This window comes from Erythrobacter sp. (assembly GCF_030066995.1).
In the GTDB taxonomy this organism is placed as follows: Bacteria; Pseudomonadota; Alphaproteobacteria; order Sphingomonadales; family Sphingomonadaceae; genus Erythrobacter.
The window spans coordinates 572,973-630,643 of the sequence record NZ_JASJAP010000001.1 but is presented as its reverse complement, the minus strand read 5'-3'; the positions used below and the strand labels follow the sequence as shown (position 1 = coordinate 630,643).

At 61.8% G+C, this 57,671-nt stretch carries 51 protein-coding genes and 2 tRNA genes (2 of these 53 cut by a window edge); 32 read left to right on the top strand and 21 right to left on the bottom strand.

What is annotated here, in order from left to right; all coding sequences use genetic code 11:
• From QNI87_RS03000 to QNI87_RS02935, 14 genes are all read left to right on the top strand, one after another.
• Positions 1-371, top strand: the 3' portion of a protein-coding gene (locus QNI87_RS03000; RefSeq protein ID WP_300593741.1) for a helix-turn-helix domain-containing protein. It extends 379 nt beyond the left edge of the window; the window shows 371 of its 750 coding nt (coding positions 380-750); its start codon lies beyond the left edge, outside the window; it ends in the stop codon at positions 369-371.
• Positions 372-467: 96 nt separating this feature from the next.
• Entirely contained in the window at positions 468-2,156 is a 1,689-nt protein-coding gene (gene ccoN / locus QNI87_RS02995) for a cytochrome-c oxidase, cbb3-type subunit I (RefSeq protein WP_300593739.1), read from the top strand.
• 12 nt (positions 2,157-2,168) lie between these two features.
• Positions 2,169-2,963, top strand: coding sequence for a cytochrome-c oxidase, cbb3-type subunit II (gene ccoO / locus QNI87_RS02990; RefSeq protein WP_300593736.1), 795 nt, complete (start codon positions 2,169-2,171; stop codon positions 2,961-2,963).
• Positions 2,960-3,124 carry a cbb3-type cytochrome c oxidase subunit 3 gene (locus QNI87_RS02985; protein WP_300593733.1) on the top strand — a complete coding sequence of 55 codons (165 nt, stop codon included), beginning with the start codon at positions 2,960-2,962 and terminating at the stop codon, positions 3,122-3,124. The genes ccoO and QNI87_RS02985 overlap by 4 nt, the downstream gene beginning before the upstream one ends.
• Positions 3,114-4,085 carry a cytochrome-c oxidase, cbb3-type subunit III gene (gene ccoP / locus QNI87_RS02980; RefSeq protein WP_300593730.1) on the top strand — a complete coding sequence of 324 codons (972 nt, stop codon included), beginning with the start codon at positions 3,114-3,116 and terminating at the stop codon, positions 4,083-4,085. The genes QNI87_RS02985 and ccoP overlap by 11 nt, the downstream gene beginning before the upstream one ends.
• Positions 4,072-5,631, top strand: a complete 1,560-nt coding sequence (gene ccoG / locus QNI87_RS02975) for a cytochrome c oxidase accessory protein CcoG (protein WP_300593727.1) — start codon at positions 4,072-4,074, stop codon at positions 5,629-5,631. Before ccoP ends, ccoG begins: the two co-directional genes overlap by 14 nt.
• Positions 5,632-6,123 (top strand): FixH family protein, encoded by a 492-nt coding sequence (locus QNI87_RS02970; RefSeq protein WP_300593724.1) that lies wholly within the window; start codon positions 5,632-5,634, stop codon positions 6,121-6,123. It begins immediately after the preceding gene.
• An 89-nt stretch (positions 6,124-6,212) separates the two neighbouring features.
• Complete coding sequence (locus QNI87_RS02965) at positions 6,213-8,300, top strand: heavy metal translocating P-type ATPase (RefSeq protein ID WP_300595295.1); 2,088 nt, start codon at positions 6,213-6,215, stop codon at positions 8,298-8,300.
• Positions 8,297-8,455 carry a cbb3-type cytochrome oxidase assembly protein CcoS gene (gene ccoS / locus QNI87_RS02960; RefSeq protein ID WP_300593722.1) on the top strand — a complete coding sequence of 53 codons (159 nt, stop codon included), beginning with the start codon at positions 8,297-8,299 and terminating at the stop codon, positions 8,453-8,455. The genes QNI87_RS02965 and ccoS overlap by 4 nt, the downstream gene beginning before the upstream one ends.
• A complete protein-coding gene (locus QNI87_RS02955) occupies positions 8,452-8,679 on the top strand; it encodes a hypothetical protein (RefSeq protein WP_300593720.1) in 228 nt (75 codons plus the stop codon). Before ccoS ends, QNI87_RS02955 begins: the two co-directional genes overlap by 4 nt.
• 45 nt (positions 8,680-8,724) lie before the next feature.
• The gene (locus tag QNI87_RS02950; RefSeq protein WP_300595294.1) at positions 8,725-10,035 is read left to right on the top strand and encodes a radical SAM protein; all 1,311 of its coding nucleotides are present in this window, start codon (positions 8,725-8,727) and stop codon (positions 10,033-10,035) included.
• Between the two features lie 75 nt (positions 10,036-10,110).
• Entirely contained in the window at positions 10,111-10,905 is a 795-nt protein-coding gene (locus QNI87_RS02945) for a DUF2189 domain-containing protein (protein WP_300593718.1), read from the top strand.
• 208 nt (positions 10,906-11,113) lie between these two features.
• The gene (locus tag QNI87_RS02940; RefSeq protein ID WP_300593716.1) at positions 11,114-12,187 is read left to right on the top strand and encodes an amidohydrolase family protein; all 1,074 of its coding nucleotides are present in this window, start codon (positions 11,114-11,116) and stop codon (positions 12,185-12,187) included.
• A 58-nt stretch (positions 12,188-12,245) separates the two neighbouring features.
• On the top strand, positions 12,246-13,250 hold the full coding sequence (locus tag QNI87_RS02935; RefSeq protein WP_300593714.1) for a nitronate monooxygenase family protein: 1,005 nt from the start codon (positions 12,246-12,248) through the stop codon (positions 13,248-13,250).
• Position 13,251: 1 nt separating this feature from the next.
• Here QNI87_RS02935 and QNI87_RS02930 read toward each other — a convergent pair whose 3' ends face one another.
• The 3 genes from QNI87_RS02930 to QNI87_RS02920 form a co-directional block, all read right to left on the bottom strand.
• Complete coding sequence (locus QNI87_RS02930; protein ID WP_300595293.1) at positions 13,252-13,740, bottom strand: AHH domain-containing protein; 489 nt, start codon at positions 13,738-13,740, stop codon at positions 13,252-13,254.
• 118 nt (positions 13,741-13,858) lie between these two features.
• Entirely contained in the window at positions 13,859-14,674 is an 816-nt protein-coding gene (locus QNI87_RS02925; RefSeq protein WP_300593712.1) for a hypothetical protein, read from the bottom strand.
• 132 nt (positions 14,675-14,806) lie between these two features.
• Entirely contained in the window at positions 14,807-15,310 is a 504-nt protein-coding gene (locus QNI87_RS02920) for an NAD(P)H-dependent oxidoreductase (RefSeq protein ID WP_300593710.1), read from the bottom strand.
• An 83-nt stretch (positions 15,311-15,393) separates the two neighbouring features.
• Here QNI87_RS02920 and recJ point away from each other — a divergent pair, with 83 nt between their 5' ends.
• The 8 genes from recJ to phoB all read left to right on the top strand — a co-directional run bounded on the left by recJ (position 15,394) and on the right by phoB (position 23,771).
• On the top strand, positions 15,394-17,202 hold the full coding sequence (gene recJ, locus QNI87_RS02915) for a single-stranded-DNA-specific exonuclease RecJ (RefSeq protein ID WP_300593708.1): 1,809 nt from the start codon (positions 15,394-15,396) through the stop codon (positions 17,200-17,202).
• 118 nt (positions 17,203-17,320) lie between these two features.
• A tRNA-Glu gene (locus QNI87_RS02910) sits at positions 17,321-17,395 on the top strand.
• Positions 17,396-17,493: 98 nt separating this feature from the next.
• Positions 17,494-18,759 (top strand): ATP-binding protein, encoded by a 1,266-nt coding sequence (locus tag QNI87_RS02905; RefSeq protein WP_300593705.1) that lies wholly within the window; start codon positions 17,494-17,496, stop codon positions 18,757-18,759.
• Between the two features lie 114 nt (positions 18,760-18,873).
• The gene (gene pstC / locus QNI87_RS02900) at positions 18,874-20,259 is read left to right on the top strand and encodes a phosphate ABC transporter permease subunit PstC (RefSeq protein WP_300593702.1); all 1,386 of its coding nucleotides are present in this window, start codon (positions 18,874-18,876) and stop codon (positions 20,257-20,259) included.
• Entirely contained in the window at positions 20,252-21,514 is a 1,263-nt protein-coding gene (gene pstA / locus QNI87_RS02895) for a phosphate ABC transporter permease PstA (RefSeq protein WP_300593700.1), read from the top strand. Before pstC ends, pstA begins: the two co-directional genes overlap by 8 nt.
• Before the next feature lie 41 nt (positions 21,515-21,555).
• On the top strand, positions 21,556-22,302 hold the full coding sequence (gene pstB / locus QNI87_RS02890; RefSeq protein ID WP_300595292.1) for a phosphate ABC transporter ATP-binding protein PstB: 747 nt from the start codon (positions 21,556-21,558) through the stop codon (positions 22,300-22,302).
• Positions 22,302-22,970: a phosphate signaling complex protein PhoU gene (gene phoU / locus QNI87_RS02885; protein ID WP_300593698.1), complete on the top strand. Its 669-nt coding sequence runs from the start codon at positions 22,302-22,304 to the stop codon at positions 22,968-22,970. The genes pstB and phoU overlap by 1 nt, the downstream gene beginning before the upstream one ends.
• A gap of 114 nt (positions 22,971-23,084) precedes the next feature.
• Positions 23,085-23,771, top strand: coding sequence for a phosphate regulon transcriptional regulator PhoB (gene phoB, locus QNI87_RS02880; protein ID WP_300593695.1), 687 nt, complete (start codon positions 23,085-23,087; stop codon positions 23,769-23,771).
• 4 nt (positions 23,772-23,775) lie between these two features.
• Here the strand turns inward: phoB and QNI87_RS02875 are convergent, their stop codons facing one another.
• The 7 genes from QNI87_RS02875 to QNI87_RS02845 form a co-directional block, all read right to left on the bottom strand.
• Entirely contained in the window at positions 23,776-27,462 is a 3,687-nt protein-coding gene (locus QNI87_RS02875) for an error-prone DNA polymerase (protein WP_300593692.1), read from the bottom strand.
• 8 nt (positions 27,463-27,470) lie between these two features.
• Entirely contained in the window at positions 27,471-28,922 is a 1,452-nt protein-coding gene (locus QNI87_RS02870; protein ID WP_300593689.1) for a UdgX family uracil-DNA binding protein, read from the bottom strand.
• Positions 28,922-30,160 (bottom strand): putative DNA modification/repair radical SAM protein, encoded by a 1,239-nt coding sequence (locus tag QNI87_RS02865; protein WP_300593687.1) that lies wholly within the window; start codon positions 30,158-30,160, stop codon positions 28,922-28,924. Before QNI87_RS02865 ends, QNI87_RS02870 begins: the two co-directional genes overlap by 1 nt.
• 386 nt (positions 30,161-30,546) lie before the next feature.
• Entirely contained in the window at positions 30,547-30,870 is a 324-nt protein-coding gene (locus QNI87_RS02860; RefSeq protein ID WP_300593684.1) for a PilZ domain-containing protein, read from the bottom strand.
• A gap of 133 nt (positions 30,871-31,003) precedes the next feature.
• Positions 31,004-32,608, bottom strand: coding sequence for a DUF6504 family protein (locus QNI87_RS02855; RefSeq protein WP_300595291.1), 1,605 nt, complete (start codon positions 32,606-32,608; stop codon positions 31,004-31,006).
• Complete coding sequence (locus QNI87_RS02850) at positions 32,526-33,485, bottom strand: recA-like protein (RefSeq protein WP_300593681.1); 960 nt, start codon at positions 33,483-33,485, stop codon at positions 32,526-32,528. The genes QNI87_RS02855 and QNI87_RS02850 overlap by 83 nt, the downstream gene beginning before the upstream one ends.
• A gap of 109 nt (positions 33,486-33,594) precedes the next feature.
• Positions 33,595-35,034 carry a sodium-dependent transporter gene (locus QNI87_RS02845; protein WP_300593678.1) on the bottom strand — a complete coding sequence of 480 codons (1,440 nt, stop codon included), beginning with the start codon at positions 35,032-35,034 and terminating at the stop codon, positions 33,595-33,597.
• Between the two features lie 147 nt (positions 35,035-35,181).
• Here QNI87_RS02845 and panB point away from each other — a divergent pair, with 147 nt between their 5' ends.
• Positions 35,182-36,054: a 3-methyl-2-oxobutanoate hydroxymethyltransferase gene (gene panB / locus QNI87_RS02840; RefSeq protein WP_300593675.1), complete on the top strand. Its 873-nt coding sequence runs from the start codon at positions 35,182-35,184 to the stop codon at positions 36,052-36,054.
• A gap of 17 nt (positions 36,055-36,071) precedes the next feature.
• The gene (locus tag QNI87_RS02835; RefSeq protein ID WP_300593672.1) at positions 36,072-37,142 is read left to right on the top strand and encodes a DUF475 domain-containing protein; all 1,071 of its coding nucleotides are present in this window, start codon (positions 36,072-36,074) and stop codon (positions 37,140-37,142) included.
• Here QNI87_RS02835 and QNI87_RS02830 read toward each other — a convergent pair.
• The 6 genes from QNI87_RS02830 to QNI87_RS02805 all read right to left on the bottom strand — a co-directional run bounded on the left by QNI87_RS02830 (position 37,117) and on the right by QNI87_RS02805 (position 46,001).
• Entirely contained in the window at positions 37,117-38,082 is a 966-nt protein-coding gene (locus QNI87_RS02830; RefSeq protein ID WP_300593669.1) for a bile acid:sodium symporter family protein, read from the bottom strand. The genes QNI87_RS02835 and QNI87_RS02830 overlap by 26 nt on opposite strands.
• Before the next feature lie 51 nt (positions 38,083-38,133).
• On the bottom strand, positions 38,134-39,612 hold the full coding sequence (locus QNI87_RS02825; RefSeq protein ID WP_300593666.1) for a tetratricopeptide repeat protein: 1,479 nt from the start codon (positions 39,610-39,612) through the stop codon (positions 38,134-38,136).
• Positions 39,605-40,969: a PEP-CTERM-box response regulator transcription factor gene (prsR, locus tag QNI87_RS02820; protein ID WP_300593663.1), complete on the bottom strand. Its 1,365-nt coding sequence runs from the start codon at positions 40,967-40,969 to the stop codon at positions 39,605-39,607. The genes QNI87_RS02825 and prsR overlap by 8 nt, the downstream gene beginning before the upstream one ends.
• Positions 40,969-43,110, bottom strand: coding sequence for an XrtA/PEP-CTERM system histidine kinase PrsK (prsK, locus tag QNI87_RS02815; RefSeq protein WP_300593660.1), 2,142 nt, complete (start codon positions 43,108-43,110; stop codon positions 40,969-40,971). The genes prsR and prsK overlap by 1 nt, the downstream gene beginning before the upstream one ends.
• Positions 43,110-44,495, bottom strand: a complete 1,386-nt coding sequence (locus QNI87_RS02810) for a TIGR03013 family XrtA/PEP-CTERM system glycosyltransferase (RefSeq protein ID WP_300593657.1) — start codon at positions 44,493-44,495, stop codon at positions 43,110-43,112. The genes prsK and QNI87_RS02810 overlap by 1 nt, the downstream gene beginning before the upstream one ends.
• Before the next feature lie 168 nt (positions 44,496-44,663).
• Positions 44,664-46,001: a short-chain fatty acyl-CoA regulator family protein gene (locus QNI87_RS02805; RefSeq protein ID WP_300593654.1), complete on the bottom strand. Its 1,338-nt coding sequence runs from the start codon at positions 45,999-46,001 to the stop codon at positions 44,664-44,666.
• Positions 46,002-46,175: 174 nt separating this feature from the next.
• On the opposite strand from QNI87_RS02805, the gene QNI87_RS02800 reads away from it, so the two are divergent.
• Positions 46,176-47,774: an isocitrate lyase gene (locus QNI87_RS02800; protein WP_300593652.1), complete on the top strand. Its 1,599-nt coding sequence runs from the start codon at positions 46,176-46,178 to the stop codon at positions 47,772-47,774.
• Positions 47,775-47,891: 117 nt separating this feature from the next.
• Entirely contained in the window at positions 47,892-48,089 is a 198-nt protein-coding gene (locus QNI87_RS02795; RefSeq protein WP_300593649.1) for a hypothetical protein, read from the top strand.
• Positions 48,090-48,237: 148 nt separating this feature from the next.
• Here the strand turns inward: QNI87_RS02795 and QNI87_RS02790 are convergent, their stop codons facing one another.
• Both QNI87_RS02790 and QNI87_RS02785 read right to left on the bottom strand, forming a co-directional pair.
• On the bottom strand, positions 48,238-50,037 hold the full coding sequence (locus tag QNI87_RS02790) for an SLC13 family permease (protein WP_300593648.1): 1,800 nt from the start codon (positions 50,035-50,037) through the stop codon (positions 48,238-48,240).
• Between the two features lie 133 nt (positions 50,038-50,170).
• Positions 50,171-50,256, bottom strand: a tRNA-Leu gene (locus QNI87_RS02785).
• A gap of 186 nt (positions 50,257-50,442) precedes the next feature.
• Between QNI87_RS02785 and QNI87_RS02780 the strand changes: the two genes are divergently transcribed.
• Genes QNI87_RS02780 through QNI87_RS02770 form a run of 3 tightly spaced genes read left to right on the top strand, consistent with a single transcriptional unit; the run spans position 50,443 to position 53,689 of the window.
• Positions 50,443-51,663, top strand: a complete 1,221-nt coding sequence (locus QNI87_RS02780; protein WP_300593646.1) for an efflux RND transporter periplasmic adaptor subunit — start codon at positions 50,443-50,445, stop codon at positions 51,661-51,663.
• Positions 51,663-52,400 (top strand): ABC transporter ATP-binding protein, encoded by a 738-nt coding sequence (locus QNI87_RS02775; RefSeq protein ID WP_300593643.1) that lies wholly within the window; start codon positions 51,663-51,665, stop codon positions 52,398-52,400. Before QNI87_RS02780 ends, QNI87_RS02775 begins: the two co-directional genes overlap by 1 nt.
• The gene (locus tag QNI87_RS02770; protein WP_300593641.1) at positions 52,400-53,689 is read left to right on the top strand and encodes an ABC transporter permease; all 1,290 of its coding nucleotides are present in this window, start codon (positions 52,400-52,402) and stop codon (positions 53,687-53,689) included. Before QNI87_RS02775 ends, QNI87_RS02770 begins: the two co-directional genes overlap by 1 nt.
• A 4-nt stretch (positions 53,690-53,693) precedes the next feature.
• Here the strand turns inward: QNI87_RS02770 and QNI87_RS02765 are convergent, their stop codons facing one another.
• Positions 53,694-54,512, bottom strand: coding sequence for an inositol monophosphatase family protein (locus QNI87_RS02765; RefSeq protein WP_300593638.1), 819 nt, complete (start codon positions 54,510-54,512; stop codon positions 53,694-53,696).
• Positions 54,513-54,518: 6 nt separating this feature from the next.
• Positions 54,519-55,082 (bottom strand): elongation factor P, encoded by a 564-nt coding sequence (efp, locus tag QNI87_RS02760; RefSeq protein ID WP_300593636.1) that lies wholly within the window; start codon positions 55,080-55,082, stop codon positions 54,519-54,521.
• A gap of 231 nt (positions 55,083-55,313) precedes the next feature.
• Here efp and QNI87_RS02755 point away from each other — a divergent pair, with 231 nt between their 5' ends.
• Positions 55,314-55,688: a hypothetical protein gene (locus tag QNI87_RS02755; RefSeq protein ID WP_300593633.1), complete on the top strand. Its 375-nt coding sequence runs from the start codon at positions 55,314-55,316 to the stop codon at positions 55,686-55,688.
• Positions 55,689-55,821: 133 nt separating this feature from the next.
• Positions 55,822-56,580, top strand: a complete 759-nt coding sequence (locus tag QNI87_RS02750) for a hypothetical protein (RefSeq protein WP_300593630.1) — start codon at positions 55,822-55,824, stop codon at positions 56,578-56,580.
• Positions 56,581-56,592: 12 nt separating this feature from the next.
• Here QNI87_RS02750 and thiE read toward each other — a convergent pair whose 3' ends face one another.
• Complete coding sequence (thiE, locus tag QNI87_RS02745; protein ID WP_300593627.1) at positions 56,593-57,237, bottom strand: thiamine phosphate synthase; 645 nt, start codon at positions 57,235-57,237, stop codon at positions 56,593-56,595.
• A gap of 125 nt (positions 57,238-57,362) precedes the next feature.
• Here thiE and QNI87_RS02740 point away from each other — a divergent pair, with 125 nt between their 5' ends.
• Positions 57,363-57,671, top strand: partial view of a hypothetical protein gene (locus QNI87_RS02740; RefSeq protein WP_300593624.1) — the 5' portion only. The gene runs 108 nt beyond the window's last position; only the first 309 of its 417 coding nucleotides appear in the window; it begins with the start codon at positions 57,363-57,365; the stop codon falls past the right edge of the window.

Genomic DNA, 57,671 nt, shown 5'->3' with positions numbered 1-57,671 from the left:
TCTTTGCCGATCAGTTCCTCGATATCGCCCAAGACAATCCAGCGGTCATCCGCTCGACCCTCGCAAGCTCGATCCAGGCGCTGCACGCCAGCCGCACGCGCATGATGCAGCTTGGCCACAAGAGCGCAGGCCACCGGATTGCCGAGTTTCTGACCTCGATGGCGCAGCGGCTGTGCGGCTGCACGAAAGGGCGCTGCGAGTTCGTTTTGCCGATGAGCCGACGCGACATCGCGGACAGTTTGGGCCTGACCATCGAAACGGTCAGCCGCCAGTTCGCCGAGCTGCGCGAAATCGGGCTGATCGAGACGCAGGGACGGTCAATCGTCCGGGTCAACCAACTTGACACACTCGCTCGCAGAGGGGGTGTGTAAATCTAACTGGACACTCTGGGTTTTCTATTTGAGTTAAATCAATTACACGTGAGTCGGGGACGCGGTACTGCCGCGTCGACGAAAGGGATCGAAATCATGGAAGCAGTCGTTGGCCGGCTGGGGGTGTGGGCGCTTGTCCTGCTCGCAGCTCTGTTTGCTATCGCGGGGGCGCAAGATAGCGGCTTTGCGATCCATATGGGTCTTATTGCCGGTGTAGCCGGCCTGATGATGGTGCTGAACCTGGTGCGGTTCGATCCGCTCGCCAAGGCGCACACCTTCTTCAAGATGCCGCAGAGCGACACGCGCTATGACGACGATGTCGTGCGCTGGGGCGTCATTGCGACGATGTTCTGGGGTCTTGCGGGCCTTCTGGCGGGCGTCTTCATCGCCGCGCAGCTCGCCTATCCCGTGCTCAACATCGAACCCTGGCTCAATTTCGGCCGCGTTCGCCCGTTGCACACCAGCGCGGTGATCTTCGCCTTCGGAGGCAACGCGCTGCTCGCCACCAGCTTCTATGTGGTCCAGCGCACCTGCCGCACGCCGCTGGCGTTGCCCGGCCTCGCGCGCTTTGTCTTCTGGGGCTACCAGCTCTTCATCATCCTGGCGGCAACCGGCTATCTGCTTGGCGTCACCCAATCGAAGGAATACGCAGAACCTGAATGGTATGTCGATCTGTGGCTCACGATCGTCTGGGTTGCCTATCTCGCGGTGTTCGTCGCCACGCTTCTGAAACGGCACGAGCCGCACATCTATGTCGCCAACTGGTTCTTCCTTGCCTTCATCGTCACCGTTGCGATGCTGCACGTGGTCAACAATCTGGCGTTGCCCGTCAGCCTGCTGGGATCACGCTCCTACAGCGTCTTTGCCGGCGTTCAGGACGCGCTGACCCAGTGGTGGTACGGCCATAACGCGGTCGGGTTCTTCCTCACCGCCGGCTTCCTGGCGATGATGTACTACTTCGTGCCCAAGCAGGCGAACCGTCCGGTCTATTCCTATCGCCTGTCGATCATCCACTTCTGGTCGCTGATCTTCCTCTACATCTGGGCGGGCCCGCACCACTTGCACTACACCGCTCTGCCCGACTGGGCGCAGACGCTGGGCATGGTCTTCTCGATCATGCTGTGGATGCCGAGCTGGGGCGGCATGATCAACGGCCTGATGACGCTCAACGGCGCCTGGGACAAGATCCGCACCGACCCGATCATCCGCATGATGGTGCTCGCGCTCGCCTTTTACGGGATGAGCACATTCGAAGGCCCGATGCTGTCGATCAAGGCGGTCAACTCGCTGTCGCACTACACCGACTGGACCATCGGCCACGTCCATTCCGGCGCGCTGGGATGGAATGGCATGATCACCTTTGCCTGCGTCTACTTCCTCGTGCCGCGCCTGTGGCAGCGCCAGCGGATGTATTCGCTGCGCATGATCAACTGGCACTTCTGGCTCGCGACCGGTGGGATCGTTTTCTACGCCGCCAGCATGTGGGTCGCCGGGATCACGCAGGGCCTGATGTGGCGCGAATACGGCTCGGATGGCTATCTGGTGAACAGCTTCATCGACACCGTCGCCGCGCTTCACCCGATGTATCTGATGCGCCTGTTTGGCGGCGCGCTTTATCTCGGCGGCGCTCTTATCATGACCTACAACATCTGGATGACCATTGCCGGCTACCAGCGCGAGGAAGCCCCGATGGACGACACCGTGCACGATGAGGAAGCGGACCGCCCGATTGCGCCCGAGGCCCCCTCGGGCGGGCGTCAACCGCTGCCCGAGCCGGCCGAATAAGGGAGCCTGACCATGAGCGATAACACTCCCAAGAACATCCCCGATCAGGGCGCCTTCGAAGGCCACAAACGTCTCGAGAAGAACGTCACGCTTCTTGCGGCGGCGACCTTCGTCACGGTGGCCATCGGCGGCATTGTCGAGATTGCGCCCCTGTTCTGGATCGACAACACGATCGAGGAAGTTGAGGGCATGCGCCCCTACTCCCCGCTCGAGCTGGCGGGCCGGGACATCTACATTCGCGAAGGCTGCTACACCTGCCATAGCCAGATGATCCGCCCGTTCCGGGACGAGGTTGAACGCTACGGCCATTACAGTCTGGCGGCCGAAAGCATGTACGATCACCCATTCCAGTGGGGCTCCAAACGCACCGGGCCGGATCTTGCGCGCGTCGGCGGGCGCTATTCGGATGAATGGCACGTCCAGCACCTCAAAGACCCGCAAAGCGTGGTGCCGCGATCGATCATGCCCAGCTACAGCTTTCTGGCGGACACGCCGCTGGAAATCTCGGATATTTCCGCGCACCTTACCGCGCTCAACCGCGTGGGCGTGCCGTACACCGACGTGGATATCGAGATGGCCGAGGCCGATCTGATGGCGCAGGCCGATCCCGAAATGGACGAAGGCGATCTCGCCGAACGCTACCCCAAGGCGCAAATCCGCGATTTCGACGGCGATCCAAGCCGGGTAACCGAGATGGACGCGTTGATCGCCTACATGCAGATGCTGGGGACGCTCGTCGATGTGGACGCCGTCAAGGCGCAAGAGGAACTCGCTCGGGAAACCGCCGGTGAGGAGCCAAGCTCATGAGCTTCTACGAGATCTTCCGCCACTTTGCCGACAGCTGGTTTCTGCTCCTGATCTTCGCGCTCTACCTGCTGCTGTGCGCCTGGCACTTCCTGCCGCGCGCGCGCGAGGGGGTCGAACAGGCCAAGACCAGCATTTTCAGGGATGACGACGATGGCGAATGATAGGGAATCGAAGCCGGGCCACAGCCGCGTTGATGAGGCCACCGGCACCGAATTTGTCGGCCATGAATGGGACGGCATCGAAGAATTGAACACCCCGCTGCCGCGCTGGTGGCTGTGGACCTTTTACGCAACGGTTGCCTGGAGCATCGTCTACGTCGTGCTCTATCCGGCCTGGCCGCTGGTCAACAGCGCGACCGAAGGCGTGCTCGGCTGGTCGAGCCGGGGCGATCTTGAGACCAGGATGGCCGAAGCCGAACTCCAGCGCCAACCGATCTTCGAACGCATCGCGGCGACCGATCTCGGCACGCTTCCTGCGGATAGCGAGCTGATGCGTCAGGCGGTCGCGGGCGGCGCGGCGGCGTTCAAGCAGCATTGCGTCCAGTGCCACGGCGCGGGCGCGGCGGGCTATGAGCAATACGGCTATCCGAACCTCAACGACGATGACTGGATCTGGGGCGGCACGCTCTCGGAAATCGAATACACGCTCATCCACGGCATTCGCTGGGACGGCTCGGACGCGACCCGCATGGCCTATATGCCGGCCTTCGGAGAGATTTTCGACAAGGATCAGGTCGACGCGCTGGCGAACCACGTGTTGTCGCTCAGCGGAAAGGCTGAAAGCAGCGCGGTTGGGGCAGAACTCTACGCTCAGAACTGCGCAGCCTGCCACCAGGCGAACGGCGAAGGCGATCCGGTTCAGGGCGCGCCCGCGCTCAACGACGCAATCTGGCTGTATGGCGGCGACATTGCCGATGTTCGAACGCAAATTCAGGCGCCGCGCCACGGTGTGATGCCCGGCTGGCAGGACCGCCTCGATCCGGTGACGATCAAGATGCTTGCGGCCTATGTCCACTCGCGTGGCGGCGGTCAGGAAACGCCCGCTGCGGCCGAACCCGGCGCCGAACCCTCACCAGAGGAAGTGGCTGTGAGCGCACAGGCTGGAGACGATGGTCAATCCTGATACTCTCGAGAAATCGCCCGATAACAATTCGGGCGAGCGCGACTGGGGTGCGGCTCTGAACCAACCCGCCCAGTCGCCGGAGGAGGCGCCGTCCCGACTGTCCCCCAAACAGGCGCCGCCGCCGCTCAAGCTCTACGAAGCGCGCAAGGCCGTTCATAACAAGCGGATCGACGGGCCGTTCCGGCGCTTCAAGTGGCTCGTGATGTTTGTCACCCTGGCGATCTACTACACGACGCCCTGGCTGCGCTGGGATCGCGGCCCCTTTGCGCCAGACCAGGCGGTGCTGATCGATCTGGCGAACCGCCGCTTCTACATGTTCGACATCGAGATCTGGCCGCACGAGTTCTACTTCGTCGCGGGCATGCTGATCATGGCGGGCATAGGCCTGTTTCTGATAACAAGCGCTGTGGGCCGCGCGTGGTGCGGCTACGCCTGCCCGCAGACGGTCTGGACCGACCTTTTCCAGCATATCGACCGCTTGTTCGACGGCGATCGCAACGCGCGTATGCGCCTCGACAAGGCGCCCTGGGGTCCGGCCAAGATCGCGCGGCGCACCAGCAAGTGGACCGTCTACCTGCTCATCGCCATGGTGACGGGCGGCGCGTGGATCCTCTATTTCGCGGACGCGCCCACACTGTTTGTCGACTTCTTCACCGGCCAGGCGGACTTCGTCGCCTACGCAACCGTTGCGATCCTGACGGGCACGACCTTCTGGCTGGGCGGCTTCATGCGCGAACAGGTGTGCATCTATATGTGCCCGTGGCCGCGCATTCAGGCCGCCATGCTCGATGAAAAATCGCTGATCGTCACCTACAAGGACTGGCGCGGGGAAGAGCGCGGCAGCCTCAAGAAGGCGCAGAAGGAACCCGAGCGCTATGGCGACTGCATCGATTGCAACCAGTGCGTCGCCGTGTGCCCGACCGGCATCGATATTCGCGAAGGCCAGCAGATCGGCTGCATCACCTGCGCCTTGTGTATCGACGCGTGCGACAAGGTCATGGCCGACATCGGACGCCCGCGCGGGCTGATCGACTACGCGACGCTGGAACAGTGTGAGGCGGAAAGCGCCGGCGCGCCCGCAACGCCCGCCTGGAAAGCGCTGCTGCGCCCGCGCACCTTGATCTACGGCGGTGTTTGGGGCGCGATTGGCTTGGCTATGCTGTTCGCGCTCGGCACCCGCACGCACACCGATCTGACCGTTTCGCCCGATCGTAACCCGCCCTACATGCTGATGAAGGATGGCTCGATCCGCAACGCCTACACATTGCGCCTGCGCAATATGGAAGCGCGACCGCGAGAGATGGAGATTGCGCTGGCCGGTCTGCCCGCAGGCGCGGTGATGTGGACCGACACCGTCGCTCGCAACCTCGCCGCCCCCGCGCAAACGGTTGACGTGCCCGCGAACGAAACGAAGATCGTGCGCGCCTACGTCGTCATCCCGGAAGGGACGCAGGCGCATGAGTTCCAGTTCGCACTGACCTCGCTCGACGAGCAGGGGGAACGCGACGTTGAGGACACCACTTTTGCGATGCCCGGAGACATCTGAATGAGCGCGCACACCCCCGATCGCGCGCCCCAAAAGCGCTTTACTGGTAAGGGCCGCTTCACCGGCAAGCACATGCTGGCTGTTATGGTGATCGGCTTCGGGATCGTCGCCGCGGTCAATTTCACCATGGCAAGTCTGGCGGTTGGCGGCTTTCATGGCATCGTGGTCGACAATTCCTATGTCGCCAGCCAGAAGTTCAACGACTGGATCGAAGAGGCCGACCGGATGGCCGCGCTTGGCTGGTCTGCGTCCGCCGCGCGCGAAAAAAACGGTCAGGTCCTGGTCACCAGCGAGGGAGTCCCCGCAGGAGCTGTCGTCACCGCCGCGCTGCGCCGTCCGCTGGGGACGCGCGAATTTGCCGATCTGACCTTCGTTTCAATGGGCGAGGGTCGTTTTCGCTCCCTCGAACCGGTGAGCGAGGGGCGCTGGACCGTGCGGCTCACCATCGAAGCGCAAGGGAAGCGCTGGGTTGAGGAGAGCGAGCTTAAGTGAACGCCCCCACCCTCGCCCTTGATAACCACGCTGATAGCGCCACCGCGCCCGAAGCCGCCGAACGCGCCTCGGTCGGGACGCGCTTCACCGTGCCCGGCATCAAGTGCGCCGGTTGCATCGGCACAATCGAACGCGAACTGCCGAAGATCGACGGGATCGACGCAGCGCGTGTGAACTTCTCCGCCAAGCGCGTGGCCATCGAGCACGACCCGGCGCTCGGCGAAGACGACCTCATCGCCGCTCTGCTCTCGATCGGGTTCGAAGCGCAGCGTGTGGATGACAATCCGATGGGCACCGAAGCGCGCGAACGCCGCACGCTGATGCGCGCGCTGGGCGTTGCGGGCTTTGGCATGATGAACGTCATGCTGCTCTCGGTCAGCGTGTGGTCGGGCGCGGAAGGGTCCACGAAGGAACTGTTCCACTGGCTCTCCGCGCTCATCGCGCTGCCTGTTATCGCCTATTCGGGCCGCCCGTTCTTCGCTTCGGCGTGGATGGCGCTCAAATACCGGCGCACCAATATGGACGTGCCGATCTCGATCGGCGTGCTGCTGGCGAGTGCGCTCAGCCTGTACGAGACGATCACCGGAGGCGAGCACGCCTATTTCGAAAGCGCGGTGATGCTGCTGTTTTTCCTGCTGGCGGGGCGCGCGCTCGACGCGGTGATGCGCGACCGCACGCGCGACGGGATCGGCGCGCTGCTGGGCCGGATGGGCAAGAGCGCGAGCGTGGTCAGCGCGGATGGCTCGACCCGCCGCGTCGACGCTCAGGATCTGGAACCGGGCATGCTCGTGCTGGTGGCAGCAGGCGAAGCGCTGGCCGCCGACGGCGAGGTCGAACAGGGGACCAGCGCGATCGACAACTCGATGCTGACAGGCGAAAGCGCCCCCGAAGCGGTCGAGCCCGGCACCGCGATCCATGCGGGCGCGGTCAACCTCACCGCGCCCCTTCGCGTGCGCGTAACGCGCACCGCCGAGGAGACCGCGATTGCCGAGATCGCCCGCATGATGGACAAGGCGGGCCAATCGCGCAGCCACTATGTGCGCATCGCCGACCGCGCGAGCCGAGCCTACGCCCCGGTCGTGCACACGCTTGCGGCGCTCGCCTTTGTGGGCTGGATGATCGCGGGCGCGGGCTGGCACCAGTCGCTGGTGATAGCGATTGCGGTTCTGATCATCACCTGCCCGTGCGCCATGGGCCTCGCGGTGCCGACCGCGCAGGTCGTCGCGTCGGGATCGCTGCTCAAGCGCGGCTTGCTGGTCAAGGACGGGAGCGCGCTCGAACGTCTTGCTGAGGTGGACGTGGCGCTGTTCGACAAGACGGGCACGCTGACCATGGGTGAGCCACGCCCGAACGTCGAATTGCTCGACGCCGAAGCGCGCCAGGTCGCTCTGGGCCTGGCGCAGCACAGCCGCCACCCGCTCAGCGTGGGCCTTGCCAAGGGCTTGCGCGATGGGGGCGTCGAGCCCGCCGCTGTTGAAAGCATCTGCGAAGAAGCGGGCCAGGGCCTCGAAGGCGTGTGGAACGGGCAGCGGGTCGCGCTCGAACGCCCGGCGAGCGGCGCGCACGAACTCGCAACGCAACTGCGCATCGGCAACCGCGCCAAGACCATCGTCTTCGCCGATCAGCTGCGCGCCGACGCTTCGCAGACGCTGGAGCGGCTGCAACGCGACGGGATCACCGCAAGCATCCTTTCCGGCGACCGCGCGGAAGCGGTGGAAGCCATCGCCGCCCGGCTCGGCCTGCCCGCGCGCGCCGAGGCCAGTCCGACGGACAAGCTCGACACGCTCGAGGGTTTGAAAGCCAGAGGCATGCGCCCGCTCATGGTCGGCGATGGCCTCAACGACGGGCCCGCCCTTGCCGCTGCGCACGCCTCGATTGCGCCCGGCACCGCGAGCGATGCCAGCCAGCAGGCAGCCGACGCGGTGTTCATCGGACGCGCGCTGGGCCCGGTCGCGCTCGCGGTGGACGTCGCGCGCCAGACGATGCACGTGGTGCGCCAGAACTTCGCACTCGCCATCGGTTACAACCTCCTCGCAGTCCCGCTCGCGCTGTTTGGCTATGTCACCCCGCTGATCGCTGCGATTGCGATGTCGCTAAGCTCGCTGATCGTCGTCGCCAATTCGCTGCGGCTTGCAGGCGCGGCTGGCCAAGAGACGGGGAAGGAGAACGACGCGTGACCGGTCTCGCCTTCCTTATCCCCATTGCGCTTGGCATGGGCATGCTCGGTCTGCTGGCGTTCATGTGGACCATGAAATCGGGCCAGTACGAGGACCTTGAAGGCTCCGCCAACCGTATCCTGATCGACGATGATGAGGAGGAGGACGCGCTGTGAACGGCTCGCTCTTCGCGCTTCTGGCTTTGGTGCCGCTGATGGCGGGCGCAACCGCGCATGACGAAGACGGTGATGCGATCACGGTGGCGCTGTGCAATGGCGGGGAAATCACGATCGACCTCACCCGGGACAACGATGCGCCGGCGCGCGATTGCGACACAAAGGGCTGCCACGCAGGCGCTTGCCGCGAGAAATCGAAAACGAAGGCCTTTCGCCCGGCTTGATCTCGATCAAGGCTGGCCATGCGCAAATCGGCTGCAAGGCTGAGCATGTGGCCCTATCATCCCGATCTGCTCGACGTGCCGGTTCCGCGCTACACGAGCTATCCCACCGCCGCCGACTTCGGCCCGCTTGAACCCTTCGCGCTCGAAACCGCGATTGAGCAGACGGTGGGCGATGTCTCGCTATATCTGCACATCCCGTTTTGCGAGGAAATCTGCTTCTATTGCGGCTGCAACACGAGCCGCTCGGGCAAGCGCGCGCGGGTGGAAAGCTATCTGGCGGCCCTGCATCACGAGATCGAGAGCGTCGCCCATCTCTTGCCGCGCGAGGCCCGCGTGCGCCGCATTGCCTTTGGCGGCGGCAGCCCCAACGCGATCCTTCCGCAAGAGTTTCTGACGCTAGTCGAGGCTCTCAACCACCACTTCGAGGTGACAAGCCCGGAATTCTCGATCGAGCTCGATCCGCGCACCATGTCAGCCGAGTGGGGCCGCGCCCTGGGCGAAGCGGGCATCACGCGCGCGAGCATGGGGGTGCAGACCTTCGCGCCGCATTGCCAAAAGGCCATCGGGCGCGAACAGGACGACGCGCTGATCTGCCGCAGCGTCGATTGGCTGCGCGATGCCGGGATCACCTCGCTCAATTTCGATCTGATGTACGGCCTGCCCTTCCAGACCGAGGCGGATCTCGCCGACAGCCTCGATTACACCCGCCGCATGGGCGCGGACCGGCTCGCCGTGTTCGGCTACGCGCATGTCCCGCATTTCGTGCCGCGCCAGCGGGTGATTGACGCCAGCGCCCTGCCCGGTCGCGACACGCGTTTCGCGATGGCGCACCAGGCGTTCGAGGACCTCACATCGAACGGATACCGCGCGATCGGCTTCGATCATTTCGCGCTCAAGCACGATCCGATGGCCGAGGCGGCGCGCAACGGCACGCTGAGGCGCAATTTTCAGGGCTTTACCGACGATCCCTCCCCGGTTCTGATCGGCATGGGCGCTTCCGCGATCAGCGGCTTTCCCGGCCTCCTCGCGCAGAACGAGAAGAATGCGGGCCGTTACCGGATGCTGGCCTCGCAAGGGAATCTGACCGCCGATCACGGTGTCGCGCGCACAGGCGAGGATCAGCTGCGCGGCAAGCTGATCGAGGAGCTATTGTGCCACAGCCGCACGACCCTAACCCCCTGCCTTCATGCGCGTATTCGCGAAAGTCTGGCACCCTTCCTTGCGCGCGGGCTGGCGGTGCAAAGCGGGCTGGATCTTACGATCACCGAGCAAGGCCTGCCCTATGCGCGCGTCATCGCCTCCTTCCTCGACCGGTTCCGCGAGGAAACGACCAAGGTGTTCAGCGCCGCGATCTGATCGGGTCGCGCGCTTGCAAGTGGACGGATTTGCGCGCATTCTCCCCCTCAAGCTTCACAGCGATGGGAGACGTTGGTGAGCGCCATAGATGCACCGCAAGAGGATTCCTCCGCGCCCACGCCCGCGATTGCGACCGATCTCGCAATCAGCGACCTGTTCGCCGCTCTCAAGGCGGGCTGGGCCGACTTTGTCGCCATGCCGCGATTCGGCCTGTTCTTTGGCGGGGTCTACGTCCTTGCCGGGCTGGTTATCGGCTATGTTTCGTTCATCGGCGAGGAATTGACCTGGCTCATCCCGGCAACGGCGGGTTTTCCGCTGATTGCACCATTCGTGGCCGTTGGCCTCTACGAAGCGAGCCGCCGCCGCGAAGCGAGCGAACCGCTGCGCTGGGCCGGAGTGATCGGCGCGCTGAAAGGGCACGGCGACGACCAGATCCTGTCCATGGGTGTCATCGTCTTTGTCGCGTTCGGTTTCTGGATGATCGTCGCGCACGCGGTGTTCGCGATCTTCATGTCGGAAAGCGGCGTTTCGGCCCACGGTGGATGGGACATGGTAGAGGCGCTGCTGACGCCCGCCGGACTGGCCATGCTGGGCGTCGGCGGCGCGATCGGAGCGATCATGGCCTACGCCTTCTACGCGATGACAGTGATCAGCCTGCCGATGCTGGTCGAGCGCAAGGTCGATTTCCTCACCGCGATCATTTCCAGCTTCAAGACGCTGAAAAACAACGGATTTGTGATGTTCGCCTGGGCGGCAATCATCGCGGTTGTCCTGGCTATCGCCATGTTACCTGCGTTTCTGGGCCTGTTTATCGCGCTGCCGGTGCTCGGCCACGCGACGTGGCATCTCTACCGCCGCGTGACGCGTTGAGGCGTTTTCCTACTCGCGCGGCGCGGGCTAATCTGACGACCATGGCACACCGCAAATCTCAAGCGTTGGCGCGCGCGCAAGGCGGCGTTACGCGTCGCGCGAGCATGGCGCGGTTTTTCGCTTCAGGACAGTGTTCCAGGTGTTCCAAGCGTTCTGTGCATACGACGAACCGAGGCCGCGCAAGACGGCCAGACTTGGGAGAAACCGGATGAGCGAGAGCGCGCCAGCCACTGAAGAGATCCTCGAACCCGATCTGCCGATCATCGATCCGCACCACCACCTGTGGGATCTGCGCGTGATGCTGCCGATGTTCCCGGAACCACGCCATCGCTTCATCGAAACGCTGGTGCCGGTCGCCTATTACGGGTTCGATCATCTCCACGCCGAAGTGACGTCAGGAGGCTCTGGCGGGCACAACGTCATCGCCACCGTCTTCATGGAATGCGGCGCGTTCTACAACGCGGCATATGGCGAAGCGAAGAAGGTCGTGGGAGAAGTCGAATACGTCAACGGCGTTGCGGCGCAGAGCGCCAGCGGGCTCTACGGCGATCTGCGCCTGTGCGCCGGGATTGTCGGACACGCGGACCTCACACACGGCGCGGCGACCGGTGAGGTTCTGGATGCGCTCAAGGCCGCCTCGCCCAACCGCTTCAAGGGCATCCGCCATCAGGGCGCCTGGGACGCCGATCCCGACGTGCTGGGCCCTCCCTTCCACGCCCCGCCCGAACTCTACAAGGACACCGTCTTCCGCGAAGGCTTTGCGGAACTGGGCAAGCGCGGCATGAGCTTTGACGCCTGGATCCTCGAGCCGCAAATCCCCGATGTCATCGATCTGGCGCGCGCGTTCCCGGACACTCCGATATGCCTTGACCATTGCGGCACGCCGCTGGGCAATGCGAGCTACGCGGGGCGGCTGGAAGAGCGGTTCGATATCTGGCGCGCCAATATCCTGGAGCTGGGGCGGTGCCAGAATGTGATGGTGAAGTTGGGCGGACTGTCGATGCACAATTGCGACATGCCGCCCGAGGGTCCGGCAGCGGGCTGGTCGTCCGAGCGCCTTGCGCCCTTGTGGAAGCCTTATATCGAGACCTGCATCGAGGCTTTCGGCGCAAAGCGGGCGATGTTTGAAAGCAATTACCCAGTTGATCGCTGGGGCGCGAGCTACCCGGTGCTTTGGAACACCTTCAAACGCATCACGGCGGGGGCCAGCGCGGATGAGAAGGCGGCGCTCTACGCCGGAAACGCGCGGGCTTTCTACAGGCTTGATGAGGAGCTTGCCTGAGACAAGGCCCGTCCCTATCAGCAACCCAATATCTGCCTTCCAGACGGAGAGTTCCCGCATGCCCCTTCCCGCCCCGTTCGATCGCCTGCGATTGCCGCTTATCGGTTCGCCCCTCTTCATCGTTTCGGGTCCGGACCTGGTGATCGCGCAATGCAAGGCGGGCATTGTCGGAAGCTTCCCTGCGCTCAACGCGCGGCCTCAAACGCTGCTCGACGAATGGCTCCACCAGATCACCGAGGAACTTTCCAAGCACAATCGCGAGAACCCCGACCGCCCCGCCGCGCCGTTTGCGGTCAATCAGATTGTCCACAAATCCAACGATCGCGTGGAGGCGGACATGGCGACCTGCGAGAAGTGGCAGGTGCCGCTGATCATCACATCGCTGGGCGCGCGCACGGAGATCTTCGACGCGGTGCGCAATTGGGGCGGCATGACGATGCACGACATCATCAACAACCGCTTCGCCCGAAAGGCGATCGAGAAGGGAGCGGATGGCCTCATCCCGGTCGCCGCCGGAGCTGGCGGGCACGCGGGCACGCAGTCGCCCTTTGCTCTCATGCGCGAAATTCGCGAGTGGTTCGATGGCCTTGTCGCGCTGTCGGGCTCGATCGCCCACGGTTCCTCGATCCTCGCCGCGCAGGCGGTGGGCGCGGATTTCGGCTACACAGGCAGCGCCTTCATCGCGACCGAGGAGGCCAACGCGGACCAGGCCTATAAACAGGGCATCGTCGAGGGTTCGGCCGAAGGTATTGTCTATTCAAACCTCTTCACCGGCGTTCACGGCAACTATTTGCGCTCTTCGATCGAGAACGCAGGCCTTGATCCCGACGACCTGCCGACAAGCGATCCGTCGAAGATGAACTTCGGCTCCGGCGGCAACACCAAAGCCAAGGCGTGGAAGGACATTTGGGGCTCTGGCCAAGGCATCGGCACAGTCAAGTCGGTCGGCACGGTGGAGGACATGGTCTCGCGGTTCGAGCGCGAATACCACGAGGCGAAAGCGGCCCTTGCGCAAAAGTCGAACTACGCCCCGTGGGCGCAGATGGCTCAGGCGGCGGAGTAGGTCACGCGCCGGTGGATTGCCACAAGACCTCGGCCATGGCGTCGAGTTCTGTGAAATCGAAGCCTTTGCCCAGCGGGTCTTTGCGATTGAGGATCAGGCGCTTGCGCTCGTTCAGGAGCCGCCGTCTGAGCGCAATCTGAAGCAGGCGCAGGCGCATCAGGGCCTCGGCCATCGCCGCGTCGGGATCGGTCTTGCTGGCCTCGGCCCAGCGCGCCTCGATGCGCCCCACCCGCTCCATCACCAGCTCGTTGTAACGCCGGTGCGGCCCGCGATGAAGCGGCATGCCGGTCCTGTGGGTTGCCTCTTCGGTGGCGGGCAATAGCAGGCCATTGGCGCGAAAATCGTCAAAGCGAATCGCCGAACGCCCCACGTGCGCGAACAGCGCTCCGAAACAGCGGGCGTTGAGCAACTGGCGCGGCAACAGATGATGGCGCTGCAAGCAGGGGTCGTAATCGGGCGCTCCACGGGCGTTGACGGCGCGAAACGGGATCGCGGTGCGAGGGGCCGATCTGGGCGGAACGGGACACGCGCGACGGGCGCCGGACCGCCGTCCCGAAAGCGCCGTGATGGCGCTGCGCGTGGTGTTACAAGGCCCCCCCGTCGGCATCCTATTCCGGCCAGACCCTCACAAACTTGCCGTTTTGCGACGGACGCATGACCAGACGGCTCCCATCCGGCGCGATGATACGCTCGCTGTCTTCAAGGCCGCCGATCGTCACCATATGGTTGATCAGCCGAACGCCAAGCCGAGTGGCGGCGACCTTGTCGAGCGACAAAGGCGGTTCGATCCGCAATTCCTGCCCAATCCAGAACTCCAGCCCGACACTTTGCAAAGCCCTGTCCATCGTTTCGCGAAACGCAGTGAGGCCAAGCGCTGGAAACGGTCCACCTTCCAGCCAGGCGGTGGACACCGATTCGAAGAAACGTCGTCCGATCGCGCTTTGCGAGTGCGGCCAAACCGCCGCCTCAAGATGCGCAAAATGATGGACCAGATCGCGCGCCAGCCCGATCAGGCCCTTGACGACCGGAGCACTCGTTTCGCCGCCCGAAAGGTGCTGGCCCGGTGAAAGATGCAGGGCCTCGGACCGAAACGCGGTTGGCACGGCCTCCAGATCGAAACGATGCTCGATCACCGGAAACTCGCAGGCGCCGCCCGGTGCGAGGCCGACGAGATCGAATGTCAGGCCTTCGCGCAACAACTCGACCCACACCCGGTCAGCCACTTCGGACGAAACGGAGCTTGTGCCCTTTGCCGCATTTGCGGGCTGGTCCGGCGTGACCAGATGAATGTAGCTCTCGTCAGCGGGATCGTGCGTCAGCGAGACGGCGCGCTGGGCCTGAGCGAAATCGCGCAAGGCAGCGCGGGTTGGCCGCTTGCCCGCCGGAAACAGCAGGCACAGCCCCGCAGGATCGGGTTTTTTCACACTATCGATGGCCCACGATCCTCTTGATTCCCCCCACGAACCCGGCCCGTTGTCCAAGCGTCTGTTTTGACGAGAATTGTCCGAGGCGTCGAGTCCCGATTACGTGTGGCCTGCGGATAACAAAATTCCCCATCAAAACACGCCCATAGCAAGCCCAGCCGCCAACGCCGCGCCGATCTTGCTGCAAGCGTTGAGCGCTTTATCGGGTACGGTCTTTGGAGCCAGGATCGCTTCGGGTGTTTGCGCGTCAAAGTTCACGATAAGCGGATCGACGACCCGCTTAAGCCGCCATCCCGTTACGATACGATCAATTTGTTGCTGCGCGCCTGTCCCATCCGAACCCGCCGCAATGATGGTTCCGTACGCACGCCCTTCGACTTGGCCGAGCAAGGGATAGTAGAGCCTGTCGAAAAGCTCCTTCATGGTACCAGAAACACTCCCAAGGTTTTCCGGGCAAACAAACAGGTAGCCTTGCGCTGCGAGCATCTGGTCAGCGTCCACCACCGCCGCTTCGCAGCGCTTCACGCGGCCCTCTTTGCCGGCGGCCTGTTCGGCGGCAACGGCCATGCGTTCGCTCGCACCGGTGCGACTGTGCCACACGATCAGCAGGCCGGGATCGTCACTCGCGCCTTCCATGAAAGCTACGCAAGCGACTGCGGCTGTCGATTGTCAACGTTCAAGGCCTGTTGCGTGGCGAAATATTTCCCTAATTCGAGACTATGTCTGCTGCCGCTCCCAGATCGACCGCTCTGGCCCATGTCCTTGGGGTCAGCCATTCTCTGTCGGGCAAGGCCTGGTGCTGGCGTGGCGGGAACATGGAACTGGACCCCGAAGCCGATGCGCGGCGACTTGATCGCGACATACTCACCCAATTGCTGATGACTCGCGGCGTAGGCGAGGACGATATCGTCCGAAACGCAAAGCCAACCTTGCGCGAGTTCCTGCCCGATCCTTCGGCCTTTCGCGACATGGATCAAGCCGCCACTCGGATCGCTGAGGCAGTCTTATCGGGCGAAAAGATAACGATCTACGGCGACTACGATGTCGATGGGGCAACCAGTTCTGCTCTGCTGGTCGAGGTTCTGCGCGCGCTCAGCCACGATGCGGGCTATTACATTCCCGACCGTCTGCTCGAAGGCTACGGCCCCTCGGGCGAGGCTCTGGTAAAACTTGCTGAGCAAGGCTCCAGCCTGATCGTGACGGTCGATTGCGGCGCGATGGCGCACGAAGCGTTGGCCATGGCGCGCGAGGCGGGCGTCGATGTGATTGTGGTCGACCATCACAAATGCGCGCCCGAGCTGCCGCCGACCGCAGCGTTGGTCAATCCCAACCGCCTGGATGAAAGCGACCTTGGGGCTGCGCACGGCCATCTAGCGGCTGTGGGCGTTGCGTTCCTTCTCGCCATCGCCTTGGTGCGAACTTTGCGAGCGCGCGGGTTTTTCACAGGTCGCAAAGAGCCTGACCTGATGAGTCTTCTCGATCTGGTTGCGCTGGGCACGGTGGCCGATGTCGCCGCGCTGCACGGCCTCAACCGCGCCTTTGTCGCGCAGGGTCTGAAGATCCTCGCCCGGCGTGAGCGTATCGGAATGGCCGCCTTGATGGACGCAAGCCGCCTGAAACGCGCGCCGATCGCCTCGGACCTCGGTTTTGCCTTGGGTCCGCGGATCAACGCCGGGGGCCGCATCGGCGAATCCACGCTGGGCGTGCGGCTGCTTACCACGCGCGATCCCGAGGAAGCGCGCGCCATCGCCGGACAACTCTCCCAGCTCAACGAAGAACGCCGCGCGATCGAAGCGCAGGTGCAGGAATCCGCCGAGGCGCAGTTGGCAGGCCAGCATAATATGTCGGTTCAGGTGCTGGCGGGCACGGGCTGGCATCCCGGCGTCATCGGCATTGTAGCCGGGCGCATAAAAGAAAAGACGGGCAAGCCCGCCATTGTTGTCGCGCTCGACGAAGCCGATGGCACGGGCAAAGGGAGCGGGCGCTCGATCAGCGGCGTAGACCTGGGAGCGGCGATCATTGCGGCGCGTGAAAACGGCCTTCTGGTTGCGGGCGGCGGGCACGCCATGGCCGCCGGCCTCACGATCTTCGAAGAAAAGTTGTCGGACTTCGCCGAGTTTCTTGATGAAAGGCTCTCACGCGACGTTGAGAAAGCGATCCTCGGGCAGACGATGAAGCTTGACCTCGCGCTGGCGCCCGGCGGCCTTACACCGGATCTCGTCACCACGCTGGAAGCCGCCGGCCCTTACGGTGTGGGTTGGCCCGCTCCGCGTGTTGCGCTGGGGCCGGTGCGCATCGTCAAGGCCGATATCGTGGGCAAGGATCACGTGCGGATAATCGCGAGCGGCTCCGACCAGCGCTCGTTCAAGGCGATCGCCTTTCGCGCCGCGGAAACCGAGATGGCGCAAACCCTGCTTCACCGCAGCCAAGGCCGCCGGTTCCACCTGGCAGGCCGGGTCAAACTGGACGATTGGGGCAGCCGACCAGCGGCCGAGCTGCATCTCGAAGACGCCGCTTTTGCCGACTGACACCATCGCCCGTGTCCCCTGCCCCGACCAGACGCAAAGAATTTCACAATTGTTGCAGCCCTCGGGGGTTGACCACATTCGCGAGCGCCCCTAGATGCGCGCTCTCGCAAACGAGCGTGGCCCGTTCGTCTAGCGGTTAGGACGCGGCCCTTTCACGGCTGAAACACGGGTTCGATTCCCGTACGGGTCACCACTTCTCTTCTCTGTCGAATTCCAGAATTCGCGCTTTTGCGCGTTTTGAGGCTTTGTGCGCTTCCCAGCTTTCCTTGGCACAGCTAAGGACAGCGCAATATGGGTTTTCGCAACACGATCCCTGTTGCCGGGATAGTCCTGGCCTGTCTGACCTTCGTCGCGCTCCTGTTGTCGGGGTTTGACGCAGTCGTAGCGCTCGCAGTCCTTTCTGTATGGATCGGATCTCTGCTCGTCGCCGCTTTGCGCCCGCCAGAAGAACCAAGCGTAATCGTCACCGCTCCCCGCGAGGACGAGACGATCCGCAAGGTAATCGAGAACTTCTCCACTCCTCTGCTGATCACACAAGGTGGCACGATCTCGATCGCCAATCGGGCCTCGCGTCGAATGCTGGGGCAGCACATCATAGGTCAGGACGCGCGCGTGGCCTTTCGCCAGCCCGAAGCGATCCACCTGCTGTCGGACAATCGCAGCGGGCAGGCCATGGTCCGCGGCCTCGTGCGCCGTCAGGATGTGTGGCAATTCAACCGGCACATAGTGAATGACCGCTTGGCGGTGCTTGAGTTGATCAATCAGACAGCCGAAGCCGATCTGGGCCGCGCGCACACCGATTTTGTGGCCAACGCCAGCCACGAGCTGCGCACGCCGCTCGCCGCGATCCTTGGGTACGTCGAAACGCTGTCGGACAGCTCGGATTCGCTCGATTCGCCCACCGCTCAAAAGTTTCTCGGGACGATCGAGCGCGAGGCGCATCGTCTTCAGAGCCTGATCAGCGACTTGATGAGCCTCAGCCGCGTCGAGGCTGAAAAGCACGACTTGCCGACGGAGCTGCTCGATCTGGGAGCCTTGATGGATCGCTCTGCGCGCGACGCGGCCGGGCCTTCGCGCATCGAGAGGCTCGAATTCGATATTGATGACACAATCCACGTGCACGGCGACCGCCAACAACTCGAACAGGTCGTGCGCAACCTGGTCGACAACGCGCTCAAGTATGGGTCGATCGATGGGCCCGTGCGCATCGAGCTCCAGCGGGCCCGGGACGGTCGCGCGCGCATTTCGGTGCAAGACAGGGGCGATGGGATCGCGTCCGAGCATATCCCGCACCTCACCCGCCGCTTTTATCGCACAGATCCGGGACGCAGCCGCGCCTCGGGTGGCACGGGCCTTGGGTTGGCGATCGTCAAGCACATCGTCGAACGCCACCGGGGTCGCCTCGACATCGAAAGCGCGGTCGGTCAAGGGACTAACGTGATCGTGCGTTTGCCGGTGCCGGAGGAGGCACCGAAAGACAGCCCAGCTGCCGCCGAAGGAAGCGAAAAGGCGCAAGAAGCCGCTGAAGCCCGCCGACCCGCGCAAGAGCTGTCTTGACGCTGTCTTATTTCCTCAACATGCGAGCGCCAAAGACGCATGTCAGAAGCCGTTGGGTGATCGCGCCCGCACCGAGAAAACCCTAAGCGGCTTCCACGGGGGTACATCGAGCTCATGTCGCCAATCACGCTCATTCTGATCGCCCTCGGGCTTGGCCTCGCCGGATGGCTGGCAGGCCGCGCAAGAGCGTGGAGCTTTCAGAAATCCGATCCGCAAGTAAGGTCCGTATCGCGTCCGATTTATCACGCCTGGTACGTTGCGGTCTGGGTCGTCATCCCGGTCCTGACCTTCATAGCTTTATGGTCTTTCGCCGCCCCGCAGCTGGTCACCCAAAGCGTGCTCGCCTCGCCTGCGGCGGCTGATCTGCCGCAATTCGGATTTGAGCGGGACGCGTGGCTCTCCGAAGCGCGCGCTGTCGCCACCGGGCGCGCACCCGGAGTGTTCAACGACGGTGCCGAAGCGTTGATCGAGCCGTTTCGCGAGGCGCTCACCTTTTACAACTGGATTGGCCTTGCCTCCACCGTCGTGATCGCGTTTGGGGGCGGCATCGTCGCCTTTCTGCGGATTCGCCCGGATTTCAGCGCTCGAACCAAAGTCGAGCGTACCGTCATGATCGTGCTCCTGCTGGCCTCGCTGGTCGCGATCCTGACGACCTTCGGCATTTTTGCGAGCCTTGTCTTTGAAACGGTGCGTTTCTTTGGAATGGTTTCGCCGGTCGACTTCCTGTTCGGCACCTTTTGGGGCCCGGACCCGATGGGCAATCCGGAAACTCCCGATGGCTCACGCTATGGGGCCATTCCACTGTTCTGGGGTACGATCTTCATCGGCGCGATCATTGCGATGATTGTCGCTATCCCGCTCGGACTGATGAGCGCGATCTACCTCACTCAGTACGCTGATCCGAAGTTTCGGACCTGGGTCAAACCCGCGCTGGAGATCCTCGCCGGCGTGCCGACCGTCGTTTACGGCTATTTCGCCGCACTGACGATTGCGCCGTTCATTCGGGACGTGGCGGTGGCCATTGGGGTGACCAACGCCTCGACCGAGAGCGCGCTCGCCGCTGGCGTGGTGATGGGCGTGATGATCATACCCTTCGTCTCGTCGATGGCGGACGATTCCATCGCCGCCGTTCCCGCGGCCATGCGCGATGGGTCCTACGCGATGGGCGCGACGAAGTCGGAGACGATTGCCAAGGTCCTGTTCCCTGCCGCCCTGCCAGGCATCGTCGCGGGGATCATGCTCGCGGTTAGCCGCGCGATTGGCGAGACCATGATCGTGGTTATGGCCGCATCGACCGCGGCCAATCTCAGCCTCAACCCGCTTGACCGGATGACAACCGTGACTGTGCAAATCGTCAAGATGCTCACAGGCGAAGGCAGTTTCGATCATCCCGCAACGCTCAGCGCCTTTGCGCTCGGGTTCGTGCTCTTTCTCGTAACTCTCGCTCTCAACTTCGCCGCGCTCCGCGTCGTCAAACGCTTCCGTGAGGCCTATGAATAATCTCGAGCCCATCCGCCCCACCCGCACGCCCGCGTTCGAGAGACGCCTTGCCAAGCGATATCGCGCGGAACGCAATTTCCGTTTGATGGGTATGAGCGCGATCGCATTTTCGGTTGCCGTTCTGATCTTCCTGCTCGGCAACATGCTGGTAAACGGCGTCGGCGGCTTTCAGCGCGCTGAGCTAGAGGTGCCGATCAATTTCGCCGAAAGCGGCCTAACCGGCGATGAGATCTCGTTGTCTGCGCCCAGCGCGGTTCAAGTGCTTGAGATGCAGGGTCTCGCCGAAATCGTGCATTTCTACGCGGAGGAAGCACTCGGCAAAGAAGGCGCGGACCAATTGAGCGATCAAGCCTGGCGCGACGTTGCCGCCGCGCTCACCTCGGATCCTGCGCTGATCGAACAAAGCGAGCCAGTCGTCTTCAACCTGCCGGCGTCTTCCGACCTTGCGTCCGGCCTCGCGGGAGAAGGCTCGCCCAACATGCAGGCGCTTGCAAGCTCACTAGCCGATCAAGGCAAGCTCGCCGAGAACTGGGACTGGGCGTTCCTTTCGCGCTCGGATGCGACCAGCCCGCAGGCGGTCGGTATCTGGGGTGCGCTCAAGGGCTCGATCCTGACCATGCTGGTAACACTCGTTCTCGCCTTTCCCATCGGTACGCTCGCCGCGCTGTATCTTGAAGAATACGCGCCCAAGAATCGCTGGACCGACCTGATCGAAGTGTCGATCAACAACCTTGCTGCGGTGCCTTCGATTATCTTCGGTCTCCTGGGCCTGGCGGTGTTCCTGACGATCTTTCCCAATTTGCGGTCCGCGCCGCTGATCGGCGGCATGACGCTGGCGCTGATGACCATGCCGGTGATAGTCATTTCAGGACGCAACGCGATCAAAGCGGTGCCTCCGTCTATCCGCGACGGCGCGTTGGCGGTGGGCGCTTCGCCCGTTCAGGTGGTCTTTCACCATGTTTTGCCGCTGGCCCTGCCCGGCATGCTCACCGGCACTATCATCGGCATGGCCCGCGCGCTTGGCGAAACGGCCCCGCTCTTGCTTATCGGCATGCGCGCCTTTGTCGCCACACCGCCCGTTGATTTCACATCGCCCGCAACTGTGCTCCCGGTGCAGATCTTCCTTTGGTCCGATGAAATAGACCGCGGCTTTGTCGAGCGCACCAGCGCCGCCATCGTTGTCCTTTTGCTGTTCCTGCTCGTCATGAACAGCATCGCCATTTATCTGCGCAACAAATTCGAGAAAACCTGGTGACCCGCATTCACGACACAATCAAAGACGACAAGTCCGCCAAAATGAAAGCGCGGGACGTTTCGGTCTATTATGGCGCCAAAAAGGCGATCGACGAGGTTTCGATCGACATCTCTCCGGATTATGTCACCGCGTTCATTGGCCCGTCTGGTTGCGGAAAATCGACCTTCCTTCGTTGCTTCAATCGCATGAACGACACAATCCCGGTCGCGCGCGTAACCGGCGCGATCGAACTCGACGGTGAGGACATCCTGACCGAGGCCATGGATGTGGTGCAATTGCGCGCGCGCGTGGGCATGGTGTTTCAGAAACCCAACCCCTTCCCGAAATCGATTTATGAGAACATCGCTTATGGGCCCAAGATTCACGGGCTCGCCGAGAAGAAGCCCGATCTCGACGCTATTGTCGAACGTTCGCTGACGCGCGCTGGACTTTGGGAAGAGGTGAAAGACCGGCTTGATGATTCCGGCACCGCGCTCTCGGGTGGCCAGCAACAACGCCTGTGCATCGCGCGCGCTATTGCGGTGGATCCTGAGGTTATTCTGATGGACGAACCCGCCTCAGCGCTTGACCCGATTGCCACGGCAAAGATCGAAGAGTTGATCGACGAGCTTTCGGGCCGCTACGCTATCGTGATCGTGACCCATTCAATGCAGCAAGCCGCGCGCGTCAGCCAGCGCACCGCCTTTTTCCACCTTGGCAAAATGGTCGAATACGGGCCAACCTCCGATATCTTCCAGAATCCGATTGAAGAACGCACGCGCGACTACATCACCGGGCGGTACGGCTAGTGTCCGATCACACCGTAAAGGCCTTTGATGAGGACATCACCCGACTGCGTGGCCTGATCGCGGAAATGGGAGGTCTGGCCGAGGTCGCGATCAGCGAGGCGCTCGACGCGTTGATCCGAGGCGATATCGAACTGGGCGACAGCGTCGTTGCGCGCGACAAGAAGATCGACGAGCTTGAAACGGAGGTCGACAAGCTAGCGGTGCGCATCATCGCGCTGCGCGCGCCCATGGCGGACGATCTGCGCGAGGTCATCGCCGCGCTCAAGATCGCCGGCGTGATCGAGCGGATTGGCGACTACTCAAAGAACATCGCCAAGCGTATTGGCATGATCGAGGGACGCGACCGGTTCGAGCCGCTTACGCTTTTGCCGGCGATGGGCGAACTCGCCAACGAGATGGTCCATGACGTGCTCACCGCTTACGCCGCGCGCGATCCTGGTCTTGCGCGCGAAGTGATCAGCACCGATGCCAAGGTCGATGCTTTCTATAACAGCATTTTCCGCAATCTTGTCAGTCATATGGTAGAGAATCCAGCCACCATTTCGAGTGCCGCGCAGCTGCTTTTTGTCGCGCGGAATCTTGAGCGTATTGGTGATCATGCCACCAATGTTGCGGAGATGGTCCATTTTGCCGCGACCGGAACCTATCCCCCTGAAGAGGATCGATAGCGTCTTGTCAGGATGGCTGTGGAGAAGTTCGTCCGGCCGATTTCATAATAGTGCAGCAAAACTGAAACAGTGAGAAAGCGCTCTACGCAAACAGCAAGAAGAGGCTGAAACGCCATGTCTGCGAAATTGCTTTTGGTCGAAGATGATCCGGCGCTTTCGGAACTTCTCGAATATCGGTTTCAGAACGAAGGCTATCAGGTCCGCTGCACCAGCGATGGTGATGAGGCCATGGTGCTCGCCAGCGAAGACGCGCCCGACCTCATTATTCTCGACTGGATGATCGAGGGGACGAGCGGGATCGAGGTGTGCCGCCGCCTGCGCCGCGACAAGGACACAGCGCATGTCCCGATCATCATGCTCACTGCGCGCGAGGCGGAGGATGACCGTGTGCGCGGACTTGAGACCGGCGCCGATGATTACCTGACCAAGCCGTTCTCCCCGCGCGAATTGCTGGCGCGCGTTGCCGCGGTGATGCGCCGCATCCGCCCCGCCCTGGCGGGCGAGACGATCGAGGTGGGCGATATCAAGCTTGATCCGGTGGCGCACAAGGTTCAGCGCCGAGGCCGCTCGCTCCAGCTTGGGCCGACCGAATACCGGCTGCTCAAATTTTTTATGGAGAGCCCGGGCCGGGTTTTCAGCCGCGGGCAATTGCTCGATGGCGTGTGGGGGACAGGTTCGGATATCGAATTGCGCACGGTCGATGTGCACATCCGCCGCCTGCGCAAGGCGATAGGCGTTGAGGGTGCCAAGGATCCGATCCGCACCGTGCGCTCCGCCGGATACGCGCTCGAATCCGCGTGAGGCTTCAGTGAAAGTCGCGCGATTTCGGGATGATCCGATGGTTGCGCGGATGGCCTTGAACATTGGGTAGCTGATCAATCAGATCGCGGGGGCGAATCGCGTCGCGCGCGTCCTCTTCCTTAACCTCGTCCACAGCGATGCTCACCCGGCTCGCTGGCATCTTGTGGCTGGAAATCGGCGAGTTCACGTGGTCCGCGCGCGCGATCGGTGCGTTCAGCATGTCGTCGGAGAGCGCGTAGAGCTTGTCCGTCGCATCGGTCATATGCTGGGCGATCACGTGGATCACCTCATCATCGTATTCAACGCGCCCGCGCACTTCCATCAACCGCGCCCCCATCACGACACGGCGCTGTTTCTCCTTGAGATCGGGCCAGACGACGAGGTTGATGACGCCTGTTTCATCTTCCAGAGTGATGAAGCACACCCCCTTGGCGCTGCCCGGCCGCTGGCGGATCAGCACAACACCCGCAACCTGCACCATGCTGCGAAACTTGCGGTTCCTGAGATCACACGCGCGCACAAAGCCGCGCTCGGCGAGCTCGGGGCGCAGGAAGGCCATCGGATGCGCTTTCAGACTGAGCCGCGTGGTCTGGTAATCCGCCACAACTTCTTCAGAAAGAGGCATGATCGGCAGCATGGTGGTGCAGCGTTCGACCCCCTCATCTCGGGTATCAGCCGCGCGGAACAGCGGCAGGTCCGGTCCCGCGATCAGGCTGCGCGCGTCCCACAAGGCCGTGCGGCGAGAAAGGTTGAGCGAGGTAAAACAATCCGCGCTTGCAAGCCGCTCGATATGCGCTGGGGAGAGCCCCGCGCGCTCGCGCAGTTCGGCCACATCTCGGAACGGCCCGTTCTCGGAGCGCTCGGCGATAAGCTGGGCAGCGACGTGTTCGGGAAAGCCGTCGACCTGTCTGAGGCCAAGGCGCAGCGCGATATGCTTGTCTTGGCGGCCTTGGTCTCGGGGCATCGGGTCCTTCGAGACGCGTCTTCGAGACGCCGCTTCGCGGCTCCTCAGCCGTTCCTCAGGATGAGCGGAAACTTTTAAGATCCGCTCATCCTGAGGAAAAGCGAAGCCGCAGGCTGAGGTTTGTCTCGAAGGACCCGAAGCGCTCGAAGAACCCTGGCTCATCTCCTCCAGCGTACAGTCCCACTCTGAGTGATTAACATCCGCAGGCAGCACCTCGACCCCATGCTCCCTCGCGTCGCGCACGATCTGCGCTGGGGCGTAGAAACCCATCGGCTGCGAATTGAGAAGCGCGGCGGCAAAGGCGGCGGGGAAATGGCATTTGAGCCAGCTTGAAACGTAAACCAGATGCGCAAAACTCGCCGCGTGACTTTCGGGAAAGCCGTATTCGCCAAAGCCACGGATCTGGTTGAAGCAGCGCTCGGCAAACTGGCGCTCATAACCGCGCGTCACCATTCGCTCGACCATCATGTCCTGCAGCTCATCCACCATGCCGCGCGAACGGAAGGTCGCCATCGCCTTGCGCAAACGGTTGGCTTCCTTGGACGAGAATTTGGCTGCATCGAGCGCGATCTTCATCGCCTGTTCCTGAAAGATCGGGACACCCAACGTGCGTTCGAGGATGCTCGAAAGCTCGTCAGGCGGGCCATGCTGAGAGGATGGTGCCGGAATTTCGACCGGTTCAGCGCCCCGGCGACGCTTGAGATAGGGGTGCACCATATCGCCCTGGATCGGACCGGGGCGCACAATCGCAACCTGGATGACGAGATCGTAGAATTCGCGCGGGCGCAGGCGCGGAAGCATGTTCATTTGCGCGCGGCTTTCCACCTGGAAGACACCGAGCGAATCGCCCTTGCGCAGCATCGCGTAGGTCTCCGGATCCTCGCGCGGGACAGTCGCAAGCGTGAGCGCGCGGTCGTGGTGCTCCTCCAGCATGTCGAGGCACTTTTTTATGCAGGTCAGCATGCCGAGCGCCAGCACATCGACCTTGAGGATACCCAGCGCCTCAATGTCGTCCTTGTCCCACTCAATAAAGCTGCGATCGGGCATCGCGCCGTTGCCGATCGGCACTGTCTGGGTGAGCGGTCCTTCGGTGAGGATGAACCCGCCCACATGCTGCGAGAGGTGACGCGGCATCCCGATCATCTGCTCGGTTAGCTTGAGCACGCGCTTTAGATGCGGATCGGTCACATCGAGGCCGGTTTCCGCCGCGTGCTTTTCGCTGATCTCTCGGCCCCACCCGCCCCACACGGTGCGCGACAGGGCGCTGGTCACATCTTCGGAAAGCCCCATCGCCTTGCCCACTTCTCGGATCGCCATGCGCGGGCGGTAGTGAATGACGGTGGCGGTCAGCCCGGCCCGGTGGCGGCCATATTTGCGGTAGAGATACTGGATCACCTCTTCGCGCCGTTCGTGCTCGAAATCGACGTCGATATCGGGCGGTTCCTTGCGGTCTTCGGAGATGAATCGGTCAAACAACAGCGCATGCTTGGCCGGATCGACGCTGGTGATGCCAAGGCAATAGCAGACGGCGGAGTTTGCGGCAGACCCGCGCCCTTGGCACAGGATCGGTGGGGAAACCTCGTTGCGGGCGAAATCGACGATATCCTTGATTGTCAGGAAATACCGCGCCAGCTCCATCTTGCCGATCAGCGCGAGCTCCTTATGCAGGGTCTCGCGCACCGTCTCGGGCAGGCCTTCCGGATAGCGCCAGTCCGCGCCCTTCCACGTCTCGCTTTCGAGATATTCCTGCGGGGATTTGCCGTCAGGATAGATCTCTTCCGGATACTCGTAGCGCAGCTCATCAAGCGAGAAATTACAGGCATCGGCCACTTCGCGCGCAGCCGTGATCGCGTGCGGCCAGCGGGTGAACAGGCGCGCTATTTCCTGTGGGGATTTGAGGTGCCGCTCAGCGTTCGCGTGGAGCAGATGCCCGGCCTCAGCCACCGTGGTCTTATTCGCGATCGCTGTCATGACGTCCTGCAAGGGGCGACGCTCGGGCGTGTGGTAATGGACATCATTGGTGGCCAGCAGGCTGAGCCCGTTTGCACGCGCCAGAGCGTCAAGCCGGTCGATGCGCGCCATATCATCCCCGCAGTAGAGGTAGCTTGCGGCGAGATGCCTTAGGCTGGGCAGTCCCTGCGTGAGATGCCGGAGGATTTCGGGGAGCGCTCCGCTGACTTCCCCGCACCGCTCGCTCCCGTCGAACGCAACAACATTGCTGGCCCAGTCGGGCACCATGAAGAGCGTATCCAAATCGTCAGGCGGGAGCAAAATCAGCTGCACGTCCTCAGCGTGCTCCGCCAGCATCGCAAGGCTGATCTCGCACACGCCCTTTTCCTGCCATTCACCGCTCAGCGTCTGCATGCGGCCCGCGCTGATGAGCTGGCACACTCGGCCATAGGCGGCGCGATTGCGAGGGTAAGCGAGGAAGACCAGACCCTCGACCGTCTCAATCCGCGCGCCGATGACAGGACGCAGTTTGAGCGTTGCCGCTTCCGTGTGGATGCGCACGACACCTGCGAAGCTGTTGGCATCGGCAATCCCGATCGCATCGTAACCAAGACTGCGCGCGGTCATAACCAGATCGACCGCGTCGGAAGCGCCGCGCAAAAAGCTAAAACAGCTCACCAGCCCCAGCTCGACAAAGGGTGCACGCGGCGGCGCTTCGACAAGATCGGGGTCGATCTCGAGCGTGCGCTTGTCGGGGGTGAGCGGAGCGTCGGGCATCTCAGGACCTAGCAGCCGGCGATTTGTGTCAGCCGCGCTCGCACCGCCTCCAGATCACTTTCAAACTTCGCCGCCTGCTCTGCACGCGCCTCACCATCAAGCCGTAGCAGGTAAGAGGGATGCGCCGTCACCCACAGCTCCGATCCATCCTCCAACGGCATCGGCGTGCCCCGCGCGCGGGCGATGCTGACGGTCTTGCCCAGTAAACCACGCGCCGCGCTCGCGCCAAGCGCCAGCACAACGCGCGGCTTGACGACGGAGCGTTCGGCTTCGAGCCACCAGCGACAGGCATCGATCTCCTTGGCGGTGGGCGACTGGTGGAGACGGCGCTTGCCTTTCCAGGTGAATTTGAAGTGCTTGACCGCGTTGGTGACGTAGGCCTGCGAGCGCGCGATCCCGACCTTTGTGAGGTATTCGTCGAGCAATTGCCCCGCTGGCCCCACGAAGGGTTTGCCCTGCTCGTCCTCTTGATCGCCTGGTTGTTCGCCCACGATCATCAGCCGCGCTCCCAAAGCGCCCTCCCCCATAACCGCCCGCGTGCTGCATTCGGCGATGGGGCAATCGCGGCAGGCACCAATTCCTTGCGCGATGGCGTCCACACTGCTGGGCAGTTTCCGATCTTCGCGCGCTCCGGCCGCCACCATGCCCGCTTCGCGCGCTTGCGCTCCGGCGATGAGTTCGGGAATAAGCTCGGACTCGGGCATATTCTTCCAGTATTTCTTGGGCATTTCCGCCAGCATCGCGCCGACCTTCAGCCGCGCGGGATTGAAGATCGAGGAATAATAGGACTTCCACAGCGCCTCGACAGGATCGCCACCGGGCGCGTCCTCGCGGCGCGCAGGCCCGCTTTCGCGCATCGTTGTCCCATCCCAATGCAAACAGCCGCGCGGGGTCAGGATCGACCAGTTCATATTGGCAAAACGACGCATGAAGAACCCGGCGTTGGCGCGCACTATATGGTGATCGGGCTCGAACCAGGCGACGTAATGCTCCGCTCCTGTTTCATCGGTGACTTCGCGAAAGCGCACAAAGGCGTGCATCTTGTGGCTGTCGCGGCGCACCGATTTGTCGAGCTCTTCGACGCGGCGCACATCCGCGTCGGCCTTGTCCTCCATGCAGCGCGGTTTGGACTGAAGCCGCCAGAGCACCCGGTAGAGCAAGCCAAAGCGTTCGGGGTCGGAATGAAGGGCCGCGTTGCGCGCCAGCTTCATGAAACGCTTGGACGCGCGCACCTGCCGTGCACTCTTCTCCGGCAGCGGCAAGCGCCGCTCGCCCCGGCTTGGACCTTCCTGCGCGAACAGATCACCCGTCCCGCCTGGCTCCACCCAACTCACCCGGTCCGGCGGCACATCACATTGGATCAGCTGCCGCGCACGTTCGCGCCAGAAGGCGAAATCATCAGGCGTAGGCAAGTGAACAACATAATGAGCGCCAAGGCTGACGTGCTGCATAGCCGTCATCAGAACAGCTCCAGCTGCTCTTGCTTGGGGGCCAACAGTGCGCGCAAATCCGCGCGGTCGGTCAGCACGGTCGGGCGCCAGTCGAGTGTGATCAGGAAGGGCCGGACCTTGGTGATCGACTGGGTCAGCTTCGCGACATCGTCCAACCGCAAGGTTCGGTGCCGCCGCGCGGCCAGAATGCGCCGCACCGCCACTGTCCCCAGCCCCGGCACACGCAAAAGCTGCTCTTTGGAGGCGCGGTTCACATCGACCGGAAATTGCTCCCGGAATTTCAGCGCCCAGGCAAGCTTGGGATCGATATCGAGCGGCAGGTTACCGTCTTTCTCCGTCGCCTGCGCGACCTCTTGCGGAGCGTAGCCGTAAAACCGCATCAGCCAGTCGGACTGGTAGAGGCGGTGTTCGCGCATCAGCGGCGGGCGCTTCAAGGGCAGTACGGCGCTGGCATCCGGGATCGGCGAGAAAGCGCTGTAATAGACGCGGCGCAGGCCAAAGCGCTTGTAGAGCCCGCTCGCGCGCCCGACGATCGCTGCATCGTTGGCGTCATCCGCGCCCACGATCATCTGCGTCGATTGCCCCGCGGGCGCAAAGCGCGGTGCGTGCTTGAAGCGTTTTCTCTCGTCCTTGGCCTCGATGATGCGCGCCTTGGTCTTGCCCATAGCGCCTTCAATCGTGCTCTCATCCTTGTCGGGCGCGAGGCGGGTGAGGCCTTTCGTCGTAGGCAGTTCGACGTTGATTGAGACGCGATCCGCGTACAGCCCTGCCTGATGAATCAGCTCGGCGTCCGCTTCTGGGATGGTCTTGAGATGAATGTAGCCGCGAAAATCGTGTTCCTCGCGCAGGATACGGGCGACCTCGACAAGCTGCTCCATCGTGTGGTTCGAGCTCTTGATGATGCCTGAGGAGAGGAACAGCCCCTCGATATAATTGCGCCGGTAGAAACTAAGCGTGAGGTTCGCGACCTCTTGCGGGGAGAAGCGCGCCCGGCGCACATTCGAGCTCTTGCGATTGACGCAGTAGTGGCAATCGAAAATGCAGTGATTGGTCAGCAGGATCTTCAGAAGCGAAATGCACCGGCCATCGGGCGCGTAAGCGTGGCAAATGCCCATCCCCTCGGTCGAGCCGATCCCTTTCCCGCCAAGCGAGTTCTTCCTGGCCGTGCCGGACGATGCACAAGACGCGTCATACTTGGCGGCGTCGGCGAGGATTTCGAGTTTTTGTCTTAGCGTTTGCTGAGTCATGAGAGAACCGTTGGAACGTAGAGTGTTCCTTATATGTTCTCATTCATCTCCGGTCCAATGCAAAGCGCGCAAGCCGCACTGGGCCCACCCGGCGCGAGCTTGCAAAAACAGGTAATCAATCGGCGTTGTAAGGGATCGTCGACTTGTGGATCATCACTCGCAAATCGCCTTTCGCATCGCGAATGTAGCCGATCGTGTACTCGGCCGTGGTCTCCTCTTAGCCGCCAACGGGGTGAAAAAGTAACTCCCCATCACCACGGCCATATCACACACAGTATCTGATGTCGGCGCTCCTTCAGCGTCCCGCGAACGCTATTGGAGCGTTGCCCACTGGCTCAAAGGTTGGCGATGGCTAAGGAACAAGACAGAGGGCGGGTGCCACGCGATCAGGATTTGTTGCGAAGCGGGTTGGGATCGCCTGAGACTTCGCACAGATAGTCGAGCACGGCCGGGTGCATTTCGCCTTCGAAGGCGACGCCGGCCACCTTGTCTTCGATCCACGCGACAGTCCCAAGCGGTGCGTTAACACCATCGACCCGCATGGTGACGCGGTCGCCGATTTGCGCGAAGCCCAAGCTTCCGCGAATTTTGCAGCCGCCTTCCGAGATGTCGAGCATGTCGACAAAAACGACGCGCGATTGCACCCGGCTCTTGACGAGCAGGCGGAGCGGGCGGCGTTCTGACGAGCGTGAAATCGATCCAAGGTTCATAATGGGCGAGGTGCCAGAGATTCGTAAAGGAATGTTAAGCGCGCGGGTAAACGCGGTTTAACCATAAGGTCTCGCTGCAGCGATCTGGTAAGGTTTTGTCGCCTCGCATGGGGGCGGGTTGCGACGCGGCGCGTCAGGCAAACAGCCCTTGCAAGAACCATTCGGGAGCCCCCCCACGCCCATCGCCCGTAACCCCGTGGCGATAGATCCAGTAGCGCCGCCCATCCGTATCCTCGATCCGGTAATAATCGCGCAACCGAACGGTGGAACGCTCGCGCCACCATTCCGGCGCGACGCGTTCGGGCCCCTCGACCCGCGCCACCTCGCGCGCATCGCCGCGCCAGCGAAAGCGCTGGGGGAAACCATCGGGCGAGGCATAGAGTACGGCGATCCTTTCCGGGTTATCCAGAATTTTCAGAGGTCTCTTATGAAATTCGAAAGTGGTTTGTGAGGCGCCTCGCGGCTCCAGCGCCTCTTGCCAGCGCTGAGCGCGCTCAGGGATATGGCTGGCATACGGCACTGAACGGCGTACCGCGGTTGGGCCAAGGCGCACGCTCAGCCGATCAACACACGCGCTCAAGCACGTGCCGTGGCGCTCGGCGGCTGCTTCGATATCGCCTTGCTGAGCGCTCAGCGGTTCGGCCCAACTCGCGGTGAGGCGCACCGTCTCGATCCCAAAGCCCGCTTCGACATCGTCCAGTTTGGCGGCAAACAGCCGGGTGATGTGCGCCGCCTCGCGCGTGGCGGCCGCAAGCTCCAGACGGCGCACCAGCACCTCACCGTCAACCCGCCATAGCCCCAGTTCAAGCCGGCGCGCGCCCTGCCCCTGGCCCTCAAGCACGCGCGCCATATCCTGCGCCAGGTCGCTCAGAACCGTGTCGAGCAGCGGGCGATGGCGGATTGGCTCCATAAGGCGGCGCTGGACCATCGGCACAGCTGGCGGGACGATTGGCAGCAAGGGTTCAGGAATCCGGCCCAGCAATTGGTCAAGACGGACAAGTGGGTTGGCTGCGGGGGATTTGCGGTTGCGAAATCGGCGCTGGAGTGCGTCGCGCCCGGCCGCTCCACCCTCGTGAGTGGCCTCTTCTTCTCGGCTCACGCCCGCAAGTTGCCCCAGCGTCTTCAAGCCAAGACGCCGCAGAACGGTCAGCACATCAGCATCAAGCCGCAGCGCCGCTGCGGGAAGATCAGCCAGCGCGCGCAGGATCGCGCGCGGCTCATCCCCATGAACAATCGCGCCAGTGCGGCCAAAATGCGAAAGCGCCCAGGCGGCACCAGCGGTGGAGGCAATGGCGGTGCGCACAGCCAGCTTACGCGCAGCAAAGGCGGCCTCGACATCCGCAACAAGTTGCGCTTCGCCTCCGAACAAATGCGCCACCGCCGTCACATCGACGATCACGCCATCGGGTGCATCAAGCCCGCTCCACGGCCCCCAGCGCCGCGCCCAAACGGCCAGCTTTTCCAGAAACGCCAGATCACCCGCCGGGTCCGCCGGGACCACCTTGATCGCCGGGCACAGCGTACGCGCATCCGCCAGCATGGTGTCCACCTGCACCCCTGCCTCGCGCGCGGCGTCGTTGACGCTGGCGATGCGGGGCCCGTGCGCGGTTTCAGTGATCAGCGCAACCGGCTCAGCGTCCGGTCCTTCCCCACGCTCACATCCGTGCGCGAGCCGCCAGCGATCGACCGATAGTCGCGCGCACCAGATGGCAAGGATCCGGCGTGGTTTTTGGGATATGAGCGATTGTCGAGGAGTGGACGGCGTGAGTGGACGCGCCGCCGGGGTACCAGAAACGCCGCTGCCGAGCGAGCGCGGGCCCGAGGCGCTGGGTTTCGCGCTGTTCGTCTTGGTTCGGTCGCCTGGCTGTGAGAGTGGTTTCGTCATCGCTTACAATCCATTCACCGGGCGCGTTGGAACGCGCGCGAAACAGCTCAGCGCGCCAGCTGGGATGGCCGGGCGCTTCAGCGTTCCAGCGGGGACACGCGGACGGCGCAGGCTCCGCTCGCCAGCGCATGCGCGCCGAAGACAGGTCCGCTTGCGCCTCCAGCCTCACCAGCCACAAGGCGACCGCATGCTTTTCGGCCGCGAGGCTCAGTCGGCGCGAGGCGATGAAGTCGAGCGCGCGCGGATTGCCCACGATCTCTCCGATCACACAGGCGAGATCGCGGCAGCGCAGCCCTTCCTCCAAAGCGAACAGCGCGTCCTCGGACGTCTTGGCCTCGACATGAATCAGCCGCTCGCGCAGATCCTTGGGAAGCCCATGAAGATAAGGTCGCCCGCCGAGCCGGATCGCGCGCGCGTCCTGCACCCACAGAATATGACGACGATCCTCAGGCTCAGCGGCCGGATCCTCACGCCCAGCGGCGACCCCCAGAGCGTCGCGCGCTAGGGCCAAAGCCAGCCCCGCCCCGCTAGCGTCGCGCGCGCTGGCGAAAATCTCGCTGTGCCAGGGTTGATCTTCCAACCCTGGACGCCAGCGCGTCTCACGGGCTTTGGAAATTGTGGCGATCTCTTGCGCGGACAGACGCCGAGCCACTTCAGCCCCCTCGGGCCGGGAGGGAACGGGAAAATCGCGCAGCGCTTTTGCGCAGGAAGAGGCAACACAATGGGTCATGCGGAACACTCAAGAGACTCTAAGCGCGCCTCTTTGTTCCTTATTTGTTCCACAAAAGGTGAAGGATTGCAACACGCTTCTCGCGCGCTCGCGTGCCCTATGTCTGGCGTCAGCCCCCGCTCAGGAAACCTAGCATCTGGCCCGTGGTCTCGGGGAATATGCCGCCGAAGAGAATCAGCGTGAGCACCAACGGGCAGAACCAGCGCACAAGGAACAGCCAGAAACGGTGCAGGCCGCCCGAAAGCCCGTTCTCCTCATCGAGCAAACGCCGCGAGGCAACCCAGCCAATGAAGACAGCTGTCAGCAAAGCGCCAATCGGCATGGTGAGCTTACCCGTGAAGGTATCGAGCACATCAAGTACCCCCATCCCCTCAAACATCGGGATAAAACCCAGCGGATGAAAAGAGGAAAGCGAGCCAGTTGAGAGCGCGCAAAGCACGCCCAGTACGCTGGCGGCCACGCTCACACCCAGCGCCGCTTGTACGCGCGGTAGGCCCAGCCGTTCCATTGCCCAGGACGTGGGCGCTTCCATCAGGCTAACCGAACTCGTCAGCGCGGCAAAACCCACCATGATGAAGAAGGCCAGGCCAATGAGCGTGCCGAAGGGAATGTCCGAGAAGGCGTGTGGCAGGGTCTGGAACATGAGGCCAAGGCCACCATTGGGCTCCAGCCCCGCGACGAAGACGATCGGAAAGATGCACAGACCCGCAATAAGCGCGACCGCCGTGTCGGCGCCTGCGATCATGCCGCTGGTGCTCGCAAGGTTCACATCGCGCCCGACATAGGCACCGTAGGTCACCATCCCTGCAACGCCGAGCGAAAGCGAGAAGAAGGCCTGCCCCACCGCGGCCAGCATCACTTCACCGGAGAGTTTGTCGGGTTCAAAGGTGAACAAATAGTCGACCGTCCGGCTCAAGGCCCCGCCAAACATACCGTAAACGGTGATCCCCAGCAGCAAGAAGAAGAAAGCCGGCATAAGATAGACCGCGACCTTTTCGATCCCACCCGAGACACCGCGCGCGACAAAGAATACGGTAATCCCGACAAAGCCTACATCGAGCACACTGGTAGCCACTCCATTGCTCACCATGCCGCCAAAGTAGCTGTCGACCTGCTCGAAGGACTGGTCCGCAAAGGCACCGCTCGTTGCGCCTGAAGCGACTATGTCTTGCGCGAACAGGCCAATGTAATAGAGCACCCAGCCGCCAATCACGCAGTAAAAGCTGAGCACGAGGAAGGCGGAAAATACGCCGAGCGAGGCAACGGTGCCCCACGCTTTGGATCCACCCGATTCCTCGGCAATCTTGCGAAAGCTGATTGGCGCTGCAGCCTGTCCGTGGCGACCGATCAGCACTTCTGACAAGAGCACCGGGAGGCCGATCAAAACCACGCAAAAGACGTAGAAAAGCACAAAGGCGCCGCCGCCATTGGTCCCCGCTTCAGCCGGAAAACGTACCAGATTGCCAAGCCCCACAGCGGACCCGACCGCCGCCAAGATGAACGCGCCGCGTGACGACCAATTCTCGTGGCCGGAAGGTGCTGCTACCATGAAGTGAACTGTCCCCGTATCCGCGCTTTTCCGAGCGCTCTGATGTGATCTGTCACCCTAGTGCAACGAAACTGCGCCCGCGCCAAGGGGACAATTCGCCGAGTTGCGCTTTGCCTTTGCCCCGCCTCGCCGCTAAACGCGCATTCCATGTCCACGACCTTCCAACTCGACACCAGCACCAGCCGGGCCAACCCCACCCCAAAGCCACTGCGTCGACTGACGGTACCTCGGATCCGCGCGCGCAAAAAAGATGGCGTGACTGACGATCCGCTGGTGATGCTCACTGCCTACACCGCGCGCCAGGCGCAGCTGCTCGATACGCACTGTGATCTGCTGCTGGTGGGGGATTCACTTGGGCAGGTCATTTACGGGCTGCCCTCGACCATTCCTGTCACGATGGAAATGATGGCCAATCATGGCGCGGCGGTCGTGCGCGGCAGCTATCATTCAGTCGTCGTCGTCGACATGCCGTTCGGCTCTTATGAAAGCTCGCCTGAACAGGCGTTCGAAAGCGCGGCCTTCCTCCTGAAGGAAACCGGTGCGGCGGCGGTCAAGCTTGAGGGCGGCGAAGCGATGGCGCCCACGATTGATTTTCTCAACTCACGCGGCATCCCCGTTATGGGCCATGTCGGCCTCACACCGCAGGCCGTCAACGTTTTGGGCGGATACGCGGCGCGTGGCCGTTCGGATGCGGAAGCCAGCAAGATCGTGAGCGATGCTGTGGCCCTCGATCAGGCGGGCGCCTTTGCCATCGTGATTGAAGGCGTGGTCGAACCCATCGCAATTGCCGCAACCGAAACGGTGTCCTGCCCAACCATCGGAATCGGCGCCTCAGCCAAATGCGACGGTCAGGTTCTCGTCACCGAAGACATGCTGGGGATGTTTGAGCGCGTGCCCCGCTTCGTCAAGAAGTACGAAGATATCGCCGGATTGATCGAGAAGACCGTGGCAACCTATGCAGGGGAGGTGCGCAGTCGTGCATTCCCCGGCGAAGCGCAGACCTACCAGCCCAAGAACTGAGGCAGAGGCCAGCCAGAATGCAAACACTGCTGCGCTACTACAGCTTCTCGCTATTATTCACCGCCGTGTGCCTCATCATTGCGGGCTGGTATGGCTGGATGAGCAGCGGGACCATTGGCGGCACGATGTCAGTTCTCTGGATCGTTTTCGTGCTGTCGATCCTGGAAGTATCGCTCAGCTTTGACAACGCGGTCGTCAACGCCACGGTCTTGCGCGAAATGGACCCTGTTTGGCAACAACGCTTCCTCACCATCGGGATCCTGATCGCGGTGTTCGGGATGCGGATCGTATTTCCGATAGCGATTGTCTCGATTGCGGCCAGTATCGGGCCGTGGGCGGCGGTGGAGCTGTCGCTGGGCGATCCCGAGGAATACGAACGCATAGTCTCGGCCGCGCATATCGGGATCGCCGGATTTGGCGGCGCTTTCCTCTCCATGGTCGGCCTCACCTTTTTCTTCGACGAGGAGAAGGACATTCACTGGATCAAGGCGATCGAGGAATCCGCGGCGCGCTTCTCGAGCGTCCCCGCGCTTGAAATCGCGCTGGTTCTAGGACTGGTCTATGGCGTCTCTACGCTGCTGGAACCCGATGATGCGCTGACCTTCCTTGGTGCGGGTGTCCTCGGTCTGCTCACCTATATCGGGGTCCATGCGCTGGGTGAGATTATCGAACAGCGCGAGGTGCGCAAGAAAGCGGCGGGCGAAATGGTCCGTTCAGGGCTTGGCGGATTTCTCTATCTTGAAGTTCTCGACGCGAGTTTCAGCTTTGACGGCGTCGTCGGGGCCTTCGCGCTTTCGAACAACATGATCGTAATTGCCCTGGGTCTGTCGGTCGGCGCGATGTTCGTGCGCTCGATGACAGTGCATTTGGTGAAGACGGGCACGCTCTCGCAATATCGCTTTCTCGAACACGGCGCGTTCTGGGCGATAATTGTGCTTGGCGTGATCATGCTGGTGTCGGCCAAGTATCACATTAACGAGACCATCACCGGACTGATCGGCGCAACGCTGATCGGGCTGTCGCTTGCCTGGTCGATCCGGCACAATCGCTCGGAACGAACCGCTACCCCTGAGAACGCGCAAACATAGTCGCCAGCGGCGCGGCCCAGATCAGTTGGATCAGGTGGTAAATCAGTAGCGGTGCGATCACAAAACCGGCCACTTGCGCGGGAAACAGGATTGCAGCAAGCGGAGCGCCAACGGCAACGCTCTTCTGCACGCCAGCAAACAAGAAGGCGATCCGGTCGCCGCGCGGATAACCGAGCAGACCGCTTAGCATCCATGCGCCTGCGGTCGCGACCATCAGCATGAAAACGCACAAGCCGAGCAGAATCGCCCAATCGGCAAGTGTGAAAAGATGAGCAAGCCCCTCTTCAATCGCACCGGAAAAAGCGACGTAAACCGCAATCCCGATGACGATCCGGTCCAGCCACACGACTTGCGACCTGCGCGCGACAATCCACTCGCGCGTCCAGCCCTGCAACGCCTGACCAACAAGAAAGGGAAGCACGAGGATCAAGCCGATCCGGACGATCATCTCGCTACCAATATTGGCGCCGCTTTCTCCGCTGAGAACCGCGAACAGCGGCGCGGAGACAAACACGCCGGCGATGTTGATGAGCGCCGCACCCACCACTGACAACGCGGCGTTACCGTTCGCAAGCGTCGTGTAGGAAGTTGCGGACTGGATCGTGGACGGCAGGACGCCCAGATAGACAAAACCAAGCGCTACGAGCGGCGGCAAAACTGATGCGGCGAGAACCCCAACGCCCCAACCGGCCAACGCCATCACCCCAAAGACCCAAACGAACAGAGGAGCGAAGAAGCGCCAATTGGCGAGCCCATTGCCGATCTCCCCGCGCGCGATGCGCATTCCATTCACGAGAAAGAGGAAGAAGATGGCCGCGCTCGAGATCGTCTGAGCGGTGGCGCGTGCTTCACCGGTCGCGGGCACCACCCAAGCGAGCGCGGTTGCGATGAGAAGCACCGCGATCATCGGATCTGCGAGAGGTGTGAGGCGCGCATGCATGGCGCGCTCCCCTGCCTGCGGTTGGTCGGCTTGTCGAGTGTCTGACCTTGGTCAGTTCCGTGGTGGGATCGCGGCGTCAAGCTCCCACGCCCGGCGCTCAAAGCGTCCCGCTTCAGCGTCTTTAGCAAGCGCCCGCGCCGCATCGGCGCGCAGTTGAAGGAGGCGCGGATTATTGCTCGCGCCGCGCTTGATGGCGTGATCCAGGAGCGCCTCAACGCGCCGCCAATCCCCCTTTTGCGCGGCCTGCTGCGCGTTAGCCATCAAGGCCTCCGCGTTCTGCGGTTCGCCGCGCAAATGCCGCGCCAGAAGAACGTCTGCAGCCATAGTATCGCCCAAGTCGCGATAGGCGGCGACGGCTTTGAGCGTGAGAGGCCAAGATCGCCGCAAGCGCGCGGCTCGGCGGTAAAGCTCAAGTGCGCGCTCGGGCTGATCACCTGCCAGCGCCGCGTCTCCGGACAAGACCGCAATGTCGCTGGACTTGGGAAATCTCCCGTGAAGTCGTCCCGTCTCACGCACCGCATCGCGTAAGCGGCCTTGGCCGATCAGCTTGCGAACCCGTACAGTCGCTTCGGGCAAGCCTGTCTTCGGCGCAAAGGACACCCAGCCGTCTTGGCGTCCGGCGTAGGCCCGTGCGAGGAAATCCGAAGCCGCCGCGCGATTGCCCTGACGTTCATAGGCGCGGCCGACGAGCATGAGGAGATAGGGCGAAGCGTCCTTGCCAGACGCCGCATCGACAAAACGCGCCACCAATTCGGCGTCGCGACCGCCCAGCCACATCGCTCGCGCCAACAGGTCGGCGGCCTCCCTGTTTGCAGGCTGCTTCTGCACCAGAGCCTCAAGCGTTTTCGAGGCGCTTGCGTAGTTGCGCTCATTCAAATCGATCAACGCGTCGAGCATCATGGCCGACGGTATGCCCTCAGCCGCAAGCCCGCTGCGCTCCAGCAGGCTCTTGGCAAGCACCGGCTGTCCACCGCGCGCGGCAAGAACCGACTTCAGAAACAGCGAACGCGGATTCTCGGGCGCAACCTCGGCTAGCCTACGGGCTGCGGCGAGCATCTCAGCGTTGTACCCGGCATCGCCCAACGTCGCGGCGTATTCGGCGAGCGCGTCCGGATTGTGTGGATCGGCTTCTAGTGCGGATTCAAACCAGACCAGCGCGTCGATTAGACCAAACGCGTCGCGTACGAATTGCCCGCGCAACACCAACGCCGGTGCGTGACGCGGTCCTAGGTCCAGTGCGTGATCCGCTGCTTCAAGCGCGCTTAGCTGCTCTCCGCTGCGATAGCGCATGCGCGCAATCGCGACCCACACGTCCGGATTGCGTGGTTCACGCGCGAGCGCCCGATCAAGCAAACGCGCAGCCTTCGCACTGTCGCCCTCCTGCGCCCTTATGATCAGGGCCTCGACAGGCTCCTCGCCGCGTTCGAAGCTCTTCTTTGGCAAATTTGTCTGAGCCGCTTCCACCGCACCGCATGCCGTCAGCGCCAACGCGGTTAGAAAAACACAAAGGCGCGCAGCGGCGTCAGGCATGCAGATCGTATTGTTTGAGCAAGTCGTAAAGCGTCGGGCGGCTAATCCCAAGCATCTTGGCGGTGCTCGAGATATTGCCCTCGCTACGGGCCAATGCGTGCCGAATAACGCGTCGGTCAGCGCGCTCGCGCGCCACTTTGAGATTCAGGACGTCGTTCTCATCCTCCTCGTCATCCTCGAAGTCGAGATCTTCGGCGTGCACGAGCTTGCCATCGGCCATGATGACCGCGCGCTTTACCCGGTTTTCAAGTTCACGCACGTTGCCCGGCCATTCGTGACGGTCGATTGCCGCCAAAGCGTCGGGGGCAAACCCAGTCACCGCTGGGTTCATCTCGCTTGCAAACCGCTTGAGAAACGCCTTTGCGAGCAATATCGCGTCGCCGTGACGTTCGGCCAGGCTGGGAATGCGCACGACGATTTCGGCCAGGCGGTAAAACAGGTCTTCCCGGAACGTGCCTTCGCCAATCATGGCCTCGAGATTCTGGTGGGTTGCGCACACAATGCGCGTATCGACCGGTATTGTCTTACGCCCCCCGATACGCTCGATGGTGCGCTCCTGAAGAAAGCGCAGCAGCTTGACTTGCAAAGGCAAGGGAATATCGCCCACCTCGTCGAGGAAGAGTGTGCCACCATTAGCGCTCTCGATCTTGCCCTCGGTGGTCTTCACAGCGCCGGTGAACGCGCCCTTCTCGTGACCGAACAGTTCGCTTTCAAGGAGGTTTTCCGGTATCGCGGCGCAGTTGATCGCGACGAAGGGGCCTACGGTGCGGTCGCTGGCGTCATGGAGCCCTTGTGCGAGCAATTCCTTACCCGTTCCGCTGGCACCCAAAAGCATGACCGAAACGTTGGTCGACGCCACCCGCTCGATCGTACGTGCCACCTTGACCATCTCCGGCGCGCCCGTAATCAGGCGACCCAGCACGGTCTTTTCCTCACCGGCGCTGGCTAAAAGGCGACGGTTCTCTGCCTCGATCTGATGGAGGTTGAACGCGCGGCGCACGATCAGGCCAAGCGCTTCAATGTCCAGCGGCTTCTGGTAGAAATCGTAAGCACCGCGCTCGATTGCCTGCAGCGCGCTTTCGCGCGCGCCATGTCCGCTCGCAACAATCACCTTGGTGTCCGGCTTAAGTTCCATGATCGCGTCAAGCACCGCAAAGCCCTCGGTCGTCCCGTCTGGATCAGGCGGCAATCCGAGATCGAGCGTCACGACCGCCGGCGTCTCGCTGCGCAGAAGGGCAAGCGCGCTGTCGCGGTCCCCCGCGATCACCACCTCAAAGTCATCATAGGCCCATTTAAGCTGAGCCTGCAGGCCTTCGTCATCTTCGACAATAAGGAGCGTGGGTTTCTTTTCAGTCATCAGGCCACCTGTTCGGAGGATTCGGTCTTGCTGTCGGCTTTGGGCGAGAACAAGCGCGCGGCTTCGGGCAGAGGAAGCAACACAGTGAAGCGCGTTCCCACGCCTTCGCGCGATTCAACTTGCAAGCGTCCGCCCATCGCCTTGATCATCTCGCGCGCTTCGAACGCGCCGATCCCAAAGCCGCCTTGCTTGGACGAGACGAAAGGCTTGTATAGACTTGTGCTGACAAAATCCGGCGACATTCCACATCCAGCGTCGACGATCTCAAGCCGACCGTGCAGCGTATCGCTGGAGACAGTTATATGGATGGGCGCGTCGGGTTCACTTGCATCAATCGCGTTTTGAACGAGGTGAATGAGAGCCTGTTCCAGACCGTCCTTGTCCCCCAGAACAAGCGCGCCCTCGCTTGATGTTACCGCGATAGGATGGGCCGCGGCAAAGCGCTGTTCAAGGGACGTGGCCATGGCCCAAAGATCCACCTCACAGATGGTCTGCACCGGCCCCGAGCCGTAGCGCCCAAGGCGGGCGAGCAGCGCGTTGAGCTTCTCCGAAGACTTTTGAAGAGTGACCAGCATGTCCTTACGAAATTCCGGGTTATCGGCGTGCTTTTGCGCATTCGCCGCGAGCAGCGAGAGTTGGCTGGCGAGGTTCTTGATATCATGCATCACGAACGCCATCCGGCGGTTGAACTCGTCGAAGCGGCTCGCATCCATTAGCGCGCGTTGTCCGGCCTGCTCGGCCAGATAGCTCGCAAGCTGCTGACCCACGACGCGCAAGAGGTCAAAGTCCTCCCAATCCAGTCGGCGCGTGATACGCGGGCGCGCCAACACGATACAGCCGATCAGCCTGTCAAAATGAATAAGCGGCACTAGCGCCCAGGCGTCCTCCGCGTCGATCAGCCATTGCGGGACTTGGTCCAGCTCACCGTGATGATCGATGCCACCGCGCACTTCATCAAGATCCAGAATGTGGCTGTGCCGCTCCAAAAGGGCCGAAAGCTCGTATTCTCCCCTTGCGGCTGGAACCTCGATCATCGGCCAGTTCCAGCGCTGGGTCAGCTCAAGCTGGGCCTCCTCGTTCGAAATCAGCAGCAAACCCCCCGGGCTGTCGGTGATGTCGGCAATCGCCTTGATCGCGCGTTCGTGAAAGCTCGCACTCCCGCTCGAACCGCGACCCACCGTGCGGGTAAAGCGCAGCCATTCCTCGCGATAATCGTAGCGGTGCTGGAAGAGATGTTTGGTCGCGGTCACCCGGAGCCATCGGCGTACTCGGTTTGATGGCATCCCGATTACCGCCAGCGCTACGGCCATTACCAGGAAGACCACTTGGCTCGCGCGAGCGATGTCACCACCCAGAAGCGCAAGCGAGCGGGTTACCAGCACCATGAGCACAAGGTAGCCGCCGATCACGAGAAGAGAGAGCGTCTGGAAGGTGACCGCGCGGCTAGGCCTGAACTGCAGGGCGGAGCTGGCAGCGTTCGCGCCCAAGGCGAAAAGCCCGACCATGACCCCGCAAAACAAGCCGCGAAGGCTCATGAGAAAGAAAGGGAGTTCACCATCGAGATAGGCGATGGTGAACAGGTTGAGATCGTAGGCAAAGACGCACGCTAGCCCGATGGTGCCCCACCGCAGAACGTCCCGAGCGGGCGTAGCGGCGCTCGCATAGAGGTTGTGAAGCAGCATCAGAGCGCCCACCGCTACCAGCATGTTAAGGATCACCGACACCTCGAAGGTCAAAGCTTCAAGTTGGGGCACGAACCCCACTCGGCCATCGACAAACAGCAAGATCGGCTGGAATAGCTCCACCAGAGCAAGCGTAATCAGAACCGGGCGAATGGGGCGCAGGCTCTCGTCGCGGCCATCGGCGGCAAACATTCTGAAAATCAGGAAAATGTAAGAAAGGTTGCGCAGGGTCGCTGCAAGCATGGTCGCGGGATCGCTCGAATTCTGAAGAGCGGCCAGGGAGCACCAGACAGCCGTAAATGCGCAGGCGATAAACGATGCAACGCGATCAGGCCGATCGCGTTCACCATAGCGCGCGATCCAGAGCCCTGCGCCAACGCTCAGAACAGCACCCGAAAAGTAGGAAACGAAGGTCGCAAAATCGCTAAGACTGGGATCAAGGATCGAGAACGCACTCATCACCGCGCCCCTTCCGGCCAAAGGATGACTCGCACCGTCTGCAACAGGATTACGAAGTCGAGAAACGGGGTGTAATTCTTGGCGTAGTAAAGATCGTATTCGAGCTTCTTGCGGCTGTCTTCAATCGAGGCGCCATAGGGAAAGTTGATCTGGGCCCAGCCCGTAATCCCCGGTTTGACCATGTGACGCTCGCCATAGAAGGGTATCTCCTCCTGCAGGTCATCAACGAATTTGGGGACTTCCGGACGCGGGCCAACAAAGCTCATCTGTCCCATCAGAACGCACCAGGTTTGCGGCAATTCGTCGATGCGAAGTGTGCGAATGAAACGTCCTATGCGAGTGATGCGCGGATCGTCTTCGCTGGCCCATTGCGCGCCATCTTTTTCAGCATCGGCCTGCATGCTGCGCAATTTTACGAGATGGAATGTCTCTCCGTACAACCCCACGCGTTGCTGGCGGAAGAACGCCGGACCTTCGCTGTCGAACTTTACGAGCAAAGCAAAAAGCGCAATGACCGGCGCGCTCAGCGTCAGCAGAACGACGCTGGCAGCAATGTCAAACACTCGCTTGATGGCGCTTGAAAGCATCCGCCCGCTCGAAAAGCCATCCGAAAAGATCAGCCAACTGGGATTGACCGTGTCGAGGTCGACGCGGCCCGTCTCGCGCTCGAGGAAGCTGGAGAAATCGTTGACGTGCACGCCCTTGGTCTTGATGCGCAGCAGGTCCTTCAGGGGGAGAGCGTTGCGCCGCTCCTGTAGGGCAAGGACCACCTCGCTCACGCCAAGATTCTCAACGAAACGGCCAAGATCGTGGATCGCGTCGCGCGCGATAGCTTCTTCAACCACGCGTTCAGGCTCGCTCATGGCAATGTAAGAGACGATGGCAAACCCACTCTCGGGCCGGTCGCCCAACGCTCGAAGACGCTGCGCCCGGTCACCTGCGCCCAGCACCAGCACGCGGCGGCGAAAGGCTGACGACCCAATCACGCTGTTTAGCAACAAGCGATCAGCCACAAGAACAAGCGCGGCGAAAGCCATCGCATAGAGAAGAGTGGAGCGCCAGAAGGTCTGGCCGGGCAGCACAAAATCAACGAAGGCAAGCGCGATGATACCGAGGCTGATCGCCACCAGCAGGCGGGCCCCAGCAAAACGCAAGGAGCGCAAGGCCAGCGGGCCGTAAACGCCAACCGATATCATCGCAAGCCACACCACCAGCGCTGAGCCGATTAGCGGTATCCAGCGTTCAGAGAGCGGGCCGGGATCCATACCGATTTGCGCCGCGCGCAGTTGCCAGGCGAGTTCGCTGGCCACCACCAACAGCGCCAAATCGAGCAGGCCGAGCAACAGCACGGCGTGCGGGATATAGTGCTTGAACAGGCGGATCATGGGTCGTCCAGGGCGCTCGCGTGACAGGTCTGCACAAGCGGCTCTAAAGCGCAGTGTTTAAGTGTCGGTAAACTTTACAGCCGCCCCGAGAAGCCCGGTCAGCCGGGCGAGACAATGGTTAACCGCCTCTTAGCAGCGTGGATCGATACCGGCGCGATCTCACCCCTGCTACGGTTGTGGACCGGTCGCCAGACGCGCGCTCGCCGGCATCAGACAATCGGTGCGCCCGCAGCGCGGGCACGGCGTTCCAAGCGGTGTTGCGTCCGCTGGATCAAGCGAGACACCGCGCGCCTGCGCAAGCTCGGTCGCAAAGCGCGCCTCGATGCCGAGTACAATCGCTTTTCGCGCGGAACACGCCACTCCGTCCACCTCCACCGTACGCGCGATCGTGAACCAATGGCGCGGAGCCGCCTCACCCTCGCCGAACGTCACCGTTTGAGTGAGCATGGAACCACGGCTTTCAAACGCGGCATAGGGAACCCAGGCGGGCCAGCGCGCGCCTTCGATTGGGTAAATGGCCCCGCTTGCCCCTGCGGTGAATCCAACCATGCGACCCGTGCGTCCAAAACGCGCGCTGAAGAAGGGCAAGCCGCGTTCTCCCACGCGCTGTAGTGTTGTGAGGCGCTGCGCGACCTGATCAAAGCTGGAAGCAAATCGGCGCTGAAGAACGGCCAGATCGTATCCCGTCTGCTCACAAGCGCGCAGGAATCGGCGATAGGGCATCTGGATAGCCCCCGCGCAATAATCGGTAACATGATCGCGAAAAAGCTCGCGCGCTTCGGCGTTGGCGAGGCCCGCCCCTTCAATTTGCTGGGTGATGGCCTCGCGCAGCTCGAGACTCGCGACCTGCCGGGCAATCTGAAAGCGCCGCGCGGCACCGGGAAGCATCTCGGAAAGCTGTAATTGACGGTTGTGCAGATCAAGCCGGTGGACAATGCCGGGCATGACCTCTGCGGGCAGAATGCGGACCTGAAGCTGATGGCGTTCACGCAAACGCTCATTCAGCGCCGCGCTGACATCCGATCGCGACAATCGCAATTCGTCGGACAAATCTTCGCAGGTGTGATCCAGATCGGCGAAATGGTTCTGCCAGCGCTCCACCGCCCGGCGCGCGTCGCCAGCGGGGTCTTCATCAAGCGGCATCTGGGATCCCGAATTGTCGTACAGCCGGGCAAAGGCAGCGGCGGCCTGCGGCGCGGCAGCGAGGAACTCCTGCAGTTCTTCGCGATCAATGGCTAAGTCGGCAAAACGCTTATCCGCCATGCGCCTGGCCAGACCATCGACTCCGCCAATGGCCTCGTCTTCGCGTAAAGAACTGGGATCGAAGTCGAAGCGCTCGATCACTTGGACCAGCACGCGCGCGGACAAGGGACGCTGATTGCGCTCGATCAGATTGAGATAGCTGGGTGAAATACCGAGAGAGGCAGCCATTGCGGCCTGCGTCAGCCCTTCGCGTTTGCGCAGTCGGCGCAAAGAGGGCCCGGCGAGAAGGGCGGATTCAGCCATGCGCAGCTGTGTAAATTACTTTACATATTTACACAAGTCACTAGCCCAGAATCGCTGATAGAGACACGATTGTATGGATATTTTCCTGTTATGACGCACTGCAATATCGCATGGGTCAAGCATCCCCTCCCCCTCGGGAACACACCCCGATCAAAAGCTCAGGAGAACTCAAGCATGACATACACAGACACAATCAACCAGATGCGCAGCCTTGTCGAGGCCAACGGCGCCGGCTGGTCCGCCATAGATGCCGAAGGCGCGGCGCGTATGGTTCTGCAGAACCGTTTCAAGACCGGTCTCGATATCGCCAAGTACACCGCGAAAGTCATGCGCGCGGATATGGACGCTTACGACGCTGATCCCGCCGCCTACACGCAGTCATTGGGATGCTGGCACGGTTTCATCGGCCAACAAAAGATGATCAGCATCAAGAAGCACTTCGGTTCGACCAAGAAGCGCTACCTCTACCTTTCCGGCTGGATGGTCGCCGCTCTTCGCAGCGAATTCGGCCCCCTTCCCGACCAGTCAATGCATGAAAAGACCAGCGTTCCTGCTCTGATCGAAGAACTCTACACGTTCTTGAAGCAAGCCGACGCCCGCGAATTGGGCCTGATGTTCCGCGATCTCGACGCGGCGCGGGATGCGGGCGACGAAGTGAAGGCGCAAGACCTTACCAATCAGATCGACAATTATGAAACCCACGTTGTCCCAATTATCGCCGATATTGACGCCGGGTTCGGCAACGCGGAAGCCACCTATCTGCTCGCCAAGAAGATGATTGAAGCGGGCGCATGCGCTCTGCAGATCGAAAATCAGGTCTCAGACGAGAAGCAGTGTGGTCACCAGGACGGCAAGGTGACCGTTCCGCACGAAGATTTCATTCAAAAGATTCGCGCCTGCCGTCACGCGTTCCTTGAGCTTGGCGTGGACGACGGCGTGATTGTCGCGCGCACCGACTCGCTTGGCGCGGGACTCACCAAACAGATCGCCTATTCCACCGAGCCGGGGGATCTGGGTGATCAGTACAACAGCTTTATCGACGCCGAAGAGGTCGATCCGGCCAACATCAAGAATGGTCAGGTATACATCAGCCGCGATGGCAAGCTGCTTGAACCCAAGCGTCTGCCATCTAACCTTTACCAGTTCCGTCCGGGAACGGGTATGGATCGCGTGGTACTCGACTGCGTAACTTCGCTCCAGAACGGCGCCGACCTGCTATGGATCGAAACCGAGAAGCCGCATGTCGAACAGATAGCTGAAATGGTCGACAAGGTGCGCGAGACGATCCCGAACGCCAAACTCGTCTACAACAATTCACCCAGCTTCAACTGGACGCTTAACTTCCGCCAACAAGTCTATGATGCCTGGGATGAGGCCGGAAAGGACGTCTCAGTTTATGACCGCACCAAGCTCATGAGCGTGGACTATGACGACACCGAGCTTGCGGCCGAAGCGGACGAGAAGATCCGCACTTTCCAGAGGGACGCGAGCGCGCGCGCCGGAATCTTCCATCACCTTATTACCTTGCCCACCTATCACACCGCGGCGCTCAGCACCGACAACCTCGCCAAGCGCTACTTCGGTGAGGAAGCCATGCTCGGCTACGTGCTCAACGTACAGCGCGAGGAAATCCGCCAAGGCATCGCCTGCGTGAAGCACCAGAACATGGCCGGCAGCGATATCGGCGATGATCACAAAGAGTACTTCGCCGGTGAAGCCGCGCTCAAGGCGGGCGGCAAGGACAACACCATGAATCAGTTCGCCGCCGCTTAGACTGGACAACCAACACCCATGGGGTTGCATCTCTTGCATCCCCATGGGAACGGTTTGCCACTGCCACCACTTTGGGACTGTGAAGGTTGTACCCTTCAAGGCCCTGGGAGAGAGACGATGAGCGACACCGACACACCGAATTCCGAACCAAAGCGCGCTGAACCAGGGCGCGCGCGCGCCTTGCTCTCAACAGCGGATATGAAACTGCTGCGCCGCGCGCTCGAAAGCCACGCGCGAACCACCGAAGACCGCGAAGAGCTGGCTAAAATCAACGCGCTGCACCATCGTCTGGGCACTTACGTCCCGGCGCCCTAAGCGCGGGGCGCTAACGCCGCGCTCCACTTCAACGGTTCTCCTGGGGAGGAGAAGGCGACCGTCAAGACGCTGGCAAGCCTGGCGTCCTGGCGGTCGTTACTGTTTAGAGGATTGAGTTCGCAACCGCGCGACGGTCCTGCAGAGTTCCTCAAAGACCGTAGAATAGCACCAGCAGGATCGAGAGGACCGTCACCATCAACGCGACCAAGGGCACACCGGTACGGATGTAATCCTTAAACTCGTAAGAGCCCTCAGCCATGATCAGCATATTGGTCTGGTAGGCAATTGGCGTTGCGTAACACAGGTTGCACCCAAAAAGCACGGCCAGGATCAGCGGCTCGGGTGGTAAGTCAAGTTGTGTCGCGATGTTGAAGGCGATCGGCGTGCCGACCGTTGCGGCCGTGGCGTTGGACGCAAAGTTTGTGAGCAAGGTTACAAACGTCATGATGGCGGCGAGCACCAGAGCGGGGGGCAGGAATCCGAGTCCCAGCGATAGCACCTGCCCCAGCCAAGCGGCCGCTCCGCTTTCAAGTATGATGCGCCCGATGGCGATGCTGGCGGCGACCAAGACGATGACCTTGCCCGACAGAGCGCGGCCCACTCGATCAAACTTCACGCAGCCGGTCACAAACATCAGGATCGCGCCCGCCAGCGCGCTGATCGCGATCGGCAGCCAGCCGATCGATGCCATGAATACGCTGCCGAACATAATTGCGGCCGACAGCACCGCCTTCGATCGGCGTGGAAGCTCGCGCGCGCCTTCAAGCATCAAGAGGCTGTCGTTGCGCGAAAAGGCTTGAAGATCGTCGACAAGCCCCATCACAAGAAGAACATCGCCCTCCGCAATCCTGAGATCGCCGCCTTCCGAGTACTGATCGCGCTCACCCAACAGCCGTTCGGGCCGATGGATGCCAAGCACCGCTACGCCATAAAGATCGGCAATGCCGGAGCTGGGAAGCGTGCGGGTGATGAGGCGCGAATCCGCCGTGACCGTCATCTCAACGACCATGATATCTTCGGAATTTGCCGACGCGGTGCGCCGAATGCGATCGAGCACCCAGCTTGGCGCGAGTTCTCCCCTTAGCACGCGCGTCGCGTCTTCGAGCGCTTCGTGGGTCCCGGAGATGTGCAAGCGCTGCTGGGGCTGCAACGCCCCCATGGGCGGAGAATGAAAGGTGATGCTGGAGGGCAGCTTGTCGCGCACCGCTTCCAGTTCTTTGCCGGTCAACAAACTGTCGCTGCCCACTCGCAGCCTCGTGTGGAACTGCCGTCGCGCCGCATCCGCCTCAACGCTGTTGTCATCAAGCAGACGTGGCATGACGAGCCAAAGGTAAGGCAGCGCCACCAAAGCGGCGATCAGAACGATGGGCGAATAGTGGAAAACACTCATCTGTGGTTCGCCAAGATCGACCGCGATCGAGGTCACAAGAATGTTGGTCGAGGTACCGATCGTCGTCGCCATCCCGCCGATCAGCACCGCAGCGTTTAATGGGATAAGCGTTTTGGAGGCGGGCATTGCGCCCTTTGCCGCAAGTGCGACAAAAATCGGCAGGAGCAGCACCAGAACCGGCGTGTCATTGACCGCCATCGAGAGGAAGAAGGCGATGAGCAGCGAGACCAGAAGGCCTAGCTGCAAATTGACCTTGAAGATGCCTTCAAGCAGCCGGGCGGCCGGCTCAAGCGCGCCGGTTACCACCAGCCCTCGCCCCATAATCATCAGCGCGCAAATGGTGATCAGCGCGTAGTGCCCAAACCCCCCGAAGGCGAGCGCCAGCCCGTCGCTTGGCTTGCCTCCCTCAAGTGGAAAAAAGTACAGACCAACCGCGATTACCGCGATGGTCAACAGGCTGACAATTTCGACGGACAAGCGCCCGCGCGCAAAGGCGACGAACATGGCAACCGTCACAGCCATCGCGGCGATTGCGTGATAGGAAGGCATTGAAACCATAAACTGTCGCTCGAGCGCGTTAATCCCCGAGGCCCCGGCGAATGGCAAGAGGGTTTGTGCCGTGCTCAGCGCAGCGCAGCGCAGCGCATCCGGGTAATCGCAAAGAATACCGATCGGGAATCAGTAAAGGAAATGGTGCCCCTGGCCCGACTCGAACGGGCACTCCTAAAAGGAAAGCGATTTTGAATCGCTCGCGTCTACCAATTCCACCACAGGGGCACGGCGCTTATAAGCGGAAGGCGCGCTGTTAGCGCCGCGGGCGCTGCGCATCAAGCTTTCCCTTTGCTTCACCCCCGAGCTACCCGGGTGCCGCACGCGATACGTGCCGCGACCTCTAAACCTCTTGAGCAGATGGGCGACCGGTGTCATGAGGCCAAGTAACGGGGCGGCGGAAAGGGTCGAAAAGTGAATAGGTTCTGGGGGCTGATCAAGAGCCGACCGATTGTTTCGACCATCCTCGTGATCTTGGTCGCGGGGTTTTTCTTCATGTATTTGTCGTCCGGTGGGCGCAGCTATGAATACGTGACGCAAAAAGTCACACGCGGCGAAGTGGTTCGTGTGGTCTCGGCAAGCGGGACTTTGCGGGCGCTGAATACGATCAATGTCGGTGCGGAAGTTTCAGGCCAGATCACCGATGTTTTTGTCGATTTCAATTCGCCGGTGGAAAAGGGTCAACTACTTGCGCAAATCGACCCCATCCGGGTACGAGCGCAGGTCACCCAAGCGCGCGCTCAAGTACTGCTGGCGCAAGCGTCGCTTGCTCAGGCTGAAGCTGCGATTTCCGGTGCTACAACCGATGTTGAAGTGCAGCAGCGCGAGTATGATCGCCGCAAAGAGCTCTCCCAGAAAGGCTTTGTATCGGGCGGATCGCTTGACCAAGCGCAAAACGCTCTTGTCGCCGCGAAAGCATCGCTCAGCACAGCGCAGGCCCAAGCGCAGAGCGCACGCGCACAGATCGCGCAATCAACGGCCCAATTGCGAGCCGCCGAACTCGATCTGTCGCGCACCCGAATAATTGCGCCGACGAGCGGAGTGGTGATCGATAAGTTGGTCGAGCCGGGCACCACCGTCGCGGCGAATTTCCAGACACCCAATCTTTTCACCATCGCCGCTGACACGAGCCGGATGCAGGTCGAAGCCGCTGTCGATGAAGCGGATATTGGTCAGGTACGCGAAGGACAGGATGTCCGCTTCAGCGTGGACAGCTATCCCAATCAGATTTTTGAAGCGAAGGTCGGACAAATCCGCAAATCCGCCACCCAATCAGGCAGCGCGGTCAGCTATCTTGTTATCCTCGACGTTGACAATTCGGATGGCCAATTGCTCACCGGTATGACCGCGAATGTCGATATCATTACCGGACGACGCACTGACGCCATACGTGTGCCGATAGCGGCGACCCGCTTCCTGCCACGCGAAGAAGATCGCGAGGAAGAGAACCTGCCGTCGCCCGAGCAAATGTCGCAGGAAACGAGCGTGTGGCTACCGGGCGAGGATCCTTTCAATCCGTCACGGCATGTAATCGAGCTGGGCCTGGAGGGCGAGGAATTCGCAGAAGTCGTGTCAGGTCTGAAAGAGGGGCAAGCCATCCTTGTCCGATCACGCGAGGCGAGCGAAAGCGAGTAATGCCCGCCAACGCGCCCCGCCCCCTTGTTGAAACTCGCGACCTTGTCAAAACGTACAGGCTGGGTGGCGAGACGATCCATGCGGTCAATGGGGTTTCCCTGCGCATCGATGAAGGCGAATATGTCGCGATCATGGGCACCAGTGGCTCGGGCAAATCGACCTTTATGAACATGATAGGGTGCCTCGATGTGCCTACGTCCGGAGAAGTGTTGGTCGATGGCACGCCCACACAAAACATGTCGAGCGATGCACTCGCGTCCCTGCGCAACCGCAAGATCGGTTTCGTCTTTCAGCAGTTCAATCTGCTCGCCCGAACCTCATCGATCGACAATGTGGCCGTGCCCCTCATCTACGCCGGGCTTGATGCCGCAACGCGGCGCGAACGAGCCACCGCAAAGCTGATAGCAATGGGTCTGGGAGACCGTCTATTGAACACTCCAGCCAAACTTTCTGGAGGACAGCAGCAGCGCGTTGCGATTGCGCGCGCGCTGGTTACAGAGCCGCTCATCCTGCTGGCTGACGAACCCACGGGCGCGCTTGATACTCGCACCAGCGAAGACATAATGGCGATCTTCGAAGAGCTCAACGAGCAAGGCATTACTGTTATCGTGGTGACGCACGAGGATGAAATTGCGCTTCACGCAAAACGCCGGATCGAGTTTCGCGATGGCAAAGTCATCGAGGACAAGCTTGTGGAAGACCGCAGAATTGCAGCTCCGAATGACGAGGCCGCGTAATGGCAACAGCATCTGAGCTTCTCCCCTCTGCCAGCCCCACGCGCAATCCGATGGCAAGCCTTGCGGTGAACTTTGCCATCGCAATGACGGCCCTGCGCACCAATGTCATGCGTTCTGTCCTGACCATGCTCGGCGTACTGATCGGCGTGTTCGCCGTGACCTTGGCTGTCGCGGTGGGCAATGGGGCACGAGAAGCGGTGACCGAGACGATCGACGGGTTCGGTTCGAACATGGCCATCCTAATCCCGCGACCGGATGATGACGAAGGTGGCCCACCGCGCCGCACAGACAGTGAGCGCGGGCGATTGACCCAGCGCGATGTCGATGCGATCGAGCGCGAAGTGCCTCTCGTGCGGGCCACCGCGCCGCAATTGCGCCAGAGCTTTGATATCGTTGTACCAGGCGCGAGCGCATCCACGGAAGTGGTCGGCACGACGCCGGGCTACGAGATCGCAACCGTGCATTCGGTGGACCGGGGCCGCTACATCAGCAACACGGACGTACGCTCATCCGCGAGGGTCGTTGTGTTGGGGCGCACGGTGTCGGAGACCTTGTTCGGCGAGGCGGACCCCATCGGTGAAACCGTGCGGGTGAACGGCGTGCCTTTCGCCATTATCGGGCTTCTGGAGGAGAAGGGCTCGACCTTGGGTGATGATACCGACGACACGATGCTCATGCCGATCACAACCATGCGGCAACGATTTGTTGGCGACACGTTACCTGGTCCCGATGATTTGCAGCTTGCCTTTGTGGCCTTCCAAGAGGGGGCATCGCTTTCGCGTGGCAAGACAGAAATCATTGCCTTGCTGAAGGATCGCTACAATGTGGAATTTGGCGATGTGACTCCATTTACGGTGCGTACCACCGAAGAGTTTGTCGAACAGAGTCAGTTCATAACCGGTATACTGCAAGGTGTCCTCGTCGCCATTGCCTCGATCTCCCTGCTTGTCGGAGGGATCGGCATCATGAATATCATGCTGGTGAGCGTCACAGAGCGCACGAGGGAAATCGGGCTTCGCATGGCGCTTGGCGCGCGACGCAGCGACATTCGCAACCAGTTTCTGGTTGAGGCTGCGGTGCTGTGTATGCTCGGCGGTGCCGTGGGCATTATCCTTGCTTGGTTGACCGGCGTCACTCTGGAAGCCAGCTTCGACTTTCCGGTGCCGGTCGGAATAGCCACCGCGATCGGCGCCGTGGTCTTTTCTGCGTTTATCGGGCTCGTCTTCGGCGGCTACCCCGCCATTCGCGCTTCGCGGCTTTCCCCCATTGAGGCGCTGCGAACCGAGTAGGGTACTACCGCAAGGATCCAGCGAGTATCTTGTGCAATCTCGAGTGCAGCTTGTCGTTGGCTGCGAGGATCTGGGCAGAGTGAATCGGGTTTGAGCGCCCGCGAAAATCGCTGACAAAACCGCCTGCCTCACGCACGAGCAGGCATCCAGCAGCGGTGTCCCAATCGTTGAGTCCGCTCTCCCAAAAGCCGTCGAAGCGCCCTTGCGCAAGATAGGCAAGGTCGAGCGAGGCCGCGCCAAAGCGGCGGATTCCGGCCACCTCTGGCCCGATGGCGCCAAATATGCGACTCCATTCGCCGAAGTCTCCGTGGCCCTGAAAAGGGATGCCGGTAGCAATCAGCGCGTCGGTCAGACTTCCCCGTGCCGAAACACGAAGGCGAGCATCCTGCAACCAGGCACCGCGCGACTTCTCAGCCCAGTAGGTCGCGTCTTCGAGCGGGTGATAGATCACGCCCGCCGTCACCTCGCCCCAGCCTTTACCATCGAGTCGCGGCTCCTGCACCGCAATGCTGATTGCGAAGTGCGGGATGCCGTGCAGGAAATTCGAAGTGCCATCGAGCGGATCGACAATCCAGCGCGGTTTGCCTTCATCGCCTTCGATCACCCCCGCCTCTTCCATCACGAAGCCCCAGCCCGGCCTCGCCTGGCTGAGATCGTCGTACAGCGCGCGTTCGGCGCGCATATCGGCCTTGGAGACAAAATCCGCCGGTCCCTTGCGGCTGACCTGCAAGTGCTCGACTTCGCCAAAATCGCGGCGTAACCGCCCGCCCGCCTTTCGCGCGGCGCGTTCCATCACGCGGATGAGGCCGGAAAACATACTCATGTCAGCTTAGCCAGCCTTCCCCACATAAGTTTGTTCGTACACATCGACCACGATCCGCGTGCCGCTTTCAATATGGGGGGGGACCATTATGCGAACGCCGTTGTCGAGCACGGCCGGCTTGTAACTGGAAGAGGCCGTCTGGCCTTTCACCACCGCGTCTGCCTCTACGATCTCCGCTTCGATCTGCTGCGGCAATTGCACACTGATCGGCTTTTCCTCCCACAGCTCCAGCATGACCTGCATGCCGTCTTGAAGGAACGGGCGGGCGTCGCCCAACAGATCGCTCGGGAGATTGATCTGCTCGTAGGTGTTCGTGTCCATGAAGACGAGCATGTCGCCATCTTCATAGAGGAACTGGTATTCCTGTGTATCAAGCCGCACCTTCTCGACCGTGTCGGCGCTCCGGAAGCGGACATTGGTCTTGCGGCCATCCTGCAGGTTTTTCATTTCCACTTGCATATACGCCCCGCCCTTGCCCGGCTGCGTGTGCTGGATCTTGGCGACTTTCCAAATGCCGTTCTCGTATTCGATGATGTTGCCCGGACGAATGTCGACGCCGCTGATTTTCATGAGGTTCTCTTGGGTTGTGCGCGTAAGTGTCTGGCGCTGGCGAAAAGCTTGAGCATGGCCCTTGCTACGCAGCGTCACGTGATGGGCGCGCATAGACGAGCGCGCAAGCGACAACAAGCCTTGTGAAGAGGCGTTTCAGGAGGAGTTCCTGCGCTCACAAGATGGTTAAGCGCGTGGCCACAACCGAACACCGATGATAGGACGGGAGGTAAACCAAGACTGGCATACCCTATGAAGACGTCGTCCATCCTGCTCCTGACCGCTGTCGCTGTCCTTGCGGCGGCGGCACCAATCGTCGCCCAGGAAGGTCGCCCGCTGCGCACGCTGCCCCACGGTGCTTATCAGTGCGCACTGCCCGGCGATGCGGATGGCCTTGCCTTTGAACCGGTGGAAACCGAGAGCTTTCTCATCATCCCGGGTTCCGCCTATCGCGACGCGCAGGGCCAGCGCGGCCTGTATCTGCTGCGGGGTAACGAGTTGATCTTTACAAGTGGGCCCAAGAAGGGCCAGCGCTTTGAGCGTGTTGGCGATAATACCGTCCAACGCGTTGAGGTCGACGGCGCGCTCGGCCGCCTACGCTGCACACGACTTGCCGGTACGGGGTGAGGCTGACGGCGCTCGGCCGCTCGCGTCCTATCAAGCAAAGCCTGACAGAGCGGAGCCAAGCCACCTTTTTCGCTCTCGACAAAGCGAGAAACCCATCTAGGAGACAGTGTCTCATCTTCTGGAGAACCGTACTTTGGCCCACAACCTCTTCGCAACGGGCAACGCTGCCCTAATCTTTGCCGCGTCAGCCTTTTACGCTGTCCAATCAACGCCAGCATACGCGCACGCGCAACAGAGCGAAGTCCCCACGCCTACGGCGGCGGAAGCGGGGCCTGCGGCGGCCCCGGCCAACCCTGCTATGCCGCTTTACACAAGTTTCGAGGTTATCGAGAAGCTCCGGGAAGGCGGCTACATCATGCTGATCCGGCACGAGCGCACGGAAGTGCCCTCGCGCGCTGACGACTACACTCGTCCACCTGCCGAATGCCGCGCCCAGCGCAATCTGTCCGTCGCCGGTGTGGTAAGCTCGCACGAGACCGGCACCTTGATCCGCGCTGCCGGAATCCCGATTGCGCGTGTAATCACCAGCCCAATGTGCCGCGCTACGGAGACCGCACGATACATGTTTGGCGCCGAGTACGAAACGGATAATCGGCTGATGCACCACGATCCCGGTGCCCAGAGCAAGCGCCCGCTCGATCAAGCGGCCCGCGAAACCAGCGAAGTAATTGACGAACTCGCCCCAGTCCTGGCCGATGGAAACGTCGCGCTTATCTCGCACGGCGGAAACATCTTCAAATCGACGGGCCTGCGGCTCACAGAGGGCGAGATTGGTGTTCTGCAGCTCGACGAACAGGGCAAAGCAATCGCGATGGGCCAGTTCACCGGTAGTACCTTGGGCTTTTACATACGGATGAAGCAGGCCGAGGAAGCGAGCGAGCCAGCCGAATAAGGGCGCGGGGCGTCAATCGGCGATCACTGCCTTGGTGAACGCTTTGACCGCCTCCGCCTCATCGCCGTTCCACACCGCGCCCGAGACTGCGAGAAAGTCGGCTCCCGCGTTGACCAGAGGCGTGCAGTTCTCGGGTGTTATGCCTCCGATGGCGACTACCGGGATCTCGAAAAGCCGAACCCACCAGGCGATTAGGTCGGGTTCGGGACGCTTGGCATCCGCGCCTTTGTCTTTGGTCGAAGAAGGGTAGAACGCCCCAAACGCGACATAGTCCGCGCCTGCCTCACCCGCTTCCATCGCTAGGTGCTTGGAAGCGTGACATGTCACACCGATTTGGGCGTCGCGACCCAAAGCCTCGCGCGCTTCTTTCGGATCCCCGTCGTCTTGACCCAGATGCACGCCGTCGGCCTTGATCCGCTTGGCCAGCGAAACGCTGTCGTTGACGATGAAAGCGCAGTCGTAAGAGGCGCAAATGGCCTGAAGCGGTGCGGCCAGCCTTACGGCTTCGTGTTGGTCAACGCTCTTCACGCGAAACTGAAAGGCGGTCACCGAACCCTGTCCTGCCGCCAGAGCACGCTCAAGTCGCTGTGGGAAGTCCCCGTCAACTTGAAGCGGAGATATGAGGTAAAGCTGCGTGCGCTCGTTCGTATCACTCATGGCCAGCCCCCTAGCGCGCCGTCATTGGCATGACCATGGCGATTGTCCTTGTCTGAGACACACCCTTCGAACGCCCAACACGGCGTCAAAGATTATGGTATATATTCCGTTAAGGAGATCTGACCATGGCCTTTGTCCGGCGCTTCGCGCTGCCCGCTCTAGCCCTCGCCGGTGCCCTTGCGTCGCCGCTAAAAGCTGAGGTTTCAGTCGAGAGCGACGTGGCGTTCTTTCAGCGCGTGCAGGTGGGCCGTGTTGATGTCACCCCGCTAAATGTCTTTGCCGACACGCGCTGCCTTGACTGGGAGCTGTGCGCGCGCACTCAGACGATGGTGATCACAGCGATCTTGCACACCGAAAGCGGTCCTCAGCAGATTGTCCTTGTCCTTGGCGAAGGCGCCCGGATCGAAGGCGGTTATCTGGTTCTCATGAGCGCG

Bases quoted from the DNA above. Each gene is read 5' to 3' on its own strand.
- ccoN (WP_300593739.1), top strand. From the start codon at position 468: ATGGAAGCAGTCGTTGGCCGGCTGGGGGTGTGGGCGCTTGTCCTGCTC.
- ccoO (WP_300593736.1), top strand. From the start codon at position 2,169: ATGAGCGATAACACTCCCAAGAACATCCCCGATCAGGGCGCCTTCGAA.
- QNI87_RS02985 (WP_300593733.1), top strand. From the start codon at position 2,960: ATGAGCTTCTACGAGATCTTCCGCCACTTTGCCGACAGCTGGTTTCTG.
- ccoP (WP_300593730.1), top strand. From the start codon at position 3,114: ATGGCGAATGATAGGGAATCGAAGCCGGGCCACAGCCGCGTTGATGAG.
- ccoG (WP_300593727.1), top strand. From the start codon at position 4,072: ATGGTCAATCCTGATACTCTCGAGAAATCGCCCGATAACAATTCGGGC.
- QNI87_RS02970 (WP_300593724.1), top strand. From the start codon at position 5,632: ATGAGCGCGCACACCCCCGATCGCGCGCCCCAAAAGCGCTTTACTGGT.
- QNI87_RS02950 (WP_300595294.1), top strand. From the start codon at position 8,725: ATGTGGCCCTATCATCCCGATCTGCTCGACGTGCCGGTTCCGCGCTAC.
- QNI87_RS02940 (WP_300593716.1), top strand. From the start codon at position 11,114: ATGAGCGAGAGCGCGCCAGCCACTGAAGAGATCCTCGAACCCGATCTG.
- QNI87_RS02935 (WP_300593714.1), top strand. From the start codon at position 12,246: ATGCCCCTTCCCGCCCCGTTCGATCGCCTGCGATTGCCGCTTATCGGT.
- QNI87_RS02920 (WP_300593710.1), bottom strand. From the start codon at position 15,310: ATGGAAGGCGCGAGTGACGATCCCGGCCTGCTGATCGTGTGGCACAGT.
- recJ (WP_300593708.1), top strand. From the start codon at position 15,394: ATGTCTGCTGCCGCTCCCAGATCGACCGCTCTGGCCCATGTCCTTGGG.
- QNI87_RS02905 (WP_300593705.1), top strand. From the start codon at position 17,494: ATGGGTTTTCGCAACACGATCCCTGTTGCCGGGATAGTCCTGGCCTGT.
- pstC (WP_300593702.1), top strand. From the start codon at position 18,874: ATGTCGCCAATCACGCTCATTCTGATCGCCCTCGGGCTTGGCCTCGCC.
- pstA (WP_300593700.1), top strand. From the start codon at position 20,252: ATGAATAATCTCGAGCCCATCCGCCCCACCCGCACGCCCGCGTTCGAG.
- pstB (WP_300595292.1), top strand. From the start codon at position 21,556: ATGAAAGCGCGGGACGTTTCGGTCTATTATGGCGCCAAAAAGGCGATC.
- phoB (WP_300593695.1), top strand. From the start codon at position 23,085: ATGTCTGCGAAATTGCTTTTGGTCGAAGATGATCCGGCGCTTTCGGAA.
- QNI87_RS02875 (WP_300593692.1), bottom strand. From the start codon at position 27,462: ATGCCCGACGCTCCGCTCACCCCCGACAAGCGCACGCTCGAGATCGAC.
- QNI87_RS02870 (WP_300593689.1), bottom strand. From the start codon at position 28,922: ATGACGGCTATGCAGCACGTCAGCCTTGGCGCTCATTATGTTGTTCAC.
- QNI87_RS02865 (WP_300593687.1), bottom strand. From the start codon at position 30,160: ATGACTCAGCAAACGCTAAGACAAAAACTCGAAATCCTCGCCGACGCC.
- QNI87_RS02860 (WP_300593684.1), bottom strand. From the start codon at position 30,870: ATGAACCTTGGATCGATTTCACGCTCGTCAGAACGCCGCCCGCTCCGC.
- QNI87_RS02850 (WP_300593681.1), bottom strand. From the start codon at position 33,485: ATGACCCATTGTGTTGCCTCTTCCTGCGCAAAAGCGCTGCGCGATTTT.
- QNI87_RS02845 (WP_300593678.1), bottom strand. From the start codon at position 35,034: ATGGTAGCAGCACCTTCCGGCCACGAGAATTGGTCGTCACGCGGCGCG.
- panB (WP_300593675.1), top strand. From the start codon at position 35,182: ATGTCCACGACCTTCCAACTCGACACCAGCACCAGCCGGGCCAACCCC.
- QNI87_RS02835 (WP_300593672.1), top strand. From the start codon at position 36,072: ATGCAAACACTGCTGCGCTACTACAGCTTCTCGCTATTATTCACCGCC.
- QNI87_RS02830 (WP_300593669.1), bottom strand. From the start codon at position 38,082: ATGCATGCGCGCCTCACACCTCTCGCAGATCCGATGATCGCGGTGCTT.
- QNI87_RS02825 (WP_300593666.1), bottom strand. From the start codon at position 39,612: ATGCCTGACGCCGCTGCGCGCCTTTGTGTTTTTCTAACCGCGTTGGCG.
- prsR (WP_300593663.1), bottom strand. From the start codon at position 40,969: ATGACTGAAAAGAAACCCACGCTCCTTATTGTCGAAGATGACGAAGGC.
- prsK (WP_300593660.1), bottom strand. From the start codon at position 43,110: ATGAGTGCGTTCTCGATCCTTGATCCCAGTCTTAGCGATTTTGCGACC.
- QNI87_RS02810 (WP_300593657.1), bottom strand. From the start codon at position 44,495: ATGATCCGCCTGTTCAAGCACTATATCCCGCACGCCGTGCTGTTGCTC.
- QNI87_RS02805 (WP_300593654.1), bottom strand. From the start codon at position 46,001: ATGGCTGAATCCGCCCTTCTCGCCGGGCCCTCTTTGCGCCGACTGCGC.
- QNI87_RS02800 (WP_300593652.1), top strand. From the start codon at position 46,176: ATGACATACACAGACACAATCAACCAGATGCGCAGCCTTGTCGAGGCC.
- QNI87_RS02795 (WP_300593649.1), top strand. From the start codon at position 47,892: ATGAGCGACACCGACACACCGAATTCCGAACCAAAGCGCGCTGAACCA.
- QNI87_RS02790 (WP_300593648.1), bottom strand. From the start codon at position 50,037: ATGGTTTCAATGCCTTCCTATCACGCAATCGCCGCGATGGCTGTGACG.
- QNI87_RS02775 (WP_300593643.1), top strand. From the start codon at position 51,663: ATGCCCGCCAACGCGCCCCGCCCCCTTGTTGAAACTCGCGACCTTGTC.
- QNI87_RS02770 (WP_300593641.1), top strand. From the start codon at position 52,400: ATGGCAACAGCATCTGAGCTTCTCCCCTCTGCCAGCCCCACGCGCAAT.
- QNI87_RS02765 (WP_300593638.1), bottom strand. From the start codon at position 54,512: ATGAGTATGTTTTCCGGCCTCATCCGCGTGATGGAACGCGCCGCGCGA.
- efp (WP_300593636.1), bottom strand. From the start codon at position 55,082: ATGAAAATCAGCGGCGTCGACATTCGTCCGGGCAACATCATCGAATAC.
- QNI87_RS02755 (WP_300593633.1), top strand. From the start codon at position 55,314: ATGAAGACGTCGTCCATCCTGCTCCTGACCGCTGTCGCTGTCCTTGCG.
- thiE (WP_300593627.1), bottom strand. From the start codon at position 57,237: ATGAGTGATACGAACGAGCGCACGCAGCTTTACCTCATATCTCCGCTT.